The 41,597-nt window shown below is 65.5% G+C and carries 26 protein-coding genes and 2 pseudogenes (1 of these 28 cut by a window edge); 11 read left to right on the forward strand and 17 right to left on the reverse strand.

Translation table 11 applies throughout. The features are described from left to right. From FBZ90_RS23665 to FBZ90_RS23675, 3 genes are all read right to left on the reverse strand, one after another. Nucleotides 1-229 carry the 5' portion of a type II toxin-antitoxin system Phd/YefM family antitoxin gene (locus FBZ90_RS23665; RefSeq protein ID WP_145735453.1) on the reverse strand. It extends 17 nt beyond the left edge of the window, so the window shows 229 of its 246 coding nt (coding positions 1-229); it begins with the start codon at nt 227-229; the stop codon falls past the left edge of the window. 100 nt (nt 230-329) lie between these two features. After that, nucleotides 330-3,410 carry a DUF748 domain-containing protein gene (locus FBZ90_RS23670; RefSeq protein ID WP_186456012.1) on the reverse strand — a complete coding sequence of 1,027 codons (3,081 nt, stop codon included), beginning with the start codon at nt 3,408-3,410 and terminating at the stop codon, nt 330-332. Nucleotides 3,411-3,530: 120 nt separating this feature from the next. Next, nucleotides 3,531-5,939, reverse strand: a complete 2,409-nt coding sequence (locus FBZ90_RS23675; protein ID WP_246130785.1) for a sialidase family protein — start codon at nt 5,937-5,939, stop codon at nt 3,531-3,533. 288 nt (nt 5,940-6,227) lie between these two features. Here FBZ90_RS23675 and FBZ90_RS23680 point away from each other — a divergent pair, with 288 nt between their 5' ends. Further along, entirely contained in the window at nt 6,228-6,938 is a 711-nt protein-coding gene (locus FBZ90_RS23680; protein ID WP_145735457.1) for an EthD domain-containing protein, read from the forward strand. Between the two features lie 345 nt (nt 6,939-7,283). After that, complete coding sequence (locus FBZ90_RS23685) at nt 7,284-7,859, forward strand: manganese efflux pump MntP (protein ID WP_145735459.1); 576 nt, start codon at nt 7,284-7,286, stop codon at nt 7,857-7,859. Between the two features lie 26 nt (nt 7,860-7,885). On the opposite strand, the gene FBZ90_RS23690 is transcribed toward FBZ90_RS23685, so the two are convergent. After that, nucleotides 7,886-8,893 (reverse strand): adenosine deaminase, encoded by a 1,008-nt coding sequence (locus FBZ90_RS23690; protein ID WP_145735461.1) that lies wholly within the window; start codon nt 8,891-8,893, stop codon nt 7,886-7,888. A 220-nt stretch (nt 8,894-9,113) separates the two neighbouring features. On the opposite strand from FBZ90_RS23690, the gene FBZ90_RS23695 reads away from it, so the two are divergent. The 3 genes from FBZ90_RS23695 (at nt 9,114) to FBZ90_RS23705 (ending at nt 14,440) form a co-directional block, all read left to right on the forward strand. Continuing rightward, the gene (locus FBZ90_RS23695; protein WP_145735463.1) at nt 9,114-11,243 is read left to right on the forward strand and encodes a multicopper oxidase family protein; all 2,130 of its coding nucleotides are present in this window, start codon (nt 9,114-9,116) and stop codon (nt 11,241-11,243) included. A gap of 452 nt (nt 11,244-11,695) precedes the next feature. Beyond that, nucleotides 11,696-12,724 (forward strand): sulfotransferase family protein, encoded by a 1,029-nt coding sequence (locus FBZ90_RS23700; RefSeq protein WP_246130789.1) that lies wholly within the window; start codon nt 11,696-11,698, stop codon nt 12,722-12,724. A 27-nt stretch (nt 12,725-12,751) separates the two neighbouring features. Next, nucleotides 12,752-14,440: a methyl-accepting chemotaxis protein gene (locus FBZ90_RS23705; protein WP_145735465.1), complete on the forward strand. Its 1,689-nt coding sequence runs from the start codon at nt 12,752-12,754 to the stop codon at nt 14,438-14,440. Nucleotides 14,441-14,495: 55 nt separating this feature from the next. On the opposite strand, the gene FBZ90_RS23710 is transcribed toward FBZ90_RS23705, so the two are convergent. The 3 genes from FBZ90_RS23710 to FBZ90_RS23720 form a co-directional block, all read right to left on the reverse strand. Beyond that, a complete protein-coding gene (locus FBZ90_RS23710; RefSeq protein ID WP_145735467.1) occupies nt 14,496-15,965 on the reverse strand; it encodes an efflux transporter outer membrane subunit in 1,470 nt (489 codons plus the stop codon). Between the two features lie 5 nt (nt 15,966-15,970). Further along, complete coding sequence (locus FBZ90_RS23715) at nt 15,971-17,179, reverse strand: efflux RND transporter periplasmic adaptor subunit (protein ID WP_186456013.1); 1,209 nt, start codon at nt 17,177-17,179, stop codon at nt 15,971-15,973. Between the two features lie 67 nt (nt 17,180-17,246). Then, nucleotides 17,247-20,471, reverse strand: coding sequence for an efflux RND transporter permease subunit (locus tag FBZ90_RS23720; RefSeq protein WP_145735469.1), 3,225 nt, complete (start codon nt 20,469-20,471; stop codon nt 17,247-17,249). 449 nt (nt 20,472-20,920) lie between these two features. Here FBZ90_RS23720 and FBZ90_RS23725 point away from each other — a divergent pair, with 449 nt between their 5' ends. Then, entirely contained in the window at nt 20,921-22,618 is a 1,698-nt protein-coding gene (locus tag FBZ90_RS23725) for a methyl-accepting chemotaxis protein (RefSeq protein WP_145735471.1), read from the forward strand. A 32-nt stretch (nt 22,619-22,650) separates the two neighbouring features. Here FBZ90_RS23725 and FBZ90_RS23730 read toward each other — a convergent pair whose 3' ends face one another. The 6 genes from FBZ90_RS23730 to FBZ90_RS23755 all read right to left on the reverse strand — a co-directional run bounded on the left by FBZ90_RS23730 (nt 22,651) and on the right by FBZ90_RS23755 (nt 30,405). Then, nucleotides 22,651-24,036 carry a sensor histidine kinase gene (locus FBZ90_RS23730; protein WP_145735473.1) on the reverse strand — a complete coding sequence of 462 codons (1,386 nt, stop codon included), beginning with the start codon at nt 24,034-24,036 and terminating at the stop codon, nt 22,651-22,653. Then, nucleotides 24,023-24,724, reverse strand: a complete 702-nt coding sequence (locus tag FBZ90_RS23735) for a response regulator transcription factor (RefSeq protein WP_145735475.1) — start codon at nt 24,722-24,724, stop codon at nt 24,023-24,025. Before FBZ90_RS23735 ends, FBZ90_RS23730 begins: the two co-directional genes overlap by 14 nt. Nucleotides 24,725-24,868: 144 nt before the next feature. Further along, nucleotides 24,869-27,760, reverse strand: a complete 2,892-nt coding sequence (locus tag FBZ90_RS23740) for a glycoside hydrolase family 127 protein (protein WP_246130791.1) — start codon at nt 27,758-27,760, stop codon at nt 24,869-24,871. 195 nt (nt 27,761-27,955) lie between these two features. Beyond that, nucleotides 27,956-28,384 (reverse strand): pseudoazurin, encoded by a 429-nt coding sequence (locus FBZ90_RS23745; protein WP_145735477.1) that lies wholly within the window; start codon nt 28,382-28,384, stop codon nt 27,956-27,958. Between the two features lie 117 nt (nt 28,385-28,501). Beyond that, entirely contained in the window at nt 28,502-29,371 is an 870-nt protein-coding gene (locus FBZ90_RS23750; protein WP_145735479.1) for a ParB/RepB/Spo0J family partition protein, read from the reverse strand. Nucleotides 29,372-29,376: 5 nt separating this feature from the next. Beyond that, on the reverse strand, nt 29,377-30,405 hold the full coding sequence (locus FBZ90_RS23755; protein ID WP_186456014.1) for an AAA family ATPase: 1,029 nt from the start codon (nt 30,403-30,405) through the stop codon (nt 29,377-29,379). A gap of 861 nt (nt 30,406-31,266) precedes the next feature. Here FBZ90_RS23755 and FBZ90_RS23760 point away from each other — a divergent pair. Both FBZ90_RS23760 and FBZ90_RS23765 read left to right on the forward strand, forming a co-directional pair. Continuing rightward, the gene (locus tag FBZ90_RS23760; RefSeq protein WP_186456015.1) at nt 31,267-32,520 is read left to right on the forward strand and encodes a replication initiation protein; all 1,254 of its coding nucleotides are present in this window, start codon (nt 31,267-31,269) and stop codon (nt 32,518-32,520) included. A gap of 395 nt (nt 32,521-32,915) precedes the next feature. Next, nucleotides 32,916-34,043 (forward strand): MFS transporter, encoded by a 1,128-nt coding sequence (locus tag FBZ90_RS23765; protein WP_145735483.1) that lies wholly within the window; start codon nt 32,916-32,918, stop codon nt 34,041-34,043. Between the two features lie 8 nt (nt 34,044-34,051). Here FBZ90_RS23765 and FBZ90_RS23770 read toward each other — a convergent pair whose 3' ends face one another. The 4 genes from FBZ90_RS23770 to FBZ90_RS23785 all read right to left on the reverse strand — a co-directional run bounded on the left by FBZ90_RS23770 (nt 34,052) and on the right by FBZ90_RS23785 (nt 37,900). Next, nucleotides 34,052-34,945 (reverse strand): LysR family transcriptional regulator, encoded by an 894-nt coding sequence (locus FBZ90_RS23770; RefSeq protein ID WP_145735485.1) that lies wholly within the window; start codon nt 34,943-34,945, stop codon nt 34,052-34,054. A gap of 141 nt (nt 34,946-35,086) precedes the next feature. Then, on the reverse strand, nt 35,087-36,262 hold the full coding sequence (locus FBZ90_RS23775; protein ID WP_211102279.1) for an alpha/beta hydrolase: 1,176 nt from the start codon (nt 36,260-36,262) through the stop codon (nt 35,087-35,089). 211 nt (nt 36,263-36,473) lie between these two features. After that, nucleotides 36,474-37,490: a zinc-dependent alcohol dehydrogenase family protein gene (locus tag FBZ90_RS23780; RefSeq protein WP_145735487.1), complete on the reverse strand. Its 1,017-nt coding sequence runs from the start codon at nt 37,488-37,490 to the stop codon at nt 36,474-36,476. Between the two features lie 59 nt (nt 37,491-37,549). Next, the gene (locus tag FBZ90_RS23785) at nt 37,550-37,900 is read right to left on the reverse strand and encodes a cyclophilin-like fold protein (protein WP_145735488.1); all 351 of its coding nucleotides are present in this window, start codon (nt 37,898-37,900) and stop codon (nt 37,550-37,552) included. 376 nt (nt 37,901-38,276) lie between these two features. Here FBZ90_RS23785 and FBZ90_RS23790 point away from each other — a divergent pair, with 376 nt between their 5' ends. The 3 genes and pseudogenes from FBZ90_RS23790 to FBZ90_RS23795 form a co-directional block, all read left to right on the forward strand. After that, the gene (locus FBZ90_RS23790; RefSeq protein WP_145735489.1) at nt 38,277-39,176 is read left to right on the forward strand and encodes a LysR family transcriptional regulator; all 900 of its coding nucleotides are present in this window, start codon (nt 38,277-38,279) and stop codon (nt 39,174-39,176) included. 892 nt (nt 39,177-40,068) lie between these two features. Then, nucleotides 40,069-40,182, forward strand: a pseudogene (locus FBZ90_RS28885) (hypothetical protein); the annotation flags it as partial. A 42-nt stretch (nt 40,183-40,224) separates the two neighbouring features. Beyond that, nucleotides 40,225-41,597: pseudogene (locus tag FBZ90_RS23795) on the forward strand (beta strand repeat-containing protein); the annotation flags it as partial.

Raw genomic sequence — 41,597 nt, forward strand, 5'->3', positions numbered from 1 at the left:
CGTGCCGAGCGGTCAGTATCTCCTCCACCGTCAGCTTGGGCATGGATTGGCGAAACTCACGGATCAGGGCCTGTGCCCACCGTGTTTCCGCCTCACGGCCTTGAGGTTCCGGAATGATACAGGCAACGGGACGGCCATGGCGGGTGATGACAATGGTCTCCCCCCGCTCCACCTCATCCAGCAACTGGGGCAGATGGGTCTTGGCGTCAGATGATGGAATCTCCTTCATAGACACCCTCATTTGCTCAAGTTGGTCGATTTATTTGGTCGATGTCATGGCGCCTGGGGATGACGGTCAATCCACAGCCCTTGATCCACCCCAGACGCCCCTACTCCCCAACGCTGGCGGCATCCAGCTTCAGGGGGATCAGGCGGTCCTCTCCCACCTGGGCGGTGACGGCGGGCCGCACGGCGATACGCTTGTCATCCAAGGTGGGCAGACGTTGTCTCAGGGCGGTCACCACCGCCGCGGCGCGGGCCTGCGCCAGGGCGGCCAAGGCCTGGTCATCCACCGGTTCGGTCTTGGCGACGCGGCGGCGCAAGGCCGCGATATAGCCCGGTTCGTCCAGAACCGGGGCCAAGCCCGGGGCGGAGGCTGGTGGCGTCTTGGCGGTCGACGCGGGCGGCACCTCCGGCGCGCGGGTGAAGGACTGCCGCAGGGCCGGCAGTTGGTCCGCCCCCAGACGCTCGCTGAACAGCGCCTCCAGAAACTGGCGTTGCCCCTCCAGAGTGTAATGGTCCCCCAGGGCTTGGGCCATGCGGGCATCCAGCGCGTCGCGTTGCAGTCGTCCCCTGTCCGCGTCAGGGGCGACCACCCCCGGGACCCCCAGGGCCAGGTGCGGCCGGGCGCCCAGCGCCTGGGCCAGATGCACGATCTTCTCCTGTTCCGGCGGGGCGAGGTCGGCGCGACCGGGGGTGAAGTCGATATGGTCCAGCTTGTCCGCGTCCGCCCCGTCGAACAGGGCGGCCAGCGCGCGGAAGGGGGCGGTGACCAGGTTGGTCAGCAGGTCGGCGGCCGCGGCGCGGATGACGCTGCCGATGTCGAAGCGCGGGTCGTTGATGTTACCGCTGACCGGCAGATCGACGTTGATCTTGCCCTCGTCATCCTTCAGCAGGGCGATGGCGAGATCCAGGGGCAAGTCCAGGGCGCCGGGGACATCCACCCGGTCGCCCAGCTTGATATCGCGAATGACCACGCGGTTGGTGCCGTTCAGGCGGCCACCATCCACCTCGTAATGCAGGTCGACATCCAGCCGCCCCTGCGCGATGCGGCGGCCGGCGAACTTGACCGTGTAGGGCGACAGCTCGGGAAATTCGACGTTGCGGAACAGCAGGTTGACGTGGGTGTTGCGGCCGGGGTCGAACGGCACGAGGCGGCCTTGCACGGTCACCTGGCCGAAGTCGCCCACCTGGCCCCGCAGCGCCAAGCGCGAGGACGAGGTGGCGGCGGTGGTCAGGGCCGCCACCTCCCCCTGCAGGTTGGTGATGTGGGCCGAGAACGGCAATGGCAGGGAGGCATCGCCGTAATCGGCCTTGCCGCCCGTGACCACCACGCGGCCCACGCTGACCACCGGGGGGGACGCTGAAGCGGAGGCCGGGGTGGATGCCGACGGGGCGGGCGCGGCCCGCGCCACCATCAGATGGTTGAAATTGGTGGTCTGGTTGGCGGCCACCTGAAAACGCACGTACGGCGCCGCGACGGTGATCTGGGAAATGCGCAGGTCATTGGCCGACTGGCGGTATTCATAGTGATCCACGCCCAGGCTGTCCCAGGAGACGAGCGGCGTGTCGCCCCCCTGCTCCGCCACCGCCAGCGCCCGCACCTCGCCCTTGCCCACCAAGGCGAGACCGTCCGCCGCGCTGTAGGTGAGATCGCCGTCCGCCGCCAGCCGGCCATCGCGGATATCAACCCGTGCCCAATCGTGCACATAGGGCTGGGCGGCCGCGACCGGCAGGTCGGACGCCGCCAGCTTGGCCTCCAGCCCCAGGGTCGGCAGGGCCGTCACCTTGCCCGCCGCGTTGATCTGCCCGCCGGCGGACAGCGCCGCCGCCAGGGTGAAGGGGAAGGACGCGCCCGCCTGGCTGGACACGCCCTCAACGGTCAGGTCGATGGGTGTCAATTCCAGCCGCGCCGGCTCATGAGTGGCGCGGTCCTCCACCTGGATCTTGGCCTTGCGCAGCAGCAGCTTGCCCAGGACGGCGGACCAGGGCGCCGTCCCCGCCGCCGGGCCGGCCTGTTGGGTGTCAGGGTCAGGCCCGGCGTTACCCGGGGACCAGGGCATGGGACCAAGGCGGCCATCTTCGCCCCGCCGCACGGCCAGGCTCAACCCGTCCACGGTCAGCATGTCGGCACCGACGGTCTTTGCCGGCCAAGCCAAATGGCCGCCCGCGAGGTGCAACTCCGGCAAGGTCAGGAAGGGTGTCCGTACCCCCGTCTCATGAACCGTCAGGCCGCGCACCGCCAGGCTGAGATGATCGATGGCGAGGGCGTAACCGGCGCCTTTTCCCCGGCGGAGCTGATAGTCCAGGTCGGCAGCGATGGTTCCCGTGGGGACAGTGACGGGCAGCGCATCGCCGAAATACCGGGCCAGCAAGGGGATATAGGGTCCCCGCGCCGCCACATGGCCGGCGGAGACGATGGGGTTCAGGCTGGACGTGCCCGTCCATTCCAGCGTGGCGCCGCCTTCCAGGCCGACCTGCACATGCTGGCGCCCCTGGCGTTCCGGCAGGGTGCTGAGGTCATTGAATTCCATGCTGACGGGGCCGACCTTGGTCTTGAACGGCGTGCCGGGTACCTGGTCGGTAACGTCCGCCGCCGCGTCCACGATGGTCACATGACGGATCAGCAGCCGGGGCAGCCCCCCGGACTGACCATCCGCCTTGGCCGGACCCTGGGCCGGATCCTTGGCTGGATCATCATCCCCGGCGGCGGCCTGGATCAGGCGCCCGATATTGGTGTCGGTTTCGCCATAGCGCACCACGGCGGCCCGGAGCCCCTGCACCTGGATATCGGCGATGCCCCAGGCCCAGCGCAGTAGGCCCCCCGGCGCCAGGCGGACATACAACCGGTCGAAGCCCAGCAGCGGTCCACCGTCAGCCTCCGTCAGGCGGAAACCGCGCAGCTCCACGCTGAGGGCGTAGGGGTTGACGCTCACCCCCTCCAGGGTGGCCGGCCGCTGAAAGGTGGCCTGCGCCAGATCCAGCACCTGGCGGCGGATCAGCAGCGGCGTCGCCAGGAAGCCAGCCCCCGTGTAGGTCAGCAGTATGGCCAGGGCCCAGAAGCGCTTGCGCCGGAAATCCCACCACAGGCGGGGTTCCGCCAGGCGACGCCGCCGCAGGGCGGCACCCAGGCGATGCCACCATCCTTCCTGGGGCACGGGCGACGGCGTGGTGGGCGGTGGGGTCGGCATGGATGGCATCCTGTATTATGGACACCATCTTATAGTGGCAAAGCTGCAAAGGGTATCGGGTTAGTGCCCGCCCCCTACTAGCCGGAAGGCACTAACCCTTTGGCTTATATGGTGATTCCCTTAGGCGGGATCACCATAGACGATGCCGCGCCCATGCGTGCCCACATAGACGCGGCCAAAGCGCTTGGGATCACCGGACACCTGCAGGATCAGGCCCCATTGGTGCTGGTCGTCATTGACCCGCACCCAGTGCCGGCCGGCATCGTCAGAGCGAAAAATGCCCCGCTGCCGGTCGATGGTGCCCACCAGGTACAGGGCCGCTGTGGCGGCCCCCGGCGCCGCCCGGCCAAAACCAAAGGCGTGCAGTTGTTCCACGTCCGGCATCCGGGCGTAGGCCCCACCGGCGGCCGTGCCATGGTAAAGGCCGTCGAAGGCAGCGATCCACAAATCCCCCCGCGCGCCCGGCGTGGCGTACAGCGCATCCTGGCCCCCCCGGGGGTCGCCCCGGCCGTTCCGCACCACCGCCGGCGTGGGCAGGCCATTCGGTAGGGTGAAGGAACGGGCCTGGAAATGCGCCGCCCGGTCGGTGCTGACGTACAGTTTCCCGTCGAACAGCGACAGGGCGTAGAAGGTGTCGGGATCGATGGCGTCGCCGATCACCCGCACGCCCTCCGGCAAGCCCTGGGCGCTGGTCCAGGTGGCGCCGCGGTCGGTGGTGACGAAGGCGCCGGACACCAGCCCTTCCTTGGCCCCCTGCGGCGTCCACACCCAGGTGGCGCCATCGGCGGAGACGGCGACCTTGCCCCGCTTGGCCTCCGGCGTGGGCATCCCGGCGGGCTGCCAGCGGTGGCCCCCATCCAGCGAGTAGCCGATATTGACGCCGGGATAGCGTTCGTCGCGGATGCCGACGCGCACCACCACCTCCGGCTTCAACGGCGCCGACACCACACTGTCGGTATTGCCGAACAGCGGCGGGGCCGCCGCCCCCTCCACCGCCGGCTTGTCCAGATCCCAATGCACGAACCCGCCATAGTCGCCGATGGCGGAGATGAGGGGGGCACCCTGGGTGGGGCTGGTGAAGGCCATGCCCACCGTTTCCTCGATGCCCGTGCTCATCACCTGCCAGTGGCTGGGCTGGCCCTTGTCCACGGCGCGGAGGTCCATCGTCTCCCACCCGCCATAGCCGGTGGTGAACAGGGCATGGTCGGGGTTGGCGGGGTCGATCTCGATATCGAACAGCCAATGGATGGGCGTGGGCTTCACATAGGGCGCCAGGCTGTAATCGTAGACGCCGCCGTTCCTGCCATCGCCCTGGGGGCCGCCAAACACGCCGTGCCAGGTCTTGCCGCCGTCCACGCTGCGGAAGATATCCTCACCCAACCCGGGTGAGGTTCCCGGCTGGCGGTGCCGGTCGAAGGAACTGGCGATGACCACCCGGGGGTTGTGCGCGTCCACCGCTACGGCGGCATAGCCGAAGGCCGCCCCGTGGGCGGCGTCCGGCTTCTCCGGCGTGATGTCGGTCCACTTGCCCCGCCGGGTGTCCAGTTTCCACACGGCGCCGTCGGTCATCCGCGTGGGGCCGGGGCTGCTGCCGTAAGAAACGTAGAGCGTGCCGTCGGCAGCGAGCGCCGCGCGCGTCGGCCGGTTGGCCGTGGGCTGGCCCGGCACGGGCGCCCATGTCTTGCCACCGTCCGCACTGCGGAACAGGTTGTCGCGTCCCTTGAGCGAAGCGCCGACATAGATCGTGCGGCTGCCCCTGCCATCCTTCCGCGCGCTCCTGGGGTCAAAGATCACGAACACCAGCCCGGCGCCACCCCGCGCCCAGGGTGGCACGCCGGCCACGGCTTGCGTCGACGCATCCTCCGTCACATCGGGGAAGGAGGAAACGCGCGTCCAGGTGGCGGCGCCATCGCGGCTGACCCACAGGCCGTCATGACGGGTGCCGAGGTAGAGGGTGTCCGGGTCGTTGGGGTCGACGGCCAGGCGCTCGCCATTGCCCCGGCCGTTCTCGTTGCCACCGAACTTGATGGGCACAACCACGCGGCGGAAGGTCAGCCCACGGTCATCGGACCGCAGGATGGCGCCATTGGGCGCATCCGGACTGGTGTAGGTGCCCAGCACCAGATAGACCCGATCAGGGTTGCGCGGATCGAGCGCGATGCTTTCCACGCCCATCAGATTGGTGTCGGCGTAGGACACCCAATCCAGCAAGGGCACCCAGCGGCCGGCCGTCCCATCCCACCGGTAGGCGCCCCCCATGTCGGTGCGGGCGTAGCGCAAGCCGGGCTCGGTGGGGTGGAAGATGATGCCGTCGACGAAACCACCGCCGACGATCTGGACATTCTTCCAGTGATAGGGCACCTGCCCGGCCAACGCCGGCCCCTGGGAGAGCGACGGCCCCGCGGCGGTGGGGGACACCCCGCGGCCAGGATCGGCCTGGCAAGCGGCCAGCACCGAAAGGGCGACCGTGGCGGCGAAGATGTCGGGTAGCCGACGGCACCCCCGCGCGGAATGCGAGCTTCCTGTCATGGCAGCGTTCCCAACCCCGTTTTGTAATCGTTTTCGGCAGTCACTGTCGCCTAAGTTACCGGTAACATCAAGCAACGAGACGCCGCCGCCATGTGAACGTGGCTGATTTCTCGCCATGCTGAGCGCGACTGAAAACAACATAAGGTGGAACGCTTAAGAAAAAGCTGGAGACATCGACGCCTAATCGACCGCCGCCAATCACGATCATCAATACATTTATTCGATATAAGTGATTTTGGTTCTCTGTTTCCGGATGAGAGAGTCCCCTTACAAACCAGGGGGAACGCCATGAAGGACATAAAATTATTGATCGCGGGTCGGCGCTGTCTGACCAAAAGCCGCGACCAGGCCTTGACGCATCTGCGGACGGTCCACGGGCCGATGGTGTTTGCACCGCCGGCCGACGCCGGCGCCATGCCCAGTCGCTATGAGCAAAATCACGTCTTTTATCCGCAAGCGGACTCTTCCGGACCTTGGCTGGCGGACAGGGACTTCGTCACCGAGGTCTGGTTCAACGATTTCGGTCACCTGGCCGCGTCCGTCTCCACCCCCTATTATCTGAGCCGCTTGCGCCCCGACGAAGACAATTTCGTCGATCAGGACACCGTCCTGAAGTCCGTGGTCCGCGAAGAGGGAAAATGGGGCGTTACGACGCCCGACGCCGCCAAGCTGTTCATTTTCCTGAAGCGGTCACCCTCGACCGACATCGCTGCGTTCGATGCCGCCCGAGACAGCGCCGTGGACGGCCTGCGGACCCTGTCCCAACCTATCGCTGGCTTGGTCAACGTCGCCCTGCCCGGTCCGGGCGGCGCGGAGCCCTATGCCGATCATGTGCTGGAGTTCTGGTTCCCGGACCAAGCGACAGCCCTGTCCGCCGTTGAAAACGCTGTCTTGCCGACCCTGGACCGCCTTTCACCCGTGCTTGATACCCAGCGCAGCTTCTTCCTTCTGGCGGAGGGCTATCCGGTCGAACGCCTGCGCCACGCCAACGGGCTTTGATCAGCAGGCGCAGAGGTGGAGGTGGGGCGGTTAAGAAAGCGGCCATGGTGCGGTGCCCACGAAGGGTTGACAGCACCCCGGATCAGCCGTTATGCAGCGCCCATCATTGGGGAGTAGCCGCCCGCCGATACTGAGCGGGCGCCGCGTCAACAGACTTGGGCCCTTGGCATGACCGGTGTAAGCCGGCCTTGCCGGTACGGCCCGTGGCGCGTGCGACCGGTCCACCGCTTGCCGGGGACCGCTGGCGAGACCAGTGGCATGTCGCGTTCGACCGGGCCAGGCCGGACGCGTGGTGCTGCTGTCGCTTGCCTGGCCTGTCGCGTTTGCCGCCCCAAAGGTTCGACCATGCCCATCACCACCTCTTTCGCCCTGGCGTTCAGCCTGTCCATGGACGCGTTCGCCGCCTCTCTGGGCAAGGGCGCCAGCCTGAACCGCCCCGGCGTGCGCGAGGCCGCCCGCGTGGGCGCCTATTTCGGGCTGTTCGAATTGGCCGCCCCCATCCTGGGCTGGGGCCTGGGCCTGTCCTTCGCCCATTACATCGAAGCGTATGACCATTGGATCGCCTTCGGCCTGCTGTTGATCGTGGGTGGCCGCATGGCTTGGCTGGCGTGGAAGAACGACGATGAAGACAAGCCCAAGGCCGAACGGCACTCGCCCCTGGCCCTGGCCATGACCGCCATCGCCACCAGCATCGACGCCACCGCCGTGGGCATCACATTGGGCTATATGAATGTGGACATACCGACCACCATCGCCCTGATCGGCTTGGTGACGTTCACCATGGCCTTTGGCGGCGTCATGCTGGGCCGGGCCGCCGGCCCCGTGCTGGGCCGCTGGGCGGAAGTGGCGGGCGGCATCGGCCTTATCGGCATCGGGGCCAAGGTGCTGTATGACCACACCCTGGGCGGCTTCGGCGGCTGACCCACCAAGCCAGCCCGGCGAGGCCGTCACGCCAGGGCGTCCAACCGCGCCAGGTGGGGCGCCTGGGCGGCGGCATCCAGGAAGGAGCCGGTGATGCTGTTGCGGGCCAGTTGCGCCAATTGCTCCCGGTCCAGGCCCAGGGCCGTCGCCACCCGCACGTAGTTGTCCAGCAGGTAGCCGCCGAAATAGGCCGGATCGTCGGCATTGACCGTGGCCCTCAGGCCCAGGTCCAGCATGCGCCGCAAGGGATGCGCCTCCAGGCTGGGCACGACGCAGAGCTTGAGGTTGGACAGGGGGCACACCGTGAGCGTCGTGCCCTGGTCCACCAGGCGACGGGTGAGCGCCTCATCCTCCAGCGCGCGGTTGCCATGGTCCAGGCGATCCACGCCCAGGATGTCCAGCGCCTGCCAGACATAGTCGGGCGGCCCCTCCTCCCCCGCGTGGGCCACCAGCTTCAGCCCCCGTTCCCGCGAAGCCTGGAACACCCGCGCGAACTTGGACGGGGGGTTGCCCACCTCCGACGAATCCAGCCCCACGCCCGCGATGCGGTCCAGATAGGGCTCCGCCGCCCTTAGCGTGGCGAAGGCCGCCTCTTCATCCAGGTGGCGCAGATAGCAGAGGATGAGGTGGGCGGTGATGCCCAGCTCCCTCTCCGCCGCCGCCATGCCGGCCAGCAGGCCGTCGGCCACCACCTGGAAGGGGATGCCCCGGTCGGTGTGGGTCTGGGGATCGAAGAAGATCTCGGCATGCACGCCGCCGTCGGCGGCCAGCCGGCGGAAATAGGCCAGCGCCAGGTCGCGGAAATCCTCCTCCGTGCGCAGGACCTGGGCCCCCTGGTAATAGATGTCCAGGAAGTCCTGAAGGTTGGTGAAGGCGTAGGCCGCCCGCACCTCCTCCACCGTGCGGAAGGGCAGCGCCACGCGGTTGCGGCGGGCGAACGCGAACATCTGCTCCGGTTCCAGGCTGCCTTCGATATGCAGGTGCAGCTCCGCCTTTGGCAGGCAACGGATGAAATCGGAGAGAGGGTCGGTCATCGGGCTGCCTTTTCTGGTCGCGGAAAAAGCCAGTGTAGCGCCAGGCCACCCATCGACGACAGCCTTTCCCACGGAACCATTAACAAGCCGATCACATCTGAAGGGAGCATAAATCAAAATTACACTCGCTAAACGGGTGTATCGCCGCGCGACATCTGTTAAATTGCCCCCAACAACTCAACCATAGGGCGGCCCTGGGCCGCGAAAAAAGGGGGTAAGCATGCACCGACATTCGACGCGTGGCGCGTCAATCAATTGGCGCTGGGCGGGGGCCGCGGCCCTTAGCCTGGCTTTGGGGGCGGCGACCGCGCAGCCCGCGACGGCGCAAAGCACGTTCGCCAATCCGCCCGTCCTGCCGCAGACGGCGCCGGCGCAAGGATCGGCCAACGTGCTGGGGCTGCCCAAGGCGTCTTCGGCCCTCAGCCTGGCCACCACCGCGCAGCCCCATGCCGGTAAAGAGCGCGCCTACGATCTGCACATCAAATACACCGACGCTGCCATTTACGACCCGGGTGAGCAGCGCTACCAGCGCCTGCATCTGCGCAGCTATGTCGGCACCGGTGTATCGCCCGGCACCCCCTATGTGGCCCCGGAAATCGACGTGACGCCCGGTGACACGGTGCGCATCACCCTGCACAACGACCTTCCGGCGGACCCGGACTGCACCAGCGGCAGCAAGCCGGTGGACGAGCCGCACTGCTTCAACGGCACGAACCTGCATTCCCACGGCCTGTGGGTCAGCCCGACGGGTAACAGCGACAACGTGCTGATCTCCATCAACCCGGGTGTCAGCTTCCAGTATGAGTACAACATACCGGCGGACCATCCGGCCGGGACCTTCTGGTACCACCCGCACCGTCACGGCTCGACCGCGCTGCAGGTGGCCAGCGGCATGGCCGGTGCCCTGATCATCCGTGGCGACCGCAAGCCGACGCCCCAGGTGAATGGCGACCTCGACACGTTGCTGGTGGGGCCGGATGGCCAATCCTTCAAGGAACGCACGCTGGTGTTCCAGCAGATCCAGTACTACTGCTTGGACAACAGCGGAAAGCCGACCTGGACCTGCCAGGCCAATCAAACCGGCATCATCGATACCTACGGCGCCATTCAGAACCCGCCCGGAAGCTCCTCCGCCACCAGTGATGAATTCGGTCCCGGCAGCTGGGCGAATTCGGGGCGGTGGACCAGCATCAACGGCGTGGTCATGCCAACCTTCACCGATGCCAAGGCGGGCACTGTGGAACGCTGGCGCCTGATCCATGCCGGCGTGCGTGAGACCATCAATGTGGAATTCCACAAGATGGTGGACACCACCGCCGCCACCGCGCGCCCGACCAAGGACGCCACCGGCAAGTTCATCGACACGGTATGCACCGGCCCCGCCGTGCCGTACCAGGTGGTGGCAGCCGACGGCCTGACCATGGGCAACACCCTGACCAACACCGATACCGTGCTACAACCGGGATACCGCTATGACCTGCTGGTGGTGTTCCCGGAACCCGGCAACTACTGCATGACCCAGGGCGCCATGAGTTCCAGCGCCACGGTCAGCCGTTCGGAAACGCTGCGCAGCCTGCTGGGTGTGGTGACCGTCCGCGGCGGCACCCCCACCGCCAACCCGACCCAGACCCTGGTGAACACCCTGGTGGCGTCCGCCCAACGCACCATGCCGGCCGATGTGAAGGACAGCATCATCCAGGATCTGACGGCCAAGGACGCCAAGGGCCAACCCAACATCCTGCTGACCCGCTTCGTCCCGCACCCCACCATCCTGGAAGGAGAGGTGGCGAACACCCCGACGCAAGAGATGTTGTTCTATCTGGGCCCCAAGGATCTCAACAACCCCAACGGCCCCGCCATCTTCACCGTGGGCAACACATTCAAGCTGGGGGCCAACGGACGGCCACAGACCATGCCCTATGATCCGACCATTATCGATCGTAAGCTGATCCTGGGCCAGGCACAGCAATGGGAACTGCGTTCTTACGGGATCAACCATCCCTTCCACATCCATGTGAACCCGTTCCAAATCGTCGCCATCCTGGATCCCGACGGCAACGACGTCAGCGCGCCGGGCTATGTTGAAAAGGACGGCGACAACCAGTACGCCGGCTTACGCGGCGTCTGGAAGGATACGCTATGGGTCAAGACGAAGGTCCCCTTCGGTGCCACCCTGACGGAGCCGGTCACGGGCTATTATCGCCTGATCGTCCGTACCCGGTATGAGCGGTACATCGGCGAATTTGTCCTGCACTGCCACATCCTGGACCATGAGGACCAAGGTATGATGCAGAATGTGCAGATCGGGATCAGCGACGGCAACGGCGGCATGGCCCACGCCCATCACTGATCACCTTCAAGTTTTCAAATTCCCTTCACTGCGGCCCAGCCTACCCGGCTGGGCCGTTTTTCTTTGCGCGTCTCGAAATGGGATTGGCGCCGACATGCTTGAGCGAGGCTCAACAAGCCTCCTGCGCTTTCGCGAAGACGCATAGGGGAACCATTCCGCAGCGGGGACCCGACGGACATTCCGGAAGCGGGCCCATGGCTGTTTTACCCCGGGAAAATGCATAGTAAATCGGGAAAATTTTAGTCAACTAAACTGAACAACTATTTATAAATTGCTATGTAAACGCGTTCACAGAAATGTAATATGGACTTTAGTGGTGCCGTTTGTGAATCTTTTCTTATTAATATTGTCTTAAGAGTCTCTACCCTATACCTTGGTGTAGGAAAGCAACCCCACCCATCCCCAAGGCACCCCCGCAATAGGCCCAAGGAATTCTTGGGATAGGAAGACTCATGGTCGCATTCTACAAGAAAATCATCGACCTGGCGGCGCTTGCCGAACTGGTGGAACAGGATGACGCGGCGCTGGATGGCATCTGCCTGTCATCCGATGGACGGTATCAAACACGCGAATTTCCTTTTGCCGGATTGAACGATCAGGTGGCCACCCACCTGCGGGCGGGCTTCCGCGATAGGGCTGAGCAGGATTTCCCCCAGTTGACCTGCGCCTGGGGCCGGGCGCGCGTGGGGTCCACCGCCCTGGCCAATCTGTTCGGTGTGGCCGGCCTGCCGTCCTATTACCAGCCGACCAAGGCGATCATGCGCCATGTGCTGGCCGCCGGCACGCCTGGCCCCTGGGTCGTTCCCCTGGCCGACCAGGCGCCCCACATCTTCTGCAAGGACGTGGCCGGCCCCTACCTGACGGCGGAATGCCTGTACGTTCCCCTGCGTATGCTGATCGAGGCGGGCTATCCCGCCAGCCGGCTGCACCTGGTGTTGCTAGATCGCCAGCCGCTGCACGGCTTGGCCTCCTGGCTGCGCAAATGGTCCCATCGCATGGGGCGCGAGCAGTTGATGGAAAACTTCGTCATCGCCTCGCTGAATGCCGTGCGGGTGGCGGCCTATGCCCACCGTCAGGGCGTTCCCGTCACCCACTATGTGTACGAGGCGGCCCGCCAGCCGGTGCCGGCGGCCAAGGCCCTGTTCAGCCGCGTGGGCCTGGGTGACCGCTTCACGCCGGAGATGGTGACCCATTGGCAGCGCATGGACAGCCTGGACGGCACCGGGTCCAGCGTCATTTTCCCCGATGAACCAGATGCCTATGCCGCGCCCGGCCTGCACCACCAGGCAGGCGGCGTGGCCAGCTACGGCTACCAGGACCGGGACAGGGGTTCTGTCACCGACGCCGACCTGGACCTGCTGCACCGCTTCGGGGTGGAGGAGGTGTACCAGCGCCACGCCGAGGCCTGCGCCCGCGATCTGGACCTGCCCCACGCCCTTTTCCGCGCGGACGGCAACCCGTGCGCCGTCGCCATCGCCTGACCCCATTCGTCCGCGAAAGAACCCCTCATGTTGAACAAACTGAAGATTTCCCACCGGCTGGCGCTGTTCATGCCCATGCTGGTGCTGGCCCTGGCCCTGGCGGTCAGCTTCGCCTTGTCCACCCTGCGCACCACGCTCATGGACGACCGCAAGGAAGAGCTGAAGCAGATCCTGACGGTCACCCGCGGGATCGCGCAAAATTGGTACGACCGTGAACAAGCCGGTGAGATGACCCGCGCCCAGGCGCAGAAGGGCGCCCAGGACGACATTCGCAAGCTGCGCTTCGGCAATGGCGAATACGTCTACGTCAACCAGTACGATGGCGTGACCATTGTCCACATCAAGCGGGAGTTCGAGGGCAAGAACCGCCTGGACTTCAGGACCGCGGACGGTGTGGAAACCGTGCGCCTGGGTATCGAGGCGGCCAAGCAGGGCGGCGGTTCCTTCACCTATACCTACCCGCGCCCCGGCAACAAGGGCGGCCCGGCCGAAAGCTTCCCCAAGATGACCTACAGCCTGGGCTTCGAGCCGTGGCAATGGGCATTGGGCGCCGGCATCTACATCGATGACGTGGACGTGATATATCATGATATATTGACTGATATGCTGCTGCTGACGGCCCTCGTGGTCCTCGCGGGGGGGCTGGTCGCCTATCTGCTGGCGCGCAGCATCGCCAAGCCGTTGAAGCTGATCACCGAACGCATGGGGCAACTGGCCGATGGCGACCTCGGCGTCGACATCCCCCTGTTGAACGACAAGCATGAGATCGGGCGGTTGGCCCGCGCGCTGGAGGTGTTCAAGCGCAATGGCCTGCGCAATGCCGAACTGACCCAGGCCCAACAAGCCGAGCAGCAGGAGAAGTTGCGCCGGCAACAGGCGGTGGAGGCTTCGCTGGCCGACTTCCAGCAGCGCACGGCGCAGGTTCTGGACAACGTGGTCAGCGCCTCGCAAGACGTGCGCAACCATTCATCGGGCCTGGCGGACATGGCGACGCAGAGCCGCGGCATGGTGGAAATGGCCAATAACGCCTCGGCCGAAACCACGGGCAATGTGCAGATGATCGCCAGCGCCGCCGAGGAACTGGCCGCCGCCGTGGGCGAGGTCAACAGCCAGGTCACCCGCTCCACCGACATCGCCGAGCGCGCCGTGGCCCAGGCCGAGCGGACCGGCGTCACCATGCAGGGCCTGGCGGACGCCGCCCAGAGCATCGGCAACATCATCCAGGTGATCCAGGAAATCGCCAGCCAGACCAACCTGCTGGCCCTGAACGCCACCATCGAGGCCGCCCGGGCGGGTGAGGCCGGCAAGGGCTTCGCCGTCGTCGCCAGCGAGGTCAAGACCCTGGCAAGCCAGACCACCAAGGCCACGGACGAGATCCAGGGCTACATCACCGGCATCCAGCAGGAAACCACCCGCGCGGTAGACGCCATCGGCACCATCGCCCATGTCGTGGGCGACATGCGGGCCATCGCCACCGCCATCGCCTCCGCCATGGAACAGCAGGGGGCGACCACCTCTGAGATCGCCCGCAACATCAACCAGGCGGCCATCGGCACCCAGCAGGTGACCTCCAACATCGTCGGCGTCGCCGGGGCCGCCGAACAGACCAGCCAGTCGGCCAACGCCCTGCGCTCCGCCTCCGAAGCGCTGCGCCTGGACGCCGACACCCTGAACGCGGAGATCACCGGCTTCTTCGCCCGCCTGCGCGCCATCTGACGACGGTCACGGGGGAAGGAAGGGCGGCGTTCCTGGCAGGGGGGCCGCCCTTCCTTCAGGGCGCCTTGGTCGCCTGGTCCGGCAAGCGCGTCGCCTCATTGTCCGACGGCAGCGCCTCCACGCTCCATCCGCCGCCCAGGGCGCGGATCAGGGCCACATCGGCCTGCACTTGGCGGGTGTGGAGGTCCAGGCTGCTCTGCTGGGCTTCCAGCAGGGCCGTTTGCGCCGTCACCACTTCCAGATAGCTGTCGGCGCCATCCCGATACAGGTTGGTGGCCATGTCCAGGGTGCGCTGGGCCGCCAGGGTGCCGGCGTCCTCGTCCTTGGCGGCGGCCCCCAGCCAGCGGATGGCGGCCAGATTGTCCTCCACCTCGCGGAAGGCGTTCAGCACCGTCTCGCGGTACTTCGCGGAGGCCTCATCATGCTGGGCCACCGCCTTGGCCAGGCCGGCATCCAGCCGCCCCCCCTCGAACAGCGGCAGGGTGATGCCCGGTCCCACCGACCAGAAGGCCATGGGCAGCTTGAGCAGGTTGAAGCCGGTGTCCTGGAAGCCGCCCACCGCCTGCAGGGACAGGTCCGGGTAATAGGCGGCGCGGGCCACGCCGATGCCGGCATTGGCGGCCAGCACGTCACGCTCCGCCGCCGCCACGTCGGGGCGGCGCTGCAACAGCGTGGACGGCAGGCCGGTCGGCACCGCCGGCAGGGTGGGCGTCCAGCGCACGGGCGCCAGTGAGAACTGGGCCGGGGCCGCGCCCACCAGGGCGGCGATGGCATGTTCCATCTGCGCCCGTTGCGAGGCAACCTGCGAAACCTGGGACCGGGCGCTGTCCAGCTGCGTTTCCGCGCGCGACACATCCATGCCGGCGACGATGTTGCCCTGGAACATCGTCTGGGTCAGGCTGAGCTGCTTCTCATAGGCCGTCACCGTGTCGGCCAGGATGTGCGCCCGTTCATCCAACCCGCGCAGGGCGAAGTAGTCGCTGGCCAGCTCCGCCTGCAGGCCAAGCCGCACCGAGGCCAGGTCGGCGGCACTGGCCTGAGCCGTCGCCCGGCCGGCCGCCACCTGGTTGCGCACCTTGCCCCACAGGTCGATCTCATAGGAGGCCGAGGCGCCGACGGTGTTGGAGCCATAGACATCCCGCTGGCCAGCACCGCGCAGCGGCCGATCCTTGGACTGCCGGTTGTTCGTCAGGCTGGCGGTGCCATCCACACGCGGCAACAGGCCGGCGGAGACGGCGGCGGCATCCGCTCGGGACTCGTCATAGCGGGCCAGCGCCACCGCCAGGGTGGGATTGGCCGCCTCTATCCTATCCTCAAGGCCGTTCAGCACCGGGTCGTTGAAGGCGGTCCACCACGGGCCACGCGTCACCTGGTCCGCCGGCTGGGCCGGCTGCCACGGGGCGCCGCCGGCCTCCTTGAAGGCGGGCGGCAGGTCGAGGTGGGGCGGCTGGTAATCCGGCGCCAGATTACAAGCCGACAGTGCCAGCAGCGCGCCGCCGGCCAGAAGGGTTTTGCCGAGAGACATGGCTGTTACCGGTCCGCCTTGGGCGCGGCGGGGGACGCCGCATCCGCCATCTTGTCCGTCACCCCACCCGCCCCGGCCAGGCGCACCGGGTCGCCCGACGCCAGCGTCTCGGGCGGGTTGTCGATCACCTTGTCCGCCGGCGTCAGGCCGGCCACGATCTCCACGCTGTCACCCATGTCGCGGCCGATGGTGACCGTCTTCAGCAGCGCCTTGCCATCGGGCCCGACAACGGCCACCTCCGCCCCCTTGTCGCTGGGGATCAGGGTGGTCGCCGGCACCTTCACCATGCCGGGGGTGCTGGGCACCTGGAAATGCACCTCGGCGAAGGTGCCAGGCGTCAGCACGCCGTCCGGATTGTCAGCCTGCAGCTCCACCAGCATGGTGCGCGACGCCTGGCTGACGGCATTGGCCGTCGTCACCAGCGTGGCGTCGAAATGCCGGCCCGGATATTGCGGCAGGTCGAAGGTGGCCTTGACCCCCGGGGTCAGCAGGCTGGCGAAGGCCTGCGGGATCTGGACGTACAGGCGCATGCGGTGCAGGTCCGACACCTGGAACAGTTCCTGCCCCACGCCGCCGCCGGCGTTGATCAGGGCCCCGACGTCGGTGGTGCGCGCCGTGACCACGCCATCGAAGGGCGCCACGATGCGCTTGAACGCCGTCAGCGCCTCCAGCCGGCGGACGTTGGCGGCGGCACTTTCCACCGCGGCGCGCTTGGCGGCACTATCGCCCACCTTCTCGTCCGCGGCCTGCTGCGACACCGACTGCGAGGCCACCAGCGCCGCCCAACGCTTGGCCGTCAGGTCGGCCAGACGGGCGGTCGCCTCGGCCTTGGTCAAGTCGGCCTTGGCCTGTTCCAGCTGCTGGTCCAGGTCCGGGGTGTCGATGGTGCCCAGCAGGTCACCCGCCTTCACCTTGGCGCCGATATCCTTGTCCCAGCTTTTCAGATAGCCGCTGACCCGGGCGTAGATGGGCGCCTGGGTGTAGGCCTGCAGCGTGCCCGGCAAGGTCAGCGCCTGCTGCGCCGCCCCACGGGTGAGGGGGGCCAGGGCCACGGTGGGGATGGCCTGGTCGGCGTTCCACTGTACCAGCTCGCGCGTCGCCCGGGCACGGTCGGTAAGGCCAACGGTGACGATGGCGCCGGCGGCAAGCAGGGCCACCCCGCCCAACAGGGCCAGGCGGCGGGGATTGGGGGTGGTGATCTGGGCGGTGGACATTGTCGGGTCGCTCCTATCCGGGACGGCGGCTGCGGCTTAGGGAAGATCGGGTCGAAAGGGGGCTGGCTCAGACGGGGGCCGGCGTGGCGTGACCATCCGGGGTGTGCCCGTCATGTGCGTGTCCCCCTGGGGCATGGGCGCGTTCATGGTCACGGGCATGCACCAGGCTGAACAGCGCCGGCACCAGGAACAGCGTGGCCAGGGTGGCGAAGACCAGGCCGCCGATGACGGCGCGTCCCAAGGGGGAGTTCTGCCCCGGCTCGATGGCCATGGGCGCCATGCCGATGACCATGGCCAGAGCCGTCATCAGAACCGGACGGAAACGGGTGTGGCCCGCCTCCATCGCCGCGGTCAGGGCGTCGACGCCGGCGGCCAGCCGTTCCCGGGCGAAGCTGATGACCAGGATGCTGTTGGCCGTGGCCACGCCCATGCACATGATGGCGCCGGTCAGGGCCGGCACCGACAGGGTGGTGCCGGTGCCGAACAGCATCCAGACGATGCCGGCCAAGGCACTGGGCAGGGCCATGACGATGACGAAGGGATCCAGCCAGGATTGGAAGTTCACGACGATCAGCAGGTAGATCAGCACGATGGCGAAGGCCAGGCCGACGAACAGCTGATGATAGGCGCTGGTCATGGTGGTGACCTGGCCCTGGATGTCGACGTGGCTGCCGCGCGGCAACTCCGCCGCCATGCTGTCGATGGCCTTCTGCACGTCGCTGGCGATGGCCCCCAGGTCACGGTCCTTGGGTGTGGCGTAGATGTCGATGGTGGGCCGGACGTTGTAGTGGGTCACCACCGCGTCCTGCCGGCCCCGGCTGATCTGCGCCAAGCCCCCCAGAAGCTGGCTGGCGCGGCCGGTGCTGGCGGGTGTGAGCGGCAGGGTCTGCAGGCCGGCCATGGTGTCGATATCGCGCTGCGGCGTCTGGATGGACACGGGGTAGGAAATGCCGTTCTTGTGGTTCAGCCAGAAGGTCGGTGCCGTCTGGGTGCTGCCGGCCAGCGTGTCCAGCATGGTGGTGGCGGCGTCCTTCTCGGTCAGCCCCACCAGCCCGGCCAGTGAGCGATTGACCGATACCTTCAGCGACGGCAGCTGGAATGCCTGTTCGATGCGGGCGTCGGCCACGCCGGGAATGCGGGCGATCTTGGCCAGCAGCTTGTTGGTGTAGGCGCGGTTAGCCTGCAGATCGCTGCCGACGACCTTCACGTCCAGCGGGGCAGGCAGGCCGAAGTTCAGCACCTGGGTGGTGATGTCCGCCGGCAGGAAGGCGAAGGTCGTGCCGGGGAACAGGCGCGGCAGGTCATGGCGCAGGATGTCGACATAGCCGTCAGTCGGCGCGTGGTCCTTCTTCAGCGCGATCAGGATGTCCGCATCCTCCACGCCGATGGTGCCGCTGTTGCCATAGGCCATGTTGATGCCGCTGACCGGCAGGCCGATGTTGTCCACGGTCCCGGCCAGATCTTTGGGCGGGATGACATGGCGGATGGCGTCACCCACGCGGTCGCACAGGCGGCTCATTTCCTCAATACGCAGGCCAGTACGGCCCCGCACGTGGATCTTGATCTGCCCGCCATCGACCGCGGGGAAGAAGTTCTGCCCCAGGAAGGGCGCCAGCCCGAAGGATCCCAGCGACACCACCAGGAAGCCGCCGATCAACCAGCGCCGGTTTTGCAGGCCCAGAAGCAGCAACCCCTGGTACGTCGCACGCACCGCCTCGAACCCGCGTTCGAACACCCGCTGGAACTTGACGAAGGGGTTGCGCGTGGGCGCGCCGTGGACATCGGTGTGCAGGCCGTGGCCGGCATGGGTCTGGTTGCGCAGCAGGTAATTGGCCAGGGTCGGCACCAAGGTGCGCGACAGCACGTAGGAGGCCATCAGCGCGAACACCACCGCCTCCGCCATGGGGCGGAACAGGAAGCCGGCCACGCCGCCAAGGCCGAACATGGGCACGAAAGCGATGCAGATGCACAGGAGCGAAACGGTGGCCGGCACCACGATCTGCTTGGCGCCGTCCAGGATGGCGGTTTCGATGGGCTTGCCGTGTTCCAGGTGCCAGTTGATGTTCTCGATGGTCACGGTGGCATCGTCCACCAGGATACCCACGGCCAGCGCCAGGCCACCCAGGGTCATGACGTTGATGGTCTCCCCCAGCACGGACAGGGTGGTGATGGAGGCCAGGATGGCCAGCGGAATGGACACCGTGATGATGAGGGTGGACCGCCAGCTGCCCAGGAACAGCAGGATCAGCAGCCCGGTCAGGCCGGCGGCGATGACACCCTCGCGGATCACGCCGCTGACGGCGTCCTTCACGAAGATGGACTGGTCGCCGATGGGGGTCAGGGTGACGCCGTCGGGCAGCGTCTTTTCCACATCGGGCAGGCGCTGGTAGACGCCGGCGATGATGTCGAGGGTGGAGGCGGAGCCGGCTTTCAGCACCGACATCAGCACCGCCTTCTTGCCATCCACATGCACGACGTTGGTTTGGGGCGGGCTGCCATCGTGCACATTGGCGACATCCCGCATATAGACGACGGCCCCGTTCACCGTCTTGATCGGCAAGTCATTGAAAGTATTGATATTAACCGGGGAGTCGTTCAGGTCCACCGGATATTCCAGCTTGCCGATCTTCTGCGTGCCGGCCGGGGTGATCAGGTTCTGCACCGACAGGGCGGCGGCGACGTCGGTGGCGGACAGGCCGTAGGCGTGCAGGGCCTGCTGGTTCAGGTCGATCTGAACCTGGCGGACCTTGCCGCCATAGACCGAGGGCAGCACGGCGCCCGGCACCGTCACCAACTGCGGCCGGATGGAGTTCTGGGCGATATCGTTCAGCCGTGTTTCCGACAGATGGTCGCTGGACAGCGCCAATTGCAGGATGGGCACGCTGGCGGCGTTGAAGGTCAGGACCTGCGGCGGGTTAATGCCCGGCGGCATCTGCTTCAGCACCGTCTGCGAAATGGCCACGACCTGCGCCTGGGCAGCGTTGATGTTGACGTTGGGCTGGAAGAAGACCTTCACCACCCCGAAGCCCTGCATCGACTGGGATTCGATGTGCTCGACATCGTTCACGGTGGAGGTGAGCGACCGCTCGTAATAGCCGATGATGCGCCCCGCCATGTCGTCGGGCTGCAGGCCGTTGTAGGTCCACACCACGGCGATGACGGGAATGCCGATGTCGGGGAAAATGTCGGTCGGCGTCTTCACCGCCGATGACACGCCGAAGATGAGGATCAGGATGGCCATCACGATGAAGGTGTAAGGCCGCCGCAGGGCGATCTTGACGATTTCGATCATGACGGCGCCCCCGCGCTTAAACGGGAACGGTCGGCGCGGGGCCGGTGGCGGTCATTCAGGATGTGGTGCGACACGTCTCGTGATCCCTCGAGAACGGGTTCGGAAAACCCAACACCCTGGGAAATAGGGGACGTTCCGGTTAATTGGGATTAAATAATTTTTTTGGTTGCAGTGCGAAATGACACAGAAGCCAACCGCCCCGCGCGGGCTAAAATGGCCGAGCGGTCAGGCCGCCATGCGATGGCGAACGCGGGCAGAGGTGGAACCCCCTCAGGGGGGCCGGCAACTGGAAGTGGAATCCCGTCGCTGATCCTGGAACTTCATTGCCGGGATCGATCGCCCAAGGATAGAGCCTGGCCGCCACCAGGAGACGCGGCTAGAGCATAACAACGGTGCGAAAGACACCCTTTTTCAACATGATAGTATCCTGCATATTTTGACGCTGATCTATGTTCCAGTTCACGGTGGCGACTTTGATATCCAATCTGAAGATTCCAGTACGCCTTTTTGGCGCGTTTGGAATACTAATAGTTCTGATAATTTCCTTGATTACAGTCTCCGTTATCCGTTTTGAGAGTATCAAGCGGGAATATGAGACGGCCCACCGCCGGTCGGAGGCGGTCATCGGACTGAAGAATGCCTATCTCAATGTCCGCCAAGGGCGCGTCATGACTTGGAGCTACGTGGCAACGGGTGACGAGTCCTATATCGCTAAACGCGACAAAGCCTTTGGGGATGCGATATCGGATATCGATACCGTGAGCCGGAAGATCCGCACCGATGAGGGCAAAAAGCTGACGCAGGCCTTCGCGGACACCGTGACCACGTTTGCTGCGGATGCGAAATCCTTTGATGCCTTGCGGGCGCGCGGCGTCGCCGCCAATTCAGATGAGTTCCGCGCGGCAGTAAAGACGATCGATGACTCGGCCAAGCGTTACGCAGATGCCAACGACGCCGTTTCTCATTACTTCGAGAACCTGAATAACCAGAACGCCCAGGAAGTGAAGGATGTGATCGACCAGGCCATAAGCCTGTCGATCACCGCCGGTACAGCGGGAATAGTGGCCGGGCTGGTGATGGCGTGGCTGATCGGGCGGGGGATCGTCAACCCCATCCGCGCCCTGCAGATGGCAATGGACCGGCTTGCCAGGAACGACACCGCCGTCGACATTCCGGGAACGGAGCGCAAGGACGAGATCGGCGGGATGGCGCACGCCGTCGGCGTGTTCAAGAGCAACGCCCTCGACAACGCCCGCCTGCGGGCGGAGCAGGAGGCGCAACGCGCGCAGGCGGCGGAAGATCAGAAGCGGGCGATGAACCGCATGGCTGACGATTTCGAGGCCAAGGTCATGGGCATGGTCCAGACCGTTTCCACATCCTCCGCGGCGCTGAAGAACGCGTCGTTGACCATGGCGTCGGCGGCGGAGCAATCCTCCAACCAGGCCGTCACCGTGGCGACCGCGTCCACGCAGACGTCGGCCAATGTGCAGACCGTCGCCACCGCCACGGAGGAGCTGTCCTCCTCCATCAAGGAAATCGCCCGGCAGGTGACGCAGTCCGCCGCCATCGCCGGCGAGGCGTTCGACAAGGCCACCGCCACCAACGCCCTGGTGCAGAACCTGACGGGCGCCGCGGAGCGCATCGGCGGCGTGGTCAGATTGATCGACGATATCGCCAGCCAGACCAACCTGCTGGCGCTCAACGCCACCATCGAGGCCGCCCGCGCCGGCGAGGCGGGCAAGGGCTTCGCCGTCGTCGCCAGCGAAGTGAAGATGCTGGCCGACCAGACGGCGAAGGCCACTGGTGAAATCGGCCAGCAAATCACGTCGATGCAGGAAGAAACCCACAGCACCGTGACGGCCATCAAGGACATTTCCCTGATCATCGAGCAGATCAGGGGCATTTCCACCGCCATCTCCTCCGCCGTGGAAGAGCAGGGCGCCGCCACGATGGAGATCGCCCGCAACGTCCAGCAGGCGGCCCAGGGCACCCATCAGGTCAGCGAGGCCATCGCGGGCGTCACCGAAAGCTCCAACACCACGGGCACGATCGCGCAACAGGTGCTGACCTCGGCCGGGGAGTTGTCGGACAACTCGGAAAATCTGCGCCAGGAAGTGCAGGTCTTCCTCACCTCGGTGCGAGCGTAAGCCGCGACGGCGGTCCCCGAGCGCCGGTTTCCTTAATCGCCCTGCGCCTGCGGCGTGCCACAGGCCAGGGCGATGACGGCACCGGTCTCGCCACCGCCGATCACCAGGCGAAAACCGTGCAGGGTGGCGATGGCCTGCACCAGGGACAGGCCCAAGCCGTTACCCTGGACATGGCGGCTTTTGTCCAAGCGGTACAGGCGGCGGATGACGGCCGCCCGCTCCGCCACCGGAATGCCGGGTCCGGTGTCCGACACCTCCAGCACCGGGCCCTGGCCGCCGCCCTCCTCCGTCGCCGCCATATGGGTGCGGATGACGATGCGGCCGCCCTCGGGCGTGAACTTCACGGCGTTGTCCAGCAGGTTGGCCGCCGCCTCGATCAGCAGGTCCCGGTCCCCCACCACGAACAGGGATCCGGACTCCTCCCGCTCCAGGGTCACGCCCTTGGCCTCGGCCAACGGCTCGTAAAGGTCGAAGGCCTCCATCGCCACCTCCGTCAGGTCCACGGTGGTGAACCCGGCCTGGCGGCGGCTGTCCTCCAGTTCCGCGATGCGCAGCAGGGCGGTGATCATGGCGAAGGCCTTGTCCAGGTCGGCCAGCGCCGCCTCGGCCCCCCGCCGCAACTCACCGGGGCCGGGGGACGCCAGCCCCCGTTCCAGCTTGGCGCGCATGACCGACAGCGGGGTGCGCAGGTCATGGGCGATATTGTCGCCCACCGCCCGTATCTCATCCAGCAGATGGACGATGCGGTCCAGCATCTGGTTCACGCGGGCCGACAGCTGGTCCAGGGCGTCACGATTGCCGGACAAGGGCAATCGTTCGCGCAAGTCGCCGCCCATGATGCGCGCGATGGTCTGCTGCACGGTTTCCACACGCCGCCGGGCCCGCGCGCCGACCAGGATGCCGGAGGCCAGCACCAGGGCCACCGCCGGCAGCAGGCCCATGATCAGCGTCCGGGCCACGACCCGTTGCAAGGCCAGCAGTTCATCCATGGCCCGGCCCAGCACCACCACACCCCCGTCCGGCCGCCGGGCCGCCGCCACAATGGCGGGCTCGGGTCGATCCGTGTTGTTGGTCTGGATATCCAGGCGGTGACCGCTGTCGTCTATGGGCAAATCCGGCGGCAAGACGTCCAGGTTGCCGTAGCGCAGCTTGCCATCGGCATCGAACCAGGCGGCCACGGTGACCCGGTGATAGTCCGCCATGATGCGGACCTGCAGCTGGTACAGCAGCACGTCGTCGCGCGTCTGCGCCGCCAGCGCCGCCTCCTGCACCAAGTCCCGGCGCATGCGGCGGGTTTCGACCTCGCTGGTCTGCCAGTAGATGAAGCCGAAGATGAGCAGCATACCCACCGACAGCGCCGTGGCGAAGCCGAGCGCCAGCCGGAACGGACCGGCCCGGAAGAGATCAATCCGCGGCACGGAGCATGAACCCGGCGCCACGGACACGATGGATCATGGGCAGTTCCCCGACATCATCGATCTTGTGACGCAGCTTGCCCATATGCACGTCGACCACGTTGGTCTGCGGCACGAAGCGATAATGCCAGACGTCGGTCAACAGCATGGCCGGCGTGATCACCTGATCCGGCCGGCGCATCAGATATTCCAGCAGCTTGAATTCCCGGGGCAGCAGCGGCACCTCCCGCTCCCCCCGGCGCACGGTGCGGTTCAACAGGTCCATCTCCAGCGACCCCACGCGCAGGGTGGTGGCGCGGGTATCCGGTGGGCGGCGGCGCAGTGCCTCGACACGGGCCACCAGTTCCGCCACGGCGAAGGGCTTGGTCAAGTAATCGTCGCCACCGGCATTCAAGCCCCGCACCCGGTCATCGACCGAGCCCAGGGCGCTCAACACCAGGATGGGGGTGGCGATACCCTCATCCCGCAGGTCCTGCACCAGGTCCAACCCGTCCATCCCGCCGGGCAGCATGCGGTCGACGATGATCACCGCCACGCCCCGGTCGGCGCGCAGCATCTCCAGCGCGGCGGCGGCGGTGACGGAATGGCTGACGGAATAGCCGCGGGCCTCCAGGCTGGTCACAATCTCCCGCGCCATGTCGGGCTCATCTTCAACCAGATGGAGGTGGGCAATGGTTTCGGAGGACGGCATCGGGCACAGGTTCCAGGAAGATCCTCCCCTTAATCTAGTGGCTTCCCGTCCGGTTGGGAATTTGGACTGAGGTGATTTTTGAGGGTGGCGACGTTACGCCCCGCGCAAGGCCGCCGTCACACCCCCTGCCCCCCTCCCAATCCGTCACGCCATGGAAATCCACACCTGGGAATGCCGGGCCCGGCCGAAATCCTCATCCCCCGGCGCGCCGGTATCGGCGATCACCTGTCCTTGCGCGCCCAGCGCGTAGTTGACACCGGAATTGGTGCCGCCGACGGCATCAGCTCGCACCGGCAGACGGTTCATGCGGGCATAGTTGGGGATGGCCAGCAGGGGCGTGCCGTCCTGCCAGCGGCCCTTGATGGCGACCACACCGCCCAGCAGGTCCGGCCGCCATTCGGCGGTGAGCGGTGCCGTCGACAGGGGCGCATCAATGGTGGGCTGGTCCGCCTTCTCCACGTTGTAGACCAGCGGACCGTAGCGCAGGGCGACCTTGCCCCGGGTCGCCTCCACCTTGTCATCGCCCGTCACGCGCTGCACCGCCAGGGGCAGGACGAAATCCACGCGGTCGCCCGCCGCCCACTCCCGCTCCACCACCGCGTAGCCTTTCTCCAGGCGATATTGGACCGGCTTGCCGTTCACCGTCAGGCTGACCAAGCCGCGCACCGGCGGCACGGCGGTGTAAAGTGCGCTGGTGGCGCGATCAGGCACCCGGATACGCACGGCGAAGGGGGTGGTTTGGGCCGGGTTGACGGTCAGGGACACCGCCCCGTCCCACGGGTAGTTGGTCTTCTGCACCATCTCCACCCGGCTGCCGGCGACATCGCCCACATTCACCCGGCTGCCGATGAAGAGGTTGACGTTCACCCCGGCCTTGTCCTTGGCATAGGCCCAGGTCGGAACCATCAGCAGGGTGCGTGGGATGTTGCCCACACAGCAGGGACAAACGTGCCAGGCCGTGCGCTCGGTATCCACCAGGGGATTGGTGTAGCAGAAGGTCTTGCCGTCCAGCGCCGTGGAGCCCAGCAGGGCATTGTACATCGTCTCCTCATAGAGATCGGCGTACTTGGCGTCGTGATAGGCCAGGTTCAGCTTGTACTGGAAAAAGATCAGCCCGCAGCTGGAGCAGGATTCGCAATAGGCGTCGTTGCGCAAGGCGTAGTTCTCGCCAAAGCCCTCCGCCGTGTCACCGCTGCCCACGCCGCCGGTGACGTAATATTTCTTGTTCACCATGTTGTCCCACAGGGACAGTACGGCGCTCTGGTAATCAATGTCGCGGGTTTCGGCCGCGATGTCCGCCATGCCGGAATAGAAATAGACGGCGCGGACGGCATGGCCCACCGCCTCATACTGCCGGCCCGGCGGCAGGTGGCTCTGGTCGTATTCCGAACCGCCCCGCCGGCTGTCCAGCAGGAAGCGCGCCAACCGGATGTAGGCGTCGCCGTGGCCCCGTCCCTCCATATCGTTGACGAAGCGCCCGAAACGCACCAGCGCCTGCTCCATTTCCTGGTGGCCGTCGAACCACTCCTTCTTGCCCGGGCCGATGTTGGCAACCCAGCAATCCGCCAGCTTCTTGGCGGCGTTGTACAGGCGCAGATCCTTGCCGCCGGTCAGGGTATAGTGGTTGATGGCGGACTCGATAAAATACCCGGCGACATAGCCCTCATGGTTGCCGCGCTGCTCCGGTGACCAGCGCGCCGGCCATTTGGCCCGGTCGGCCAGGGTATAGGCGGTCTGGAGATAGCCATCCGGCTCCTGCGCCGCCAGGATGATGGGAATCCATTCCTCCAGCTTGCGGCGCATCCGGTCATGGGCGGCGATGATTTCCTGATCGCCCTGCGGGTCGACCATCAGGGCGATGCACATGGATTCCACCGTCTGGTGCACCCAGGCGTTGGAAAAGACATAGCCCTTGTGGACGCCGTGCGGCTCCCCACGCAGGGCCTTGCCCGCCTCGATGAAATTGTCCAGGCCCCCCTGCCCGATCTTCAGGTCCGTGCGCTCGCAGTAGTCAATGCAATGGGGAATCCAGGTGGTGATCAGCGCCTTGGCCCGCGCCGACCACAGGGGGCTGTCGATGGCGTAGGGCGTGGTATAGACGACATCCAGCCGCTCGTCCGGCGGCGGTGTTTCCGCCCGCACCTTCAGGGTGGACTGGGCCGATTTGCCGTCCGCCTTGGCGCTCAGCTGCAGCACATACTCGCCGGGGGCGGAGAAACGCGCGGTGGTGTCGACGCGGGTGGCATCGGCGAAGCTGACAGCACCGGGGCCGCTAACCTTGTGCCATAGGGCCGCGGCGGCCGGAACGGTATCGAGCGTGCGCACCGTGCCGCCCAGATAGGTTTGGCCGCCCAGCACAACGGCGCGGTCCTGGCCGGCGGTGACCAGCGGCGGGAACACTGGCACAGCGCCATGGCTCCACACCCGCCATTGCAGCACACCGACCGAGGCCTTGGCCGCCGGGTCGATATCCAGGCGCAGCCGCGTGGTAGTGACGGGGTCGAAGGTGGCGCGGTTGTGGGCGTCAGGCACCAGGCCCAACCCCCGCGCGTTGCGCACGGGCACGAAGCGCTTGCCATCCCAGGCGGATACCCGCCAACCCGTGGGCAAGGCCCCCTTCCATCCGCCCAGCCACCAATAGACATCCACGGCGTCGGTGCGAACCGGCACGTCCCAGGCATATTCAACCCAGGCCGGACCGGACTCCGGCTCCGTGGCGAAGGCGCCTTCCGTATCATCCTTGGAATTGGTGGGGATGGCGTTGGTGTTGATGGCCGCCAGGCGGGTGCCGCTGGACCGGTTGGACCATCTGGTGCGGGCCATGACCGCCAGGTTGGCGGGTGCCGGCGGATTGGCCGCCAAAGCCGTGTGGGTGACCAGTCCCGCCACCAGGGACGCCCCCCCTGTGGCGGCCAGGAAGCGCCGCCGATCGACCGTACTGTCAAAAGGCCCCGTGGCAGGTGCCGGCGTTTCCTCCGCAGGATTGGATTGGTCGCTGTGGATCGAAGCCAGGACCCGGCCGCGCGTGCTGCTCATGTTGTTCTTTCCCTCCGGGCCTGTGGGCTTGGCCATCAATGCTGGCGGCCACCCAGGCGCCTCCCCACCATAATATTATCATATGACTATATACGGGAGGGGGTCAACTTTGAGGGACTGGCCCGGTGGAACGGGGAGAGGCTGGGGAATACCATGCAGCCATTCTCCCCGCGTTTCCAACGTCTTACCAGAAGCTTACTTGGCCCCAGCCAGCAACTTCTCGAACGCGGCCTTGGCCTTGCCGGTTTGCGGCACCGCCTTGGCGGCATCTAGGTTTGTGGGCGTGCCGACCACGACCACGCCAACCATACCCATGCCATAGTGCGGCTTGCAGCGATACCCGTAGACACCCGGCTTGTCGAAGGTGACGGTAAGCGTCTCATTGGGCTTGCCGGTAAAGGCCGGGGCGCCATCGGGCAGCATGCCGGGGATGCTTTCCACATTGTGTCCGGCATCGATGGACTGGAAGGTCACCTTGTCGCCCGGCGCGATCTTCACCAGCGCCGGCTCGAACACAAACATGCCGTCGGCACCCTTGTTCAACATCTTGACGACATGCTCGGCGCCGAAGGCCGGGCCGGCCAAGGTCATCAGGGCCACCAGCGCCAGGGGAAGGGAACGCATCTATACTCTCCATCATGAGATGAGGCGGTGCCGGATCCATCATCCAGCCCCGCCCCTTCCCTACGACGGCTGATTTGCTGCGTCTTTGCGCTGGCGCAATGATTTGGTGCCGGTGAATTACCCCAGTAGCGCGTCGATGGCGGCCCGCAGGGCCCGCAGACGCTCCCGGTCCTTATCCTTCAGGGCCGCCGGCCGCAAGGAGCGCAGATTGCTAACCAGCCGTTCCACGGAGGCCAGATTCACGCCCGGCGCGGTGATGCCGGTGGATGGCTTGCCCTCCAGCACCTCCGGCACGGCGTCCTGCGCCTTGGCGGCACGGATGGTGCGGATGCTGAGCGTGCCGCTGCGGGCCGACTGGATCAGCCGTTCCCGCACCGCTGGTTCATCCACCCGCGACAGTTCCACCAGCACATTGCGCGACAGGCCCAGTTCTGACGTCAGAACCCCTTCCAGGATATCATCGGGCAGGCTGAGAATGCGCAGGGTGGCGCTGATCTCGCCCTTGGTCTTGCCCAAAGCTTCCGCCGCCTGGTTCTGGCTCCAGCCCTTGCCATCGATCAGGCGCTTCAGGCCGCGCGCCTCCTCCACCGGCGTCAGGTCAACGCGCTGCAGGTTCTCGATCAGCGCCAGCACCTCGGGGTCACCAGTGTGCTCGATGGCCAGGATGACACCCCAACCCAGACGCTGGGCCGCCCGCCAGCGGCGTTCACCCGCCACCACGATCCAGTGCCCGCGATCATCGGGGTTGCGGCGGACCAGGATGGGCTGCAACTGCCCCTGCTCCGCCATGCTGGCGGCCAAGCCGTCCAGCTCCTCCTCCGAGAACAGCTTGCGCGGCTGTTCCGGATCGGGGGCGATGTGGTCGACCGGCAATTCGATGCTGTGGTGAAAGCGGCTGTCGCGCGACATCACCAACTCGCCCGAGGCCTCGCCGATCATGGCGGATGCCGCGCCGAGGATGGGGGAGGGTCGTTTCTTCACCGTCATGGCGCTCAGGCCTCGCTCTCAACAGGAATCAAGTCGATATCCGCGCGGGCCAACGGCCGGCCGGCGATGATGCAGTCAGCCAGCTTACGATAAACCGCCGTTGCGGACGAGGTGGGCGACGCCTCCAGCGCGATGCGGCCGTTGCGGGCGGCGTGGCCGAACACGGCGCTGTCTGGCACCGCCTCCAGCACCGGCACCTTTTCCCCCAGCGCCGTCACCAAATGGGCCAGCACCTCCCGATCCACCGACTTCCGGCGGCCGAACTGCGTGGGCAGGATGCCAGACAGGCGCAGGCCCGGGTTCAGGCGGCGCTGCACTTTATGGATGGTGTTGAGGATCAGGCCCACACCCATGGTGTCATAGGGCTCGGTCCGGACGGGGATCAGCACCTCCTGCGCCGCGGCCAAGGCCATCCAGGTCAGCATGCCGAGGTTGGGCGGCGCATCGATGACGATGAAGTCATAGCCGGCGCGCACCGTATCCACCGCCTCACGCAGGGCGGCATCGAATCCGGGTTCGCGGCGGCCATCGGTTTCCGACAGTTCGATGTGGCTGGCGGCCAGGTCAAAGGGCAGGGGTACCGCCGTCTCCACCATGCCGGGCTTCAGGATGGCATCGGCCATGGCCCGATTCTGCAGGATGACATGGGCCATGGTGCGGCCCTGGCGGTAAACCTCCACCGCCGCGTCGGCCAGCAGCGCCACGGTGGCGGTCGCCTGCGGGTCCATGTCGATCAACAGCACCCGGCTGCCGGACTGGCCCAGGGCATAGGCCAAGTTCAGGGCACTGGTGGTCTTACCCACGCCGCCCTTCTGATTGGCAAGGACAAAGACCTTGGCGTTGCGCGGCTTGTGGGAGGCGATCTGTTCCAGCTCCGCCGCCACGTCGTCGGGGATGGGCTCCTTGCCGTTTTCCCAGCGGCTGATCTTGGGCTTGTCGTAGGAGCGGGACAGCCGCTGGTTCAGCATATCCTTCAGGTCGCCTTGGCTTTGCCGCAGCATTTGGCGCAACTCGCGCATCCGGTCGCCGTTCATCGCCCCATCCTTCGCGTTCCAGCCGGTTCTGACGTCAGAACCTGCCAGCGCCACCATCAAGTGTCAACGCCAACGTTGATGGTTGATAGTTGATGCTCCGCTATGAGGCCATTCAAAAAAGGGGACATCGTCAGACTCTTTCCAGATTCCTCTTGTTCTTGTTCGCGCCCAAAAAATCGTTCCAGATCATATGGTTAACGGATATTTCCATGCGCTTTCTCCCGAGTCTCGATGTGCTTTGTCGCCGCTCTCCATGCGTTTTATCCGGTGTCCTTGTGCGGGTTCTCGTCATCGGCTTGTTTTCATGCGTTTTTTCGCCATGGGCCGCGATGGGCGTGTAGGGGGGAATGTCCACGGGGCGACAAACCCTTTCTATGCGTTTTCTCACCATGCCTACCGAGTCGTTCCCATGCGTTTTCTCGTCACACCGCAGGGGCTCACGGAAGTGCAAAAATATTCGTTTAATATCAATTGGTTAAACGGGCATTTTTCGGACTAGCCGATGGCTCTCTATGTGTTTTCTCGCCAAGACCTAAAGGTCGTTTCAGTGTGCTTTCTCGCCAGCGGCCGGCGGGGGCGGAGTCGTCAGGGCTGGGGTGCCGATTCCAGGGGAACGGGGGCTGTCTCTATGCGTTTTTTCGCCACCCAAATCGGCGACGCGCCTTTCCATATGTGTTTTCTCGCCAGTTTGACGGGCCCGTCGCCGCGTTTCTATGTGTTCTGTCGCCACCTCCCGGGGCGTGGTTGACTCTATGTGGTGCTGCTGGTCGACTGCACAGCATGAGCAGGATCGCAGCAAAACCGCCCGCGAGGCGCCCGGAGGCGACAGGTGACCCCTTTCGCCTGGACACGGATCCCACCGTGCCCAAGCCTCGTGGCACCATCGAGATCATCGAGACCGGTGGCGGCCTGACCTTGTCCGACAAGAAGCTGTTCAATGTCATCCTGGCGCACAGTTGGGACAAGCTGGCGGATGCCACCGCGGCGCTGCCCCCTTTCCGCGCCTCCACCGCCGACCTGAAGCGGGCCATCGGGGAAGAGACGGAGCATAGCAACGCCCGCCTGAAAAGCTGTTTCGACCGGCTCATGTCCGTGCGGGTGGAGTTCCCCTACCTCAGTGCGGATGGGGAACTGAAGGAGGGTGGCGCCCCCTTGCTGAGCTTCCGCGCCCTGCCCAAGGGCAAGGGGTACGCGGAATGGTCTTTCCCGGCGGAACTTCGCCCCGCCTTGGCGGAACCGTCCGCCTGGGCGCGTATCCACCTCGCGGTGTGCACCAGCTTCAGTTCCAAGTACGCCTTGGCGCTGTATGAGCTGCTGAGTGTGCGGGTCAACCTGCGCGAGCCGGACTGGGAGGTGGATATCGACACCTTCCGCCAGTTGTTGAGCGTCAAGAACACATCGGCCAACAAGAACTTCGGCATCTTGCAGCGCGAGGTGTTGGAACGCGCGGTGCGCGAAGTCAACGAACTGTCAGCCATCGAGTGCAGCTACACCCCCATCCGCTCGCCCTCGCGTGGTCGTCCGGTGGTGGCGTTGCGCTTCACCATCCGGAAGAAGGAACGGGCGGCGCTGACCTCCGCCGCACGGGCCACCGAATTCGCCATCGATCCCGTGGGGCCGGTGGGCAAGGGCGGCTTCGCCGCAGGCGCCCGCGACGCCGACACCGTGGATTTGGAGGATGGCAAGACGGATCGCGACCGGCCCGTTTCCGTCCTGGGACTGAAGCGCCGCGTCAGCGACACGGCGGTGGAGCAGCTGCGCGCCGAATATCCAGGCATCGATATCGAAATGGCGCTGGACCGCTGGGCCGGCTGGGCATCGGGCCAGACGGGCAAGATTCGCAATGCTGATCTGGCCTTTGCCGGCTTTGTGCGCAAGCTGGCGGGGGAGGCGTCCCCCATCGTGGTGGCCGCTCCGCCTCCGGCGTTGGCGTCGCGCGTTCCGAACCAGGGGCTGATCGATCGCCTGGCCGCCGAGCCGCTGGACGTTCGCACCCGCCTTTACAAAAGGGCCCGTGAATTGGGGGCTCCGGAGGTACGCGCCGCCGCCGCCGCCAGCAATATCCACAAATGGGTGGAATGGGTGGCGGAAGAGGCTGCCCTTACCCTGCGGTAAAGCCATCGTCCGGTTCTGACGTCAGAACCGCCTTAATGATCCGGCACTTTCCCTAACGTGAATGTGCTCGAATCAGCGACTTAAGATCCGCCAGGACGCAAGTGAAAAAGGCGATGGCTTGCGTGTGTTCGCGACTCGGACGAGGTGTCCCTGGATTTATGAACAGACATCATGATGGCAAGCAGGCCATCACGGCTAATTCCCTACCCCGTCCTTGATTAAGTGTAGCGCCTGATCAAGGCGCGCCTCCCAGCCCCGTGTCAGCGGGAGGCCGGTGGCGTCCTGGTCGTTTCATATCGGTACACTGTCGAGGTCGATCAGGAATGCTGGCCCAAGCCCCCGTTGACGCCCATGGTTTGAACGCCCGCCCAGCGTCATGGGGGGCGGTTTTCGCGATGTCACTCGCCGCTTTCGCGCTTGTCGCGTCCGAATTCATGCCTGTCAGCTTGTTGACGCCGATCGCGGCGGATCTGGGTATCACCGAAGGGCAGGCGGGGCAGGCCATCTCCGTTTCCGGCGCCTTCGCCGTCCTGACCAGCCTGTCCATTTCGCGGTTGGCCGGGGGACATGACCGCCGGGCGCTGTTGCTGGCGCTGACAGGCCTCATGATCGTGTCCAGCGCCATCGTGGCATTGGCCCCCAATTATTTGATTTTCATGGTCGGCCGGGCGTTGATCGGCGTGACCATCGGCGGATTCTGGTCCATGTCGGCCGCGACGGCCATGCGCCTGGTGCCGGACGGGCTCGTGCCCCGGGCCCTGGCCATCTTTAATGGGGGCAATGCCCTGGCCACGGTTGTCGCGGCCCCGCTGGGCAGTTTCCTGGGCGGCCTGATCGGTTGGCGGGGCGCCTTCTTCTGCGTCGTGCCGGTCGCGGCCGTCGTCCTGGTCTGGAAGCTCGTGAGCCTGCCGTCCATGCGGGCGACGGAATCGTTGAGTCACCGCAATCCCTTCGTGCTGCTGCGCCGGCCTGTGGTGGCGCTGGGCATGGCGGCTGTCAGCCTGTTCTTCATGGGGCAGTTTTCCCTATTCACCTACCTGCGGCCCTTCCTCGAAACGACTGGGCATGGGGATGTATCCGGCCTGTCGCTCATGCTGCTGGCCATGGGGATCAGCGGCTTCGTCGGAACCATCCTCATTGGGACCTTTCTCAAGAGGGGGCTCTACCGGACGCTGGTCGTCATTCCGGCGGCGATGGCGGCCATCGCCCTGGCCCTCGTCATTGCCCACGGGAGCGTCCCCGTTACCGTCCTGCTTCTCAGCGTCTGGGGGCTGGTGGCCACCGCGGCGCCGGTGGGCTGGTGGACCTGGATATCCCGTACCATGCCGGAAAACGCCGAGGTCGGCGGCGGTCTGATGGTCGCGGTGGTGCAACTGGCGATCACCTTGGGCGCCACGCTTGGCGGCGCGTTGTTCGATGCGGGGGGCTACCGGCCGACGTTCAGTGCCAGCGCGGCCTTGCTGATCTCCGCCGTCTGCGTGGCTCTCCTGACAGCGCGCGCCGACCGTGGCCGACCGACATAGCCGATGGCTCACCCGCGGTGCCGCAGGGCGTCCACCAGGGCCACGAAGGCGGGCGAGGACTGCCGGCGGCTGGGATAATAGAGGTGATACCCTTCCCAGTAGGGTGACCATTTTTGCAAGACGCGAACCAGCCGCCCATCCGCGACGTGGGGCAGGATGATTTCCTCCGGGATGTAGGCCAAGCCGAAGCCGTCCAGGGCCGCTTCCAGGCAGTTGAATATGTTATTGAAAATCAGGGTCCCGTCGACACGAACCCGCATTCCCTGCCCGTCTTCCTCGAATTCCCAGGCATACAGGGTCCCCGACCCTTGGAGCCTGAAATTGATGCAGGCGTGGCCCACCAGATCTTTGGGGTGCCGCGGTTCCGGATTGGCGGCGAAGTACGACGGCGCCCCCACCACGGCCAGGCAGAAGTCCGGGCCGATCCGGGCGGCGATCATATCCTTCGCCACATCCCCGCCCATGCGCACGCCGGCGTCGAACCGTTCGGTGACGATGTCGCTGAGACCGTTGTCGAGGACCAGTTCGATCTTGATGTCGGGATAGCGGGGCAGGAACTGGCGTAATTTGGGCCAGAGGACATGCTTGATGGCGTGGTCCGACGCGACGATGCGAATGTTGCCGGCCGGCTTGTCCCGCAGCGCGTTCAGCGCGTCGACCTGCGCCTCGATCTCATCGAAATGGGGGCCGATACCCTCCAACAGTCGTTCGCCCGCTTCCGTCGGGACGACCGCCCGGGTGGTGCGCGACAGCAGCCGCACCCCCAGCCTGGCCTCCAGGAGGCGGATGGCATGGCTGAGGGCTGACTGGCTGACGCCCAGCTGCGCCGCGGCGCGCGTGAAACTGCGCTCCCGCGCGACGGCCACGAAGACCATCAGGTCATTGACGTTCTCGCGCGGCATCGCCCGGCATCCTTCTGTCATGGGTTGACCATAGCCGCGTGGCTTACGTCGGACACGACGCACGCGCCCCCACCGGCATGCCGATGGGGGCGATTACGGTGACTCTGGTAAGGGAGGACGCGACGCCGCCTTGATAGGGCGTCAGGTCGCCAAGTGTTGGCTGAAGAACGATTGAAGTTTGTCGAAGGGGATGAGGGTCGCGCGGTCGTAAAGGTCGACATGCCCCGCCCTCGGGATGATCAGCAGTTCCTTGGGCTCCGCCGCGCGTTGATAGGCGTCTTCGCTGAACTCGCGAGAATGCGCGATCTCCCCGGTGATGAACAACAACGGGCGGGGGGAAATCGTCTCGATGTCGTTGAAGGGGTAGAAATTCATGAACTTGACGTTGCTGGTCAGCGTGGGATGCGTCGTCAGCAACGGTGACTGCCCGTCGGGCGTGAACTCTCCTCGACGCGTGCGATAAAAATCGTAGAACTCGCGCTCAACCGGTGTCGAGGTCGCGGTCAGCGCATGGACCGTGCCGCTGGTGTATTGGATTTCGCCACCGGTGAATTCGACATGGCGCTGCTCGGCCGCCGCCGCGATGATCTGCTTGCGCTGCTCCAGGTTCAGCCCACGGCGCAGGCCGTTCCGGTTGGCGGCTCCCATATCGTACATGCTAACCGTCGCGATGGCTTTGAGGCGCGGATCGATTTTGGCGGCGCTGATGACAAAGCTGCCGCTGCCGCAAATGCCGATGGCGCCGATGCGCGCGCGGTCGACGTGGGGCTGGGTCCCCAGGAAATCCACCGCGGCGCTGAAATCCTCGGCATAGATGTCGGGGGACACGGCGTTGCGTGGCGAGCCCTCGCTCGCGCCCCAGAACGACAGGTCCAGGGATAGGGTCACGAAGCCGCGTTCCGCCATCTTGGTGGCGTAAAGATTGGCGCTCTGTTCCTTGACCGCGCCCATGGGGTGTCCCACCACGATGGCCGGTGTCCGCACCGTCGCGTTCAGGGTCTTGGGCGTGAACAGATTTCCCGCCACCCTCATGGCATATTGGTTTTTGAAGGTGACGGGCCGAACCGTCACCAGGTCGCTGGTGTAGAAGTTGTCGGCGCCGTTCGACATGTCTTGTGCCTTGGCGGGCTGCCGGTCGACGCCGGCCATGAATCCCATCGCGGCTGGGCCGGCGCCTGCCAGCTTCAGCACATCCCGCCGCGCCAGGCCCGTCGTGCTCTCCTGGTCGTCACCGCGCTCCGCGGTATCGATATGCGTGGTCATCTTCGATACTCCCCTGTGGTCCGGGGAAATGTGGCTTCCGCCGCCGCCATGCATTAGACGCCCTCACTTGCTTGAGATGATGAGGGTGGCTCATCAGTCGGAACGGTCTGATAAAGGCCAGCGGGTTTGGCGGCCCCTTGCTTGATGCAGTTTCCGGGATGGCGGGAGGGCGCTGCGCGCCGGTTCACGCCCGTGGGCCCGGAGCCGGGGAAGGGGGTCGGCGGCCGCCGACCCCTCATGGCGCAGTCCCGAAAAAAAGCCGGGCTTAGACCCGCAGCAGGGTTTTGATGGCGCGTCGCGCGTCCATGGACCGATAGCCCTCGGCGACGTCCGCGATGGGCAATTCCTGGTCGAAGACTTTGCCGGGATTGATCTTGCGCTGAAGCACCAGCTCGATCAGCCGGGGCAGGAAACGCCGGACGGGGGCCGGCCCACCCAGCATGCCGGTCTGTGAGAAGAACAGGGACTGGCCGTCCAGTTCCACGCCATGCGGCACGCCGACATAGCCGATCATGGCGCCGGGGCGGGCGCATTGGATGGCTTGGCGCATGGATTCCTGCGTGCCGACGCATTCCAGCACGCCGTCCACGCCAATACCCCGGGTCAGTTCCTTGATGCGGGCCACGCCGGCCTCGGCACGTTCCGACACGATATCGGTGGCGCCGTAATCCAGGGCCAGGTCCTGGCGGGCCTTGTGACGGCTCATGATGATGATCCGCTCGGCGCCCATCTGCTTGGCCGCCAGGACCCCCATCAGGCCCACCGCACCATCACCCACCACCGCCACCGTGGCGCCCGGCCTGACATTGGCGGCATAGGCGGCGTACCACCCCGTGCCCAGCACGTCCGACGCCGCCAGCAGGCTGGGGATCAGGTCGTCGGGCGGCATTTCCGCCAGCGGCACGAGGGTGCCGTCCGCCAGGGGCACCCGGGCAAACGGGGCCTGGGCACCGCTCATGAACTCCCGCTGCTCGCAAGAGGAGGGGAAGCCGAAGCGGCAGTGGGGGCAAGTGTTGTCCGAGATGCAGAAGGACCCGACAACGAACTGCCCAGGGCGAACGGTGCGGACGTCGGCACCGACCTCCACCAGCACGCCGCAATATTCATGGCCCATGGCGGCGGGGCCGCTGGTCGGTTGCAGTCCGCGGTATGGCCAAAGGTCCGACCCACAGATGCAAGTGGCCGCCAGTTTGATGATGGCGTCGGTCGGCTTGAGGATTTGCGGGTCGGCGACGGGCTCATAGCGCACGTCACCAGCGCCATGCAGAATGGTGGCCAGCATCTCGGAACTCCTCGGTTTGGGCTTGTCAGGGCTTTGGGGGCGTCACATCGCCGACTGACTCAAGACAGTCGGTCGATATGCAGGGGGAATGTGCCGCGCGTCAGCAGGGGGGCGATGCCATCCTCAAGCCGACCCAGCCGAATCAATCCCGTCGAATAGCGATATCCAGCATGGAAGAAGGCCAGGTTGCCCCAGGGCGCGTAATAGCAAAGATCGCCCGGCGCCTCGTTCCCGAAGGGCCGGCCGCCCTCTTCCGAGAGCTTGCGCGGCAGATAGGCGATCTTCTCGTTGGTCGAATAATCCGATATCGACAGCGCCAGCGGCAGCAGGCTGGCGAAATCCCATGCCGAGGGATTGTCCTCAAGGCTGGCGGCAAAGCTGTGGCTGCTGAAGGCGATCCTGATTTTCATGCCGCTCTCCTTTCGGCCCGTCACCCCCTCTGATCCGGCCGCCGGCTGCGGAAAGGTGATGCCGGCCGCCAGGCCGGTGATGAATCTCCGCCGGGAGGCGATGACTGGGAAGGGGTGGTGCTGAATCATCAGCTTGCTTCCTTGCCAATTCGAAGGGCTGCCACGTGGGTGACGCAGCGACCCAGGAAGAAGGCGTGGGATGTTGGCGGACAGTGGCGCTCCACCGCTTTAGGGCCACCGCTTGAGGGGGAGTGTAAGGCATCGGCCGTATTGGGATTAGACTAAGTAATCCGCTTGGATTTATCGACGCAGGCCATAAATAATCTGCCCGCGCTTACGGGCGATGGGTGACGCGGCGGCGGATGAGGGGGCGGGGATGGCGAGAGAGGATTTCAACAAGCTGCTCTGGTTCCTCGCGGTGGCGGAGGAGCGCAGTTTCACCAGGGCGGCTGCCAGGCTTGGCGTTTCGCAATCCACCCTCAGCCATACCATCAAGCAGTTGGAGACGCGCATGGGCATCCGTCTGCTGACGCGCACCACCCGCAGTGTGGCGACGACTGTGGCGGGCGAGCGGTTGCGCCAGACGTTGGCCCCACGCATTTCCGAGATCGAGGGGGAGATCGCCGCCCTCATGGAGTTCCGTGAAAAGCCGGCGGGCACGGTCCGCATAACGTTGTCCGACCATGCGCTGGAAAGTGTTGTCTGGCCCAGGCTTCGCTCTGTGATGGGCCGATATCCGGACATCCAGATCGAATTCAGCATCGATAACGGCCTGCGCAACATCGTTGAGGATGGATTCGATGCCGGCGTGCGGTTGGGTGAGAATGTCGAAAAGGATATGGTCGCTGTGCGAATCGGCCCTGACTGGCGCTTGGTCGCTGTCGCCTCGCCCGGCTATTTCGCCAACAGGCCGGTACCCCGCCACCCCGACGATCTGATCGTCCACATGTGCATCAATAGGCGCCAGGCCACCCAAGGCGGCCTTTATGCCTGGGAATTTTCCAAGGATGGCAAGGAGTTGCGGGTCCGCGTGCAGGGGCAGCTGACGTTCAACACCTCATACGCCATGGTGGATGCGGCAATGAGTGGTTACGGTATCGCCTATCTTCCCGAGGATATCGTTCGCCGGCACGTTGAGGCAGGGGAACTGCTCCTGGTGCTCGACGACTGGTCGCCGCCGTTCCCCGGCTACTTCATTTATTATCCCAGCCGGCGACAGAATCTCCCCGCTTTTCAGATCGTGGTGGAGGCGTTGCGGTATGGGGGCGTCCCTTGACCCGCTGGTCGCCATGGGTCCGAGTCCACCATCGCGGTGTCTATATCTGGTGGGTGTGACGCCTTTCCCCGGGCCTCGCGCAACCGGGGCCTGTATTGGCTGGGTCTGCTATACCTCCTCTGATAACTTAAGCATTCGCCGCGGCGGTCGCCCTATGGCATGAATTGATGCCGCTCGAAATTTATACGGGCGTTCCCGTCCGGGCGACGCGTCTGGGGAAACGGCCGTCCCTTCCCCAGTAGCCGCACCTGATTTCATCAGAAAATTTGTCATGCACTTCTTGAGAGCAGCAGATTACAGGTCTTTGTCTACAGCGGTAAAGCATCGCACACAGGCCATAGGACGAAAATTGCCCATGTCATCACATGAGATAGGGACACGATTAACCATCGTTGGGACAGCGTTATCATGTTTCCGACACACTGAAACAGAGTCAACGCCGCGGCGGATTGGGAAATTTCAAGGAATAAGAAACAACCTTATCCCTCCATATATTGAGGTCCCGTCCTTTCTGCTTATCCCATACTGACCGGGACACTCGGCCGCTAACGTCTCGTTAACACTTTGGGGTAGGCGGATTCAGGGCCTTCATTAGCAATGCGCTTAAAATACGCCTTGAAGTTACCCTCGCATCTTATTATCGTGCCCCTCAGGCTATCCGTGTGCCAGAGGTGCATTTGCGCTTTGGATATAGGGGTCAGTCGGACGGCTTAGGTCCACAAGGGACGTCGTCAGGGTTGCCTGAGGGTTTCGCCAGCGTTGCCATAAGGGAAGCGCGAAGCGGGTTTGTTTTTGCCATATCAACCACATGGCTGTGGTTGCGCCCAAAAAATGGGTGTTGTTCATCGCCGTCCATGAGGCGCCTCAAACGAGGTGCGATCGGAGGTTGTAAATGGTCTCGCCTATTACTTTTCTGGGGCCGGCCCAGATTGCCGCCCTATCCACGGCGAATATCCAGGCCCTCAGCACAGCTGACGTCGCTGCGCTTTCAACGGCCCAGATTCAGGCGCTAACCACGACCCAGGTGGCGGCCTTCCAGGCCAGCCAAATGGTTTTCAGTGTTTCGCAGCTTCAGGCGTTCAGCGACGCCGACATCTCCGTCCTGTCGACGGATGATTTTGAAGCGCTGAAATCCAACCAGGTCCAGGCTCTATCTTCCGATCAGATCCAGGCGCTGACCACCGATCAGCTGAGCGCGCTGACCACCGGTTCCGTGCAGGAATTCAGCAAGACGCAGGTCGGCTTCCTGACCACCGACCAGCTGAACGCCTTTAATACGGCGGACGCCCGGGCGCTTACGACGGCCCAGGTGGGCGGCCTGACCTCCAAGCAGATCGCGGGCATCAGCAGCGACAACCTGTCGGCGCTCAACAGCGCCCAGGTGCAGGCGCTCAGCACCGTGCAAATCCAGGGCTTGACCACCAGCCAGCTGAACGCGCTCAGCACCTCCGACATCGGTGAGTTCAGCGCCACCCAGGTCGGCGGCTTGAACACTGCCCAGATTTCCGGACTGAGCAGCGACAACCTGAACGCGCTGAGCAGCGCGCAGGTGGCGCGCCTGTCCACCGCCCAGGTCCAGTCCCTGACCACCGACCAGCTGAACAGCCTGACCTCGTCCGATCTGCGGGAGTTGAGCGCGGCTCAGGTCAGCCAGCTGACCACCTCCCAGGTCGCGTCCCTTGGCACGTCCGCCGTGGCGAATCTGACCACCGCGCAGGTGGCCGCGCTCACGACCGCGCAAGTGTCCGTTCTTAATACGGACCAGCTGAACGCCCTGTCCACGGCCGATGCCCGGGTTCTGACCTCTTCCCAGGTTTCGGCGCTGACGACCAGCCAGATCGCAGGCCTGAGCAGCGATAACCTGAACGCGCTGAGCAGCGCGCAGGTGGCGCGCCTGTCCAGCAGCCTGGTCCAGGCGCTGACCACGGATCAGCTGAACAGCCTGACGACGTCTGACGTCCGTGAGCTGAGTGCGGCCCAGGTCGGCCAGCTGACGACGGCGCAGCTGTCGACGCTCAGCACCGCCAACCTGTCGGCGCTGACCACGGCCCAGGAATCGGGCCTGACGACGGCGCAGGTTCAGTCGCTGACCACCGACCAGGTGGCGGCGCTGGGCACGGCCCAGGTGGCCGGCCTGTCCACGGCGCAGGTGAAGGTGCTGACCACCGATCAGCTGAACGCCCTGTCCACGGCGACGGTGCAGAAGCTGACCAACACGCAGGTCCAGTCCCTGACGACGGCGCAGATCGCGGGCCTGAGCAGCGATAACCTGAACGCCTTGAGCAGCAGCCAGGTCGCCAGCCTGAGCAGCGCGCAGGTCCAGTCTCTGACGACGGCGCAGCTGAACAGCCTGACGACGGCGGATGTGCGTGAGCTGACGACCGCCCAGGTCGGCCAGTTGACGACGGCGCAGGTGTCCAA

Origin of the sequence: Nitrospirillum pindoramense, assembly GCF_007827955.1 — a bacterium.
Taxonomy (GTDB): Bacteria; Pseudomonadota; Alphaproteobacteria; order Azospirillales; family Azospirillaceae; genus Nitrospirillum; species Nitrospirillum amazonense_B.

Coding starts and splice junctions, on each gene's coding strand:
- FBZ90_RS23690 (WP_145735461.1), bottom strand. CDS start 8,893: ATGACCGACCCTCTCTCCGATTTCATCCGTTGCCTGCCAAAGGCGGAG.
- FBZ90_RS23710 (WP_145735467.1), bottom strand. CDS start 15,965: ATGTCTCTCGGCAAAACCCTTCTGGCCGGCGGCGCGCTGCTGGCACTG.
- FBZ90_RS23715 (WP_186456013.1), bottom strand. CDS start 17,179: ATGTCCACCGCCCAGATCACCACCCCCAATCCCCGCCGCCTGGCCCTG.
- FBZ90_RS23770 (WP_145735485.1), bottom strand. CDS start 34,945: ATGCCGCGCGAGAACGTCAATGACCTGATGGTCTTCGTGGCCGTCGCG.
- FBZ90_RS23775 (WP_211102279.1), bottom strand. CDS start 36,262: ATGCATGGCGGCGGCGGAAGCCACATTTCCCCGGACCACAGGGGAGTA.
- FBZ90_RS23695 (WP_145735463.1), top strand. CDS start 9,114: ATGCACCGACATTCGACGCGTGGCGCGTCAATCAATTGGCGCTGGGCG.
- FBZ90_RS23785 (WP_145735488.1), bottom strand. CDS start 37,900: ATGAAAATCAGGATCGCCTTCAGCAGCCACAGCTTTGCCGCCAGCCTT.
- FBZ90_RS23780 (WP_145735487.1), bottom strand. CDS start 37,490: ATGCTGGCCACCATTCTGCATGGCGCTGGTGACGTGCGCTATGAGCCC.
- FBZ90_RS23750 (WP_145735479.1), bottom strand. CDS start 29,371: ATGACGGTGAAGAAACGACCCTCCCCCATCCTCGGCGCGGCATCCGCC.
- FBZ90_RS23735 (WP_145735475.1), bottom strand. CDS start 24,724: ATGCCGTCCTCCGAAACCATTGCCCACCTCCATCTGGTTGAAGATGAG.
- FBZ90_RS23790 (WP_145735489.1), top strand. CDS start 38,277: ATGGCGAGAGAGGATTTCAACAAGCTGCTCTGGTTCCTCGCGGTGGCG.
- FBZ90_RS23685 (WP_145735459.1), top strand. CDS start 7,284: ATGCCCATCACCACCTCTTTCGCCCTGGCGTTCAGCCTGTCCATGGAC.
- FBZ90_RS23755 (WP_186456014.1), bottom strand. CDS start 30,405: ATGAACGGCGACCGGATGCGCGAGTTGCGCCAAATGCTGCGGCAAAGC.
- FBZ90_RS23675 (WP_246130785.1), bottom strand. CDS start 5,939: ATGACAGGAAGCTCGCATTCCGCGCGGGGGTGCCGTCGGCTACCCGAC.
- FBZ90_RS23725 (WP_145735471.1), top strand. CDS start 20,921: ATGTTCCAGTTCACGGTGGCGACTTTGATATCCAATCTGAAGATTCCA.
- FBZ90_RS23720 (WP_145735469.1), bottom strand. CDS start 20,471: ATGATCGAAATCGTCAAGATCGCCCTGCGGCGGCCTTACACCTTCATC.
- FBZ90_RS23705 (WP_145735465.1), top strand. CDS start 12,752: ATGTTGAACAAACTGAAGATTTCCCACCGGCTGGCGCTGTTCATGCCC.
- FBZ90_RS23680 (WP_145735457.1), top strand. CDS start 6,228: ATGAAGGACATAAAATTATTGATCGCGGGTCGGCGCTGTCTGACCAAA.
- FBZ90_RS23745 (WP_145735477.1), bottom strand. CDS start 28,384: ATGCGTTCCCTTCCCCTGGCGCTGGTGGCCCTGATGACCTTGGCCGGC.
- FBZ90_RS23765 (WP_145735483.1), top strand. CDS start 32,916: ATGTCACTCGCCGCTTTCGCGCTTGTCGCGTCCGAATTCATGCCTGTC.
- FBZ90_RS23700 (WP_246130789.1), top strand. CDS start 11,696: ATGGTCGCATTCTACAAGAAAATCATCGACCTGGCGGCGCTTGCCGAA.
- FBZ90_RS23670 (WP_186456012.1), bottom strand. CDS start 3,410: ATGCCGACCCCACCGCCCACCACGCCGTCGCCCGTGCCCCAGGAAGGA.
- FBZ90_RS23740 (WP_246130791.1), bottom strand. CDS start 27,760: ATGAGCAGCACGCGCGGCCGGGTCCTGGCTTCGATCCACAGCGACCAA.